Origin of the sequence: Massilia oculi, from assembly GCF_017582745.1 — a bacterium.
Taxonomy (GTDB): domain Bacteria; phylum Pseudomonadota; class Gammaproteobacteria; order Burkholderiales; family Burkholderiaceae_D; genus Telluria; species Telluria oculi_A.
In genome coordinates this window covers 286,565-341,530 of record NZ_JAFVIM010000003.1, presented here as the reverse complement: position 1 = coordinate 341,530, position 54,966 = coordinate 286,565, and the positions used below count along the sequence as shown (strand labels likewise).

The 54,966-nt window shown below is 66.8% G+C and carries 55 protein-coding genes (2 of these 55 only partly in view); 33 read left to right on the top strand and 22 right to left on the bottom strand.

Going from position 1 to position 54,966, the window contains the following annotated elements:
• On the top strand, positions 1-16 hold the 3' end of the coding sequence (locus J3U95_RS05710) for a MaoC family dehydratase (protein WP_208277696.1). 488 nt of this gene lie to the left of the window's left edge; 16 of the gene's 504 nt are visible here — the last part of the coding sequence; the start codon falls outside the window, past its left edge; the stop codon is at positions 14-16.
• A gap of 10 nt (positions 17-26) precedes the next feature.
• Complete coding sequence (locus J3U95_RS05705) at positions 27-482, top strand: MaoC family dehydratase (RefSeq protein WP_208277667.1); 456 nt, start codon at positions 27-29, stop codon at positions 480-482.
• 28 nt (positions 483-510) lie between these two features.
• Here the strand turns inward: J3U95_RS05705 and J3U95_RS05700 are convergent, their stop codons facing one another.
• Both J3U95_RS05700 and J3U95_RS05695 read right to left on the bottom strand, forming a co-directional pair.
• On the bottom strand, positions 511-1,464 hold the full coding sequence (locus J3U95_RS05700; protein WP_208277666.1) for a diguanylate cyclase domain-containing protein: 954 nt from the start codon (positions 1,462-1,464) through the stop codon (positions 511-513).
• Positions 1,461-5,567, bottom strand: a complete 4,107-nt coding sequence (locus J3U95_RS05695) for a response regulator (RefSeq protein ID WP_208277665.1) — start codon at positions 5,565-5,567, stop codon at positions 1,461-1,463. Before J3U95_RS05695 ends, J3U95_RS05700 begins: the two co-directional genes overlap by 4 nt.
• A gap of 302 nt (positions 5,568-5,869) precedes the next feature.
• Here J3U95_RS05695 and J3U95_RS05690 point away from each other — a divergent pair, with 302 nt between their 5' ends.
• From J3U95_RS05690 to J3U95_RS05610, 17 genes are all read left to right on the top strand, one after another.
• On the top strand, positions 5,870-7,573 hold the full coding sequence (locus J3U95_RS05690; RefSeq protein WP_208277664.1) for a GspE/PulE family protein: 1,704 nt from the start codon (positions 5,870-5,872) through the stop codon (positions 7,571-7,573).
• 11 nt (positions 7,574-7,584) lie between these two features.
• The gene (locus J3U95_RS05685) at positions 7,585-8,817 is read left to right on the top strand and encodes a type II secretion system F family protein (protein ID WP_208277663.1); all 1,233 of its coding nucleotides are present in this window, start codon (positions 7,585-7,587) and stop codon (positions 8,815-8,817) included.
• 198 nt (positions 8,818-9,015) lie between these two features.
• The gene (locus J3U95_RS28605) at positions 9,016-9,477 is read left to right on the top strand and encodes a prepilin-type N-terminal cleavage/methylation domain-containing protein (protein WP_208277662.1); all 462 of its coding nucleotides are present in this window, start codon (positions 9,016-9,018) and stop codon (positions 9,475-9,477) included.
• Positions 9,478-9,713: 236 nt separating this feature from the next.
• Positions 9,714-10,646, top strand: a complete 933-nt coding sequence (pilM, locus tag J3U95_RS05675; RefSeq protein WP_208277661.1) for a type IV pilus biogenesis protein PilM — start codon at positions 9,714-9,716, stop codon at positions 10,644-10,646.
• Positions 10,643-11,290, top strand: coding sequence for a PilN family protein (locus J3U95_RS05670; protein ID WP_208277660.1), 648 nt, complete (start codon positions 10,643-10,645; stop codon positions 11,288-11,290). Before pilM ends, J3U95_RS05670 begins: the two co-directional genes overlap by 4 nt.
• Positions 11,287-11,973: a type II secretion system protein GspM gene (locus J3U95_RS05665; protein ID WP_229519651.1), complete on the top strand. Its 687-nt coding sequence runs from the start codon at positions 11,287-11,289 to the stop codon at positions 11,971-11,973. The genes J3U95_RS05670 and J3U95_RS05665 overlap by 4 nt, the downstream gene beginning before the upstream one ends.
• Positions 11,958-12,317 (top strand): hypothetical protein, encoded by a 360-nt coding sequence (locus J3U95_RS05660; RefSeq protein WP_208277659.1) that lies wholly within the window; start codon positions 11,958-11,960, stop codon positions 12,315-12,317. The genes J3U95_RS05665 and J3U95_RS05660 overlap by 16 nt, the downstream gene beginning before the upstream one ends.
• A gap of 14 nt (positions 12,318-12,331) precedes the next feature.
• Positions 12,332-14,137 carry a pilus (MSHA type) biogenesis protein MshL gene (mshL, locus tag J3U95_RS05655; protein ID WP_208277658.1) on the top strand — a complete coding sequence of 602 codons (1,806 nt, stop codon included), beginning with the start codon at positions 12,332-12,334 and terminating at the stop codon, positions 14,135-14,137.
• Positions 14,137-15,027 (top strand): ExeA family protein, encoded by an 891-nt coding sequence (locus J3U95_RS05650; RefSeq protein ID WP_208277657.1) that lies wholly within the window; start codon positions 14,137-14,139, stop codon positions 15,025-15,027. Before mshL ends, J3U95_RS05650 begins: the two co-directional genes overlap by 1 nt.
• Positions 15,024-16,031 carry a tetratricopeptide repeat protein gene (locus tag J3U95_RS05645; RefSeq protein ID WP_208277656.1) on the top strand — a complete coding sequence of 336 codons (1,008 nt, stop codon included), beginning with the start codon at positions 15,024-15,026 and terminating at the stop codon, positions 16,029-16,031. The genes J3U95_RS05650 and J3U95_RS05645 overlap by 4 nt, the downstream gene beginning before the upstream one ends.
• Before the next feature lie 170 nt (positions 16,032-16,201).
• Entirely contained in the window at positions 16,202-17,374 is a 1,173-nt protein-coding gene (locus J3U95_RS05640; protein WP_208277655.1) for a TonB C-terminal domain-containing protein, read from the top strand.
• A gap of 84 nt (positions 17,375-17,458) precedes the next feature.
• A complete protein-coding gene (locus J3U95_RS05635; RefSeq protein WP_208277654.1) occupies positions 17,459-18,355 on the top strand; it encodes an SPFH domain-containing protein in 897 nt (298 codons plus the stop codon).
• 11 nt (positions 18,356-18,366) lie between these two features.
• Positions 18,367-18,564, top strand: a complete 198-nt coding sequence (locus tag J3U95_RS05630) for a type II toxin-antitoxin system antitoxin (RefSeq protein WP_208277653.1) — start codon at positions 18,367-18,369, stop codon at positions 18,562-18,564.
• Positions 18,554-18,904 carry a translation initiation factor Sui1 gene (locus tag J3U95_RS05625; protein WP_208277652.1) on the top strand — a complete coding sequence of 117 codons (351 nt, stop codon included), beginning with the start codon at positions 18,554-18,556 and terminating at the stop codon, positions 18,902-18,904. Before J3U95_RS05630 ends, J3U95_RS05625 begins: the two co-directional genes overlap by 11 nt.
• Positions 18,901-19,665: an AAA family ATPase gene (locus J3U95_RS05620; RefSeq protein ID WP_208277651.1), complete on the top strand. Its 765-nt coding sequence runs from the start codon at positions 18,901-18,903 to the stop codon at positions 19,663-19,665. The genes J3U95_RS05625 and J3U95_RS05620 overlap by 4 nt, the downstream gene beginning before the upstream one ends.
• A gap of 121 nt (positions 19,666-19,786) precedes the next feature.
• Positions 19,787-21,118 (top strand): polyamine export protein PaeA, encoded by a 1,332-nt coding sequence (paeA, locus tag J3U95_RS05615; protein WP_208277650.1) that lies wholly within the window; start codon positions 19,787-19,789, stop codon positions 21,116-21,118.
• A 116-nt stretch (positions 21,119-21,234) separates the two neighbouring features.
• The gene (locus tag J3U95_RS05610) at positions 21,235-21,711 is read left to right on the top strand and encodes a hypothetical protein (protein ID WP_208277649.1); all 477 of its coding nucleotides are present in this window, start codon (positions 21,235-21,237) and stop codon (positions 21,709-21,711) included.
• A gap of 3 nt (positions 21,712-21,714) precedes the next feature.
• On the opposite strand, the gene J3U95_RS05605 is transcribed toward J3U95_RS05610, so the two are convergent.
• Both J3U95_RS05605 and J3U95_RS05600 read right to left on the bottom strand, forming a co-directional pair.
• Positions 21,715-22,872 carry a pyridoxal phosphate-dependent aminotransferase gene (locus J3U95_RS05605; protein WP_208277648.1) on the bottom strand — a complete coding sequence of 386 codons (1,158 nt, stop codon included), beginning with the start codon at positions 22,870-22,872 and terminating at the stop codon, positions 21,715-21,717.
• A gap of 33 nt (positions 22,873-22,905) precedes the next feature.
• Positions 22,906-23,361: a putative toxin-antitoxin system toxin component, PIN family gene (locus J3U95_RS05600; protein ID WP_208277647.1), complete on the bottom strand. Its 456-nt coding sequence runs from the start codon at positions 23,359-23,361 to the stop codon at positions 22,906-22,908.
• A gap of 36 nt (positions 23,362-23,397) precedes the next feature.
• Between J3U95_RS05600 and yaaA the strand changes: the two genes are divergently transcribed.
• Positions 23,398-24,168 carry a peroxide stress protein YaaA gene (gene yaaA / locus J3U95_RS05595; RefSeq protein WP_208277646.1) on the top strand — a complete coding sequence of 257 codons (771 nt, stop codon included), beginning with the start codon at positions 23,398-23,400 and terminating at the stop codon, positions 24,166-24,168.
• Between the two features lie 54 nt (positions 24,169-24,222).
• Here the strand turns inward: yaaA and J3U95_RS05590 are convergent, their stop codons facing one another.
• On the bottom strand, positions 24,223-25,062 hold the full coding sequence (locus J3U95_RS05590) for an outer membrane protein assembly factor BamD (RefSeq protein WP_208277645.1): 840 nt from the start codon (positions 25,060-25,062) through the stop codon (positions 24,223-24,225).
• A gap of 64 nt (positions 25,063-25,126) precedes the next feature.
• Between J3U95_RS05590 and J3U95_RS05585 the strand changes: the two genes are divergently transcribed.
• Both J3U95_RS05585 and pgeF read left to right on the top strand, forming a co-directional pair.
• Positions 25,127-26,233 carry an RluA family pseudouridine synthase gene (locus tag J3U95_RS05585; RefSeq protein WP_208277644.1) on the top strand — a complete coding sequence of 369 codons (1,107 nt, stop codon included), beginning with the start codon at positions 25,127-25,129 and terminating at the stop codon, positions 26,231-26,233.
• Positions 26,230-27,021 (top strand): peptidoglycan editing factor PgeF, encoded by a 792-nt coding sequence (pgeF, locus tag J3U95_RS05580; protein ID WP_208277643.1) that lies wholly within the window; start codon positions 26,230-26,232, stop codon positions 27,019-27,021. Before J3U95_RS05585 ends, pgeF begins: the two co-directional genes overlap by 4 nt.
• A 26-nt stretch (positions 27,022-27,047) precedes the next feature.
• Here pgeF and J3U95_RS05575 read toward each other — a convergent pair whose 3' ends face one another.
• Positions 27,048-27,311 (bottom strand): hypothetical protein, encoded by a 264-nt coding sequence (locus tag J3U95_RS05575; RefSeq protein ID WP_208277642.1) that lies wholly within the window; start codon positions 27,309-27,311, stop codon positions 27,048-27,050.
• A gap of 51 nt (positions 27,312-27,362) precedes the next feature.
• Here J3U95_RS05575 and phaC point away from each other — a divergent pair, with 51 nt between their 5' ends.
• The 4 genes from phaC to J3U95_RS05555 all read left to right on the top strand — a co-directional run bounded on the left by phaC (position 27,363) and on the right by J3U95_RS05555 (position 32,634).
• A complete protein-coding gene (gene phaC, locus J3U95_RS05570; protein WP_208277641.1) occupies positions 27,363-29,117 on the top strand; it encodes a class I poly(R)-hydroxyalkanoic acid synthase in 1,755 nt (584 codons plus the stop codon).
• Between the two features lie 205 nt (positions 29,118-29,322).
• Positions 29,323-29,889, top strand: a complete 567-nt coding sequence (phaR, locus tag J3U95_RS05565; RefSeq protein WP_005670179.1) for a polyhydroxyalkanoate synthesis repressor PhaR — start codon at positions 29,323-29,325, stop codon at positions 29,887-29,889.
• A 99-nt stretch (positions 29,890-29,988) separates the two neighbouring features.
• Positions 29,989-31,437: a 30S ribosomal protein S12 methylthiotransferase RimO gene (rimO, locus tag J3U95_RS05560; protein WP_229519650.1), complete on the top strand. Its 1,449-nt coding sequence runs from the start codon at positions 29,989-29,991 to the stop codon at positions 31,435-31,437.
• A 33-nt stretch (positions 31,438-31,470) separates the two neighbouring features.
• The gene (locus J3U95_RS05555; RefSeq protein ID WP_208277640.1) at positions 31,471-32,634 is read left to right on the top strand and encodes a cystathionine beta-lyase; all 1,164 of its coding nucleotides are present in this window, start codon (positions 31,471-31,473) and stop codon (positions 32,632-32,634) included.
• Positions 32,635-32,667: 33 nt separating this feature from the next.
• Here the strand turns inward: J3U95_RS05555 and J3U95_RS05550 are convergent, their stop codons facing one another.
• Positions 32,668-33,030, bottom strand: a complete 363-nt coding sequence (locus tag J3U95_RS05550; protein WP_208277639.1) for a DUF4870 family protein — start codon at positions 33,028-33,030, stop codon at positions 32,668-32,670.
• A 99-nt stretch (positions 33,031-33,129) separates the two neighbouring features.
• The gene (gene trxC / locus J3U95_RS05545) at positions 33,130-33,567 is read right to left on the bottom strand and encodes a thioredoxin TrxC (RefSeq protein ID WP_208277638.1); all 438 of its coding nucleotides are present in this window, start codon (positions 33,565-33,567) and stop codon (positions 33,130-33,132) included.
• A 132-nt stretch (positions 33,568-33,699) separates the two neighbouring features.
• Here trxC and J3U95_RS05540 point away from each other — a divergent pair, with 132 nt between their 5' ends.
• From J3U95_RS05540 to J3U95_RS05525, 4 genes are all read left to right on the top strand, one after another.
• Complete coding sequence (locus J3U95_RS05540) at positions 33,700-34,455, top strand: DUF72 domain-containing protein (protein WP_208277637.1); 756 nt, start codon at positions 33,700-33,702, stop codon at positions 34,453-34,455.
• 23 nt (positions 34,456-34,478) lie between these two features.
• Positions 34,479-35,297, top strand: a complete 819-nt coding sequence (locus J3U95_RS05535) for a Mut7-C RNAse domain-containing protein (RefSeq protein WP_208277636.1) — start codon at positions 34,479-34,481, stop codon at positions 35,295-35,297.
• Positions 35,298-35,350: 53 nt separating this feature from the next.
• Positions 35,351-35,740 carry a hypothetical protein gene (locus tag J3U95_RS05530; protein WP_208277693.1) on the top strand — a complete coding sequence of 130 codons (390 nt, stop codon included), beginning with the start codon at positions 35,351-35,353 and terminating at the stop codon, positions 35,738-35,740.
• 139 nt (positions 35,741-35,879) lie between these two features.
• Positions 35,880-36,266, top strand: a complete 387-nt coding sequence (locus tag J3U95_RS05525) for a cupin domain-containing protein (protein WP_005670194.1) — start codon at positions 35,880-35,882, stop codon at positions 36,264-36,266.
• Positions 36,267-36,328: 62 nt separating this feature from the next.
• On the opposite strand, the gene J3U95_RS05520 is transcribed toward J3U95_RS05525, so the two are convergent.
• The gene (locus J3U95_RS05520; protein WP_208277635.1) at positions 36,329-36,565 is read right to left on the bottom strand and encodes a hypothetical protein; all 237 of its coding nucleotides are present in this window, start codon (positions 36,563-36,565) and stop codon (positions 36,329-36,331) included.
• Positions 36,566-36,699: 134 nt separating this feature from the next.
• Here J3U95_RS05520 and J3U95_RS05515 point away from each other — a divergent pair, with 134 nt between their 5' ends.
• Positions 36,700-38,100: an aminotransferase-like domain-containing protein gene (locus tag J3U95_RS05515; RefSeq protein WP_208277634.1), complete on the top strand. Its 1,401-nt coding sequence runs from the start codon at positions 36,700-36,702 to the stop codon at positions 38,098-38,100.
• A 95-nt stretch (positions 38,101-38,195) separates the two neighbouring features.
• Here the strand turns inward: J3U95_RS05515 and J3U95_RS05510 are convergent, their stop codons facing one another.
• The 4 genes from J3U95_RS05510 to mfd all read right to left on the bottom strand — a co-directional run bounded on the left by J3U95_RS05510 (position 38,196) and on the right by mfd (position 44,564).
• Positions 38,196-38,660, bottom strand: coding sequence for a hypothetical protein (locus J3U95_RS05510; protein ID WP_208277633.1), 465 nt, complete (start codon positions 38,658-38,660; stop codon positions 38,196-38,198).
• A gap of 88 nt (positions 38,661-38,748) precedes the next feature.
• Positions 38,749-40,068, bottom strand: a complete 1,320-nt coding sequence (locus tag J3U95_RS05505) for an SGNH/GDSL hydrolase family protein (RefSeq protein ID WP_208277632.1) — start codon at positions 40,066-40,068, stop codon at positions 38,749-38,751.
• Between the two features lie 186 nt (positions 40,069-40,254).
• Entirely contained in the window at positions 40,255-41,103 is an 849-nt protein-coding gene (gene serB, locus J3U95_RS05500) for a phosphoserine phosphatase SerB (protein ID WP_208277631.1), read from the bottom strand.
• 14 nt (positions 41,104-41,117) lie between these two features.
• Positions 41,118-44,564 (bottom strand): transcription-repair coupling factor, encoded by a 3,447-nt coding sequence (mfd, locus tag J3U95_RS05495; protein ID WP_208277630.1) that lies wholly within the window; start codon positions 44,562-44,564, stop codon positions 41,118-41,120.
• 132 nt (positions 44,565-44,696) lie between these two features.
• On the opposite strand from mfd, the gene J3U95_RS05490 reads away from it, so the two are divergent.
• Both J3U95_RS05490 and J3U95_RS05485 read left to right on the top strand, forming a co-directional pair.
• The gene (locus J3U95_RS05490; RefSeq protein ID WP_208277629.1) at positions 44,697-45,368 is read left to right on the top strand and encodes a class I SAM-dependent methyltransferase; all 672 of its coding nucleotides are present in this window, start codon (positions 44,697-44,699) and stop codon (positions 45,366-45,368) included.
• A 75-nt stretch (positions 45,369-45,443) separates the two neighbouring features.
• Complete coding sequence (locus J3U95_RS05485) at positions 45,444-46,763, top strand: GDSL-type esterase/lipase family protein (RefSeq protein WP_208277628.1); 1,320 nt, start codon at positions 45,444-45,446, stop codon at positions 46,761-46,763.
• On the opposite strand, the gene J3U95_RS05480 is transcribed toward J3U95_RS05485, so the two are convergent.
• From J3U95_RS05480 to J3U95_RS05440, 9 genes are all read right to left on the bottom strand, one after another.
• Entirely contained in the window at positions 46,717-47,715 is a 999-nt protein-coding gene (locus J3U95_RS05480; RefSeq protein WP_208277627.1) for a 5'-nucleotidase, read from the bottom strand. The two genes, J3U95_RS05485 and J3U95_RS05480, sit on opposite strands and share 47 nt — an antisense overlap.
• On the bottom strand, positions 47,716-48,693 hold the full coding sequence (locus J3U95_RS05475) for an HDOD domain-containing protein (RefSeq protein WP_208277626.1): 978 nt from the start codon (positions 48,691-48,693) through the stop codon (positions 47,716-47,718).
• A 104-nt stretch (positions 48,694-48,797) separates the two neighbouring features.
• Positions 48,798-49,064, bottom strand: coding sequence for a hypothetical protein (locus J3U95_RS05470; RefSeq protein ID WP_208277625.1), 267 nt, complete (start codon positions 49,062-49,064; stop codon positions 48,798-48,800).
• 144 nt (positions 49,065-49,208) lie between these two features.
• Complete coding sequence (locus tag J3U95_RS05465; RefSeq protein ID WP_208277624.1) at positions 49,209-49,472, bottom strand: hypothetical protein; 264 nt, start codon at positions 49,470-49,472, stop codon at positions 49,209-49,211.
• 129 nt (positions 49,473-49,601) lie between these two features.
• A complete protein-coding gene (locus J3U95_RS05460) occupies positions 49,602-51,374 on the bottom strand; it encodes a putative bifunctional diguanylate cyclase/phosphodiesterase (RefSeq protein WP_208277623.1) in 1,773 nt (590 codons plus the stop codon).
• Entirely contained in the window at positions 51,364-52,182 is an 819-nt protein-coding gene (locus J3U95_RS05455) for a PAS domain S-box protein (protein WP_208277622.1), read from the bottom strand. Before J3U95_RS05455 ends, J3U95_RS05460 begins: the two co-directional genes overlap by 11 nt.
• A 7-nt stretch (positions 52,183-52,189) precedes the next feature.
• The gene (locus tag J3U95_RS05450) at positions 52,190-52,582 is read right to left on the bottom strand and encodes a nitrogen regulation protein NR(II) (RefSeq protein WP_208277621.1); all 393 of its coding nucleotides are present in this window, start codon (positions 52,580-52,582) and stop codon (positions 52,190-52,192) included.
• Between the two features lie 132 nt (positions 52,583-52,714).
• Positions 52,715-53,074 (bottom strand): DUF1428 domain-containing protein, encoded by a 360-nt coding sequence (locus tag J3U95_RS05445; RefSeq protein WP_208277620.1) that lies wholly within the window; start codon positions 53,072-53,074, stop codon positions 52,715-52,717.
• A gap of 149 nt (positions 53,075-53,223) precedes the next feature.
• On the bottom strand, positions 53,224-54,966 hold the 3' portion of the coding sequence (locus tag J3U95_RS05440) for a penicillin-binding protein 1A (RefSeq protein WP_229519649.1). It continues 684 nt past the right edge of the window; 1,743 of the gene's 2,427 nt are visible here — the last part of the coding sequence; the start codon falls outside the window, past its right edge; it ends in the stop codon at positions 53,224-53,226.

Here is a 54,966-nt window from a genome sequence, read left to right as displayed (position 1 = left end):
CACCAGGGAGAACTAAGGGAGAACGAATGGCCACCACGATCGCACTCGATGCATTGCCGGCGCGCGTCGGCAGCGAAGTCGCCGTGTCCGACTGGTTCGAGGTCGGGCAAGACCGCATCGCCACCTTCGCCGAAGCCACCGACGACCGCCAGTGGATCCATCTCGATCCCGAGCGCTGCAAGCGCGAGTCGCCGTTCGGCCAGCCGGTGGCGCATGGATTTCTCACCCTATCGCTGCTGCCGGCCATGCTCACCAGCGCCCTGGCGATCGAGGGCATGCGCATGGGCGTGAACTATGGCCTGAACAAGGTGCGCTTCCCGAGTCCGCTTCCGTCCGGCTGCCGCGTACGAGGGCGCTGGACCTTGCGCGGCGCCGATGCGGTCGCCGGCGGCTGGCAATTTACCTGGGACGCCACGATCGAGGCCGAAGGAGCGGCCAAGCCCGTGTGCGTAGCCGAATTCCTGATCCGCTGCTACGCCTGAAGCACCTGAGGCAACCGAGGCACCGCCTTCATGAACCGTGGCCGCCGGCATTGCCGAGCGCACCCACGCCGCCCATCCGATACTGATTGCGCCCATCCGCCTTGGCCTGGTAGAGCAGGGCGTCGGCGCTGGCCACCAGGACGTCGGCCCCTTGCGCATCGCGCGGCACCAGGCTCGACAGCCCCAGGCTCATCGTCAGGTGCGGCGCCGTGGGCGAGGCCGCGTGCGGCAGGCCGAGCTGGGCCAGTTCTTCCAGCAGGCGGTGCGCCACGCCTTCGGCGCCGAGCGCGTCGAGCTGGGGCAGCAGGATGGCGAATTCCTCGCCGCCGTAGCGGGTGACCAGGTCATGGGTGCGGCCGGCGCCGCGCCGCAGCGCCGCCGCCACCTGCACCAGGCAGGCGTCGCCCGCCTGGTGGCCGTAGTGGTCGTTATAGGCCTTGAAATGGTCGACGTCGGCCAGGATCAGCGCCACCGGCAGCCCGGCGCGCCCGCAGCGGCGCCATTCGGCTTCCAGGCGCTCATCAAAAGCGCGGCGATTGGCGACGCCCGTCAGCGGGTCGGTCAGGGTCAGTGCGCGCAGGGCGTCGGCCTGGCGCTTGACGGTCAGCTGGGTACGCACGCGGGCGCGCACCACGGCCGCGTTGACCGGCTTGGTGATGAAGTCGGCCGCGCCAGCCTCCAGCGCGCGGGTTTCGTCTTCCGGCGTCTTGAGCGCGGTGACGAAGATGACCGGGATGTCGCGCGTCTCTGGCGCGGCGCGCAGGGCCGCGCACACGGCGTAGCCGTCCATGTCGGGCATCATGGCGTCGACCAGGATGAGGTCAGGATGCTGGGTGCGCGCCAGCTCGAGCGCGCGCTCGCCATCCAGCGCGAACAGCACTTCCTGCTCTTCCTGCAGCGCCGCATGCAGGATCTGGATGTTTTCCATCGCATCGTCGACCACCAGGATGCGGCCATTGAGTGCCATCTCGGTCCAGCTCACGGTGTTCCCTTTCGCTTCATGAGATCTGCCACGAGGCGCGCCGCCTCGTCGAAGCGCAGCGTGGCGACGGCGTCGGCCAGCGCGGCCGCGGCTGGCTGCCCGGCGTCCAGCGCCAGGGCCGGCCGCAAGGCCCCCTCGGCGGCGATCGCCCTCATATTGTTATTCTCCAGTAAGTGGAGCAGGCGCGCCAGCGAATCGTGCAGCGTGGCGCCCTCATCCATAACGGGTAGGTCCGGCGCCGCTTCGGCGGCGGGCGGAGGCGCCAGCTCGCGCGCGGTTGCGGCCACGGCATCGAGTGCGCGCGCCAGATCGGCCAGCCTCAGGCGCACCGTGCCGTCGTCGGCATCGCGCAGCGCGTGTTCGAGCGCATGGGCCGCCTCGGCCGCTTCGGTGGCGCCGAGATTGGCGCTCACGCCGCGCAGCCGGTGCGCCAGCTGGCCGGCGGCGCCGCGCTCGCCGGCCTCGACGTGCGCGCGCAGCTCGCCGAAGGTCTGCGCCTGGCCCTCGGCGTAACGGATGAACAGTTCGCAGAAGCGCTCGACGCTGCCGGCGAATCGCGGCAGGGTCGATTTCAGGTCGATGCCGGGCAGGTGCGGCAGCGAGGCGGGCGGTGCGGGCTCGAGGGCGGCGGGCGCGTGCTGCGGGCGCTGCATGTGTTGCGTTACCCGCGACAAGGTCGCGACCAGCGCGTCGACGTCGATCGGCTTGGCCAGGTGGGCCTGCATGCCCGCGTCGAGGGAGCGCTGGCGGTCCTCGTCCATCGCGTTCGCGGTCATGGCGACGATCGGCAGGTCCAGGCCGGCGGCGCGGATCGCGGCGGTGGCCTCGAAGCCGTTCATCACCGGCATCTGCAAGTCCATCAGCACCACGTCGTAGGCGGCGTCCTCCTGCAGCATGCTCAGGGCGGCGCGGCCGTTGGCGGCGATCTCGAAGGTGGCGCCGGCATGGGCCAGGATGAAGCTGGCCACTTCCTGGTTGATCGGGTTGTCCTCGACCACGAGCACGCGCAGGCCGCGCAGGGCGCCGGCCAGCGGCGTGCTGGCGGGCGCCGGATGCGCCGTCCCGGCGCCGCCCAGCAGCTGGTCCACGGCCGCGCCCAGGCTGGCGCGGGTGAAGGGTTTGCCCAGCACCGCCGCCAGGCCCAGCTCATCGCTCAACTCGTCGGCCAGCTCGGCATAGCGCTCGGTGTCGGGATCGGGCGCCAGCAGGCAGAAGCGCGGCCCATTCGCTTGCTCGGCGCGTACGGCCGAGATGAGCGGCAGGCCGTCCAGGCCCGGCATGTCGCTGTCGACGAAGGCGAGGTCGTAGCGTGCAGCGCGCAGCGCCTCGAGGGCGGCGGCGCCGTCGGGCGCCGTGTCCACCCGCCAGCCGAAGGCGGCGCAGGCCGCGGCCAGGGCGGCGCGCGCGCTGGCGTTGTCGTCGGCGACCAATACTTGCCGGCCGTCGTCCTCGCGGGCCGGCGCCTCGGGCGCGGCTTCCAATACCGGGAACGACAGTTCGAAATGGAAGGTGGCGCCGGCGCCGGGCACGCTGTCCAGGCGCAAGGCGCCGCCGGCCAGCTCCACCAGCCGCCGCGCGATCGACAGGCCCAGGCCGGCGCCGCCATATTTGCGCACGGTCGAGCTGTCGGCTTGCGAGAACACTTCGAAGATCCCGGCCTGCACCTCGGGGGCGATGCCGATGCCGGTGTCGCGCACCTCGAACGCCAGGCGCGCCCGGCCGTCGGCTACCCCGCGCAGCGCGATCGACAGCACGATCTCTCCGCGGTCGGTGAACTTGACAGCGTTGCCGACCAGGTTGAGTAGCACCTGCTCGAGCCGCACCGGGTCGCCCTGCAGCACCGGCGGCAGGTGCGGGTCGACCGCGAACGCCAGCTCGACGCCCTTGGCCCAGGCGCCGGGACCGTGCAGCACCGCGACGCTGGCCAGGATGTCGTCGAGGCGCAGCGGGATGCGCTCCAGGGTCAGCTGGCCGGCTTCGATACGCGAGAAGTCGAGCAGGTCGCTCAGCATGCCCAGCAGCGAGCGGGCGGCGGTGCGCATGCGCGCCACATAGCCGCGTTCGCGCTGGCCCAGCTGGCCTTCCTCGAGCAGGCGCGCCAGGCCGACGATGGCGTTCATCGGCGTGCGCAGCTCGTGGCTCATGTTCGCCAGGAACTCGCTCTTGGCGCGGCTGGCCTGTTCCGCCAGGCGTAGCGCCGCCTCGAGCTGGACGCCGGTCGCGCGCAGCGCCGCCTCGGCCGCGACCCGGGTGCTGATGTCGCGGATCGTGGCCTGCATCATGCCGACGCCGCCGATGTCGACCCGGGTCAGCAGGATGTCGGCATGGAACACGCTACCGTCGGCGCGCATGTGCAGCCACTCGAAGGCGTCGCGGCCCTCGTCCAGCGTGCGCCGCATGTGCTCGATCGCCACCTCGTTGCTCGGGCGGCCGTCGGCCTGCAGCAGCGGCGACAGGCTGGCCGGCGACTCGTCGAGCAGGGCGGCCGGGGTGGCGAAGCCGAACAGGTCGGCCGCCGCCTGGTTGGCGCTGACGTAGCTGGCGCCGTAGGCCAGCAGCAGGTGGGCGTCGCCGGCGGCCTCGAACAGGGCGCGGAACATCTCCTGGTGGTCGCGCTCGCGCTGCTGCTGGCGCTTGCGCTCGGTGATGTCGAGCACCACGGCATTCACGCCCATCAGCTGGCGGTCCGGCCCATATACCGGGAAGTAACTCGAGATCCAGTGACGCGCGCTGCCCGGCGCCGATGGGGCGTCGCCGGTGGCTTCGACCTCGACCAGCGGCCGGCCGCTGGCGATCACGCGCCGGTAGTTGGCTTCGAATTCCTCGCCGAGGGGGCCCAGCAGCTCGGACAGGCGGCGGCCGGCATGGTCGCGCGCCGGGCGGCCGTTGATGTCGGCCAGGTAGTCGTTGACCATCACCACCCGCAGCTCGGCGTCCATGAAGCACAGGCCGACGGGGATCGATGCATAGACGGTTTCCAGCTGCGCCTTGGAGCGTTCCAGTTCTTGCGTACGCTCGGCTACCAGCGTCTCGAGGCCGCGCCGGTGTTCCTGCAGCTCGGCGTCGACCCGGCGCAGCGCGTGCGCCACGGTCTCCACCTCGCGGATATCGGATGGCGGCAAGACCAGCGGCTCGCCGCTTCCCAGTCGCTCGGCGGGGCCGGCCAGGCCCTGCACGGCGCGCGCGATGGAGCCGCCCAGGGCCCAGGCCAGGGCCAGGCTGATCGCCAGCAGGCCGGCGATCGCGGCCACGGTCTTGGCCATCGACTGCCCGAGCAGTTCGCCGGCCGCGTTGTGCGGATAGCGAATCGTCACCACCCAGCCGTGCTCCGGCGAGTGGGCAAAGGCCGCGAAGCCGCGTCCGCCGCCATCCTGCGGCAGTGCGACGGTGCCTGCGCTGCCCCGTGTCACGGCCTGGGCCAGCGCCGCTTCCATCGGCAAGCCCAGGTGCTGGCCGCCATCGGCGCTGCGCGAGACGGTCAACAGGCGGCTGTCGTAGATGCCGGCGATCCAGCCGTCCGGCAGGTGCTGGCTGTCGAGCAGCTCGGCCATGCGGCGCGGGCGCAGGTGCACCGACAGCACGAAGCGCACCTCGCCCTCGTGCCAGATCGGCACGTCCACCGACAGCGCGTGCTGTCCACCGCCGTCCAGCCGGTGCAGGCCGGACGCCACGGTGTTGCCGGTCATGGCCACGCGCCGGATTTCGTCCTCGTTGCCGCTGCGCGGCAGCGGTACGCCGATGGGATAGCGGGTATTAATCAGCGGCATGCCGTTCGGCAGGCTCAGTACGAAAGCCTGGGCCGGGAAGTCGGGCCGCAGCAGGCTCTTGGCCACCTCGTGGATGGCGACCATATCGCCCCTGGACATCATCGCCGTATTGGCCAGCACCCGGGCCGCGGTCTCGCCGCTGTCGATGTCGCGGTCGACCGCCGCCGCCAGCACCTCGGCCACGGTCTGGGCGTCGCGCGCAACGTGGTCGCGTTCGCGCAGCGCGGCATCGCGCGCCAGGGCGACGTAGCCGACCAGGATCGGGAGCGCGCAGGCCAGCACCAGGATGTAGAGCTTGGCGCGGATCGAGGGCAGCGAAAGACGGGCAAACGGCAAAGGCGACTCCTGGTTTCAACACGGTAATGGACGCAAGGCGTCATGTTAGCTGGCCCCATCCATACCGCATAGCGGCGGTTTTGATTGTCGCCACCCATCGTCTTTACTCTGCAACATGCTGGATCGGCCATCTTGTAGTTATAGAACGCCAGATAATCGCCGGTCGATCGTTAATTACTACCATCAGGTGTGGGCAACGAGGCGAAACCGAGACAGAATCGCAAGCCGGCACGATGTCGACAATCACTATTGTTCCCTCAGGCATTAAAATCCTCCTTGCAAGAATTAACCCAAGGGATGGTATGGCAAGGCCAGAGAAAGTCCGCCTCGGCGAAGTGCTGATGCAGCAGAAACTGTTGAGCGAAGAGCAACTCCAGCAGGCGCTCGCCGACCAGAAGCGCACCGGGCGCAAGCTTGGCAGGGTCTTCGTCGAAAGCGGCTTCGTCACCGAAGACCAGATCTCGGGCGCACTGGCGCGCCAGCTCGACATCCCCTACCTGAACCTCAAGTTCTACAACATCAACGCCGACCTGGTGCGCCTGCTGCCCGAGACCGCGGCGCGCCGCTTCCGCGCGCTGGTGCTGGAAGATCGCAAGGAAACGATGCTGGTCGGCGTCTCCGACCCGACCGACCTGTTCGCCTATGACGAGATCGCGCGCCTGATCAAGAAGGGCGTGGAGCTTGCGGTGGTCAACGAGACCGAGGTGCTGGCGGCGATCGACCGCATCTACCGCCGCACCGGCGAGATTACCGGCCTGGCGCGCGAGGTCGAGGCCGACCTGGGCGACGCGTCGATCGACTTCGGCGCGCTGGCCGCCAATCCGGGCCTCGAGGAAGCGCCGATCGTCAAGCTGCTGCAATCGGTGTTCGACGACGCGGCCCAGGTGCGCGCATCCGACATCCATATCGAGCCGCAGGAAGGGCGGCTGCAGATCCGCTTCCGTATCGACGGCGTGCTGCACCTGCAGACCGAGGCCGACCTCAAGGTCGCCACGCCGCTCGCGCTGCGCCTGAAATTGATGGCCGATCTCGACATCTCCGAGAAACGCCTGCCGCAGGACGGCCGCTTCGCGGTCAAGGTGCGCAACCAGCGCATCGACGTGCGTATCTCGACCATGCCGACCCAGTACGGCGAATCGGTGGTCATGCGTCTGCTGAACCAGGTCAGCGCCAACTTGCGGCTCGACGCGATCGGCATGCCGGCGCGCCTGGTCGAGCGCTTCCGCGCCATCGTCGCCCGGCCCAACGGCCTGGTGCTGGTAACCGGGCCGACCGGCAGCGGCAAGACCACGACCTTGTACAGCGCCTTGTCGGAACTGAACTCGGTCGAGAAAAAGCTCATCACGGTCGAGGACCCGGTGGAATACCGCCTGTCGGGCATCAACCAGGTGCAGGTCAACGACAAGATCGAGCTGTCATTCGCACGCGTGCTGCGCTCGGCGCTGCGGCAAGACCCGGACATCGTGCTGGTCGGCGAGATGCGCGACCAGGAAACCGCGGCCATCGGCCTGCGCGCCGCGATGACGGGCCACCTGGTGCTGTCGACGCTGCACACCAACGACGCCGCCTCGACCCCGCTGCGCCTGATGGACATGGGCGTGCCGCGCTATATGGTGAGCGGTTCGCTGCAGGCGGTGCTGGCCCAGCGCCTGGTGCGCGTGATCTGCGAGAGCTGCACCGTCGACTACCAGCCGGCCGCCAACGAGATCGACTGGCTGCGCGCCGAACTGGGCGAGCATGCCGCGACCACGCGCTTTTATCACGGCAAGGGCTGCTCGCACTGCAACGGCACCGGCTATCGCGGCCGCACCGGCGTCTATGAATTGCTGGAGATGACGCGCGCCGTCACCGATGCGGTCAACCATCCGGACCCGGGTCACTTCCTCAAGGTCGCCCATACCGAGATGCGCGGCGAGACCTTGCGCCGCCATGCGGTGAACCTGGCGGTGCAGGGGCGCTCGACGATCGCCGAGGCGATGCGGGTCAGTAACCAGATGGACGACTGACTTAACAGCCCATGCCATATTTTGCCTACAAGGGCCGCAATGGACGCGGCGAGCAGGTAACGGGCGTGCTCGAAGGCGCCGACAGCGGGGCCGTGGCCGACCAGCTGTTCGGCAGCGGCGTCACGCCGATCGAGATCACGGTCACGCGCAAGGCGGCGACTACTGGCGGCCTGGGTTGGCGCGAGCGCCTGTTCGAGAAGAAGGTCACGTCGATGGACGTGCAGCTGTTCAGCCGCCAGATCCATACCCTGCTCAAGTCCGGCGTGCCGATCATGCGTGGGCTGGCCGGGCTGCAGGAGTCGGCGATCAGCCCCTCGTTCGCGCGCGTGATCAAGGATCTGCGCGAGTCGCTCGACGCCGGGCGCGAACTGTCCGCTGCCATGATGCGCCATCCGCAATGCTTCTCGCCGTTCTACCTGTCGATGGTGAAAGTGGGCGAGATGACGGGACGGCTGGAAGAAGTCTTCCTGCGCCTGTTCGACCACCTGGAGTTCGACCGCGACATGCGCGAGCGGGTCAAGACGGCGCTGCGCTATCCGAGCTTCGTGGTGATCGCGATGATCATCGCCATGGTGGTGGTCAACATCTTCGTCATTCCGCAGTTCGCTTCCGTATTCAAGTCGTTCGGGTCCGAATTGCCGCTGATGACGCGCATCCTGTTGGCGACCTCCAGCTTCACGGTCAAGTGGTGGCCCGCCATCGCCGGCGGCGCCGCGCTGGCCTGGTTCGGGTTCCGCGCCTGGACCCGCACCGCGAAGGGACGACTGGACTGGGACCGCTACAAGCTGCGCCTGCCGATCGCCGGCAAGATCATCCACAAGGGCACGATGGCCCGCTTCGCGCGCAGCTTCGCGCTGTCGATGCGCAGCGGGGTGCCGATCGTGCATGCGCTGACGGTGGTGTCGCAGACCGCTGACAACGCGTATTTGAGTTCACGCATCGAGCAGATGCGCGACGGCGTCGAGCGCGGCGAGAGCATCCTGCGCACCTCGACCGCGGCGAACGTGTTCACGCCAATCGTGCTGCAGATGATCGCGGTGGGGGAAGAGACGGGGTCGATCGACGACCTGATGGACGAGATCGGGCAGATGTACGAGCGCGAGGTGGACTATGAGCTCAAGACCTTGTCCAGTCAGATCGAGCCGATCCTGATTACCTTCCTGGGTGTGATGGTGCTGATCCTGGCGCTGGGGATTTTCTTGCCGATCTGGGATCTCGGCCAGGCCGCACTGCATCCAAAATAAGCAGGATGGCCTGGCGGTGTTGCGAAAAGAACGCACGAGCCCGACGAAACTTAAAATTTCATCAATGAAACATTACTTTGCTACGATTCTTTTGCCGTGCAGACATCAAAGTTGCATGTTCTCACGGTAGAATCGCCCAGCAATGCAGACAACGGCAGGACGGCCACTCGTCCCCCTCATCGTAACGGAGAAAGAAGAATGAAAACCAGTTTCAACAAGACGGCGCAGAGTGGTTTCACCCTGATCGAACTGATCGTGGTGATCGTCATCCTGGGCATCCTGGCGGCGACCGCGCTGCCGAAGTTCGCGAGCCTGAGCGGCGACGCGCGCGCGGCCTCGCTGCAGGGCGCCAAGGGCGCCGTCAGTTCGGCATCGGCGATGGCCCACGGCAAATGGCTGATCGCGAACGACGCATCGATCACCGTCGAAGGCGGCACCCAGGTCGATATCGTCCTGGGCTATCCGAGTGCCGAAACGATCGCTGCGGCGGCCGGCCTGTCCGACACCGATTACACGATCATCGTCAACGGCCAGCAGACCATCGTGCGTCCGAAGGACATGCCGGCAGCGCTCAACGCCACCTGCAGGCTGACCTACAACGAAGCCAACGGCGCCAACCCGATGCCGCGGATCGTCGTCACCGCGACCAAGTGCGAGTAAGCGCGGCGTGACCCCTGCAACAGGCGCTGCCGGTCAGCGCCTGTTTTGTTATCGCCCGCCGCCAGCGCCTGTGCGATCCAGCCACAGGCGCGCTTCAAATTTGCCGGCTTGGCGACTTTCTGTGATTTTTCGGGGCGGTCTTGTCTATAATCAAGTTTTCGTGGGCATAGTGCGCTTTCGTGTTTCGCTTCCTCGCCGATCCATCACCGATACTTGCGACCTGACTGGCCGTGCGCATGCGTTTGTTTAAAAGAACGAAGAAAAAAGAGGGGTGGCTGTCGATCTCCGTCGGGCGCGACGGACTCGCCATCGCCGCCGTCAAGCATGTCGCCGGCGCCCGGCCGCTGCTGCGCCATGCCGTCTTCGTCGGCGGTCCGACCAGCGTCGAGGCGATCGACAAGGCAGCGCGCGACGGCCATGCGGCCACGCGCCATGTGACGACGCTGCTGTCCGGCGGCGACTACCAGATCCTCAACGTCGAAGCGCCAAACGTGCCGCGCGAGGAAATGAAGACCGCCATCCGCTGGCGCCTGAAGGACATCCTCGATTTCCCGGCGGCGGAAGCCACGATCGACGTGCTCGACATCCCGCTCGACGCCAATTCGCGCGCCCAGCAATCGATCTTCGCCGTCGCCGCCCGCAATACCGTGATTCAGCCGCGCCAGAAACTGTTCCTCGACGCCAAGGTCGACCTGCACGCGATCGACATTCCCGAGATGGCCCAGCGTAATGTGTCGGCCATGCTGGAACCCGAAGGGCGTGGCGTCGCCATGGTCTCGTTCGGCGAAGACGGCGGCCTGCTGACCGTGTCCTATCGCGGCGAGCTGTACCTGTCGCGCCGCTTCGACGTCACCCTGGCCCAGTTGCTCGAGCCGGACCACGAGCGCAAGCACCAGACCTTCGACAAGATCACCCTCGAGCTGCAACGCTCGCTCGACCATTTCGAGCGCCAGTATTCCTTCATCAGCATCGCCAAGCTGGTGCTGGGGCCATCGGCCGTGAGCGGCCTGGACGAGTACCTGTCGAGCAATCTCTACACGCCGGTCGAGACGCTCGACCTGGCCACGCTGTTCGACCTGTCGCGCACGCCCGAGCTGGCGGACAAGGCGCAGCAGCAGCGCTTCTTTCTCGCGATCGGCGCCGCGCTGCGTGAAGGCGAGGGCGCATGAAGCAGCAGATCAACCTGTTCAATCCGGCCTTCCAGCCGCAGAAGCAGGTGCTGTCGAGCGCCACCATCGCGCTGGCCGTGGGCGTCGTGATCGCCGGCATCGCCATCCTCGCCGTCGCCGGCAAGTTTGAAACCGCCGAACTGCAGCAGCAGGCAAGCAGCGGCGCCTCCCAGCTCGAGAAACGCCAGGAGCGCCTGGCCACGGCCAACCGCGAATTCATCCCGCGCCAGAAGGACGCGACGCTGGAGGCGCAGATCGCCGAGGCGAATACCCAGCTGGCCGCGATGCGCCACATCTCCGGCGCGCTGTCGCGCGGAGAACTGGGCGACACCAGCGGCTTCGCCGGCTACTTCAAGGCGTTGGCGCGCCAGAGCGTGCAGGGCCTGTGGCTGACCGGCGTGACGGTCGGCGCCGGCGGCGCGCAGATCGGCATCAAGGGCCGTACGGTCGATCCGGCCATGGTGCCGGGCTACCTGAATCGCCTGACGCACGAGCCGCTGATGCAGGGTAAGTCCTTCGCCAGTCTGCAGATCGGCGAGGCCGCGCCGCTGCAGGTGCAGGATGCCGAAGGCAAGCCGGCCACGCGCCCGGCGCCCTATATCGAATTCAGCCTGCAATCGGTCCCCGAGGAATCTCGTCCATGAGCGGGCATATGAAAGAGCGCATCCTTCAACTGCGCGCGCGCATCGATGCGCTGTCGCTGCGCGAACGCGGGCTGGTATGTCTGGCGGCGTGCGCGCTGCTGGCCTTCGCCGGCCACGCGCTGGTGCTGGCGCCGATGGAAGCGGCCCAGGAGGCGCTGCGCAACCAGATCGCGCAGCAGCGCACCGAGATGGCGGCGATCGACGAGGCCATCACGGGCCGCGTGCAGGCTTTCCAGCTCGACCCAGACGCCGCATCGCGCGCGCGCCTGAATTCGCTGCGCCAGGAGATGGGCCAGCTCGGCGACCAGCTGCTGGCCATCGAGCACGGCCTGGTGCCGCCCGAGCGCATGGGCCCACTGGTCGACGGCATCTTGCGCGCCAACGGACGCCTGAAGCTGGTCTCGATGCGCACCTTGCCGGTCGAGCCGCTGGCGGACAAGCAGGCGCCTGCGCCAGCCAATACGTCTGCGCCGACCGCCGCCACCTTGCTATACCGCCACGGCATCGAAGTCACGGTGCGCGGCAACTATCTCGACATGGTCGACTACATGAGCGCACTCGACGCGATGCCGACCCGAATGTTCTGGGGCCGCGCCCAGCTCGACGTGGAGGAGTATCCCGCCGCGCGCCTGACGCTCACCCTGCATACCCTGAGCCTGGACCGACAATGGATGAAGCTGTGAAGAACCTGTTCCTGACCGCGCTGGCCTGCCTGGCGCTCGCCCAATCCGCCAGCGCGCAAGCGTTGCTCGATCCCACCCGCCCGCCGCCGGGAATGGACCGGATCGCTCCTGACTCGATCGCCGTCGACGCTGCGCCGCGCCTGCAATCGGTGCTGATCGCGCGCCACGCGGGCGGCCGTCACGTGGCCGTGATCGACGGCGAGACGGTGCGCCTGGGCGAGACCTTCAAGGGCGCCCGCGTGGCGCGCGTCAGCGCCAACGAGGTCGTGCTGGTGCGCGGCAGCGAACGCCAGGTGCTGCGCATGGACGCGCCGCTGCCGGGCATGACGCGGGCCGCCAAATGAAGACGGAACCGATCATGAAGAAGCTTTTCGCGACTCCCTGCGCACTGGTGGTGGCGCTGTTCCTGGCCGGCTGCCAGAGCGCCCCGCCGAACGCCACCTATGATGCCATCGCCCAGGAGATGGCCAAGGCCAACGCCCAGCCAGCGCCGCGGCCGGCGGTCGACGATGCGGTGGCCAATGCGCTGCTGCCGCCGGCGGCGACCCTGGCCAGCCAGCTGCCGAAGGCGCGGCCGGCGCTCGAGGAGCGCTTCAACGTCGCCTTCAACAACGTGCCCGCGCAGCAGTTCTTCCGCTCGATCGTGGCCGGCACCCGTTACAACATGCTCGTGCACCCGGACGTCAGCGGCAATATCAGCGCCAACCTGAAGGACGTGACCCTGGTCGAGACGCTGGAAGCGGTGCGCGATATGTACGGCTACGATTACAGGATCGACGGCGCGCGCATCAGCATCCGCCCGCTGACCATGCAGACCCGCATGTTCCAGGTGAACTACCTGACCGCCAGCCGGCGCGGGATGTCGAACACGCGCGTGTCCTCGACCTCGGTCGCCGATGCCGGCAACAACAATAACAACAGCGGCAACAACAATGGCGGAATGGGCCAGGGCTTCGGCAACCAGGACGGGCAGAATGGCCAGAACGGCCAGAACGGCAACAACCTGAACGGCCAGCGCCAGCTCAACAGCACCGACGTCCAGACCCGCTCCGACAACGACTTCTGGAAAGACCTGAAGGAATCGATCGTCGCCATCGTCGGCACGCTCGAGGGCGGGCGCAGCGTGGTGGTCAGCCCGCAGTCCGGCGTGCTGGTGATCCGCGCCATGCCCGACGAATTGCGCAACGTCGACGCCTACCTGAAGGCGACCCAGCTGTCGGTGGACCGCCAGGTGATCCTGGAGGCGAAGATCCTCGAGGTGGAGCTTTCCGACAGCTACCAGAGCGGCATCAACTGGGCCTCGTTCGCCTCGTTCCGCGGCGGCACCGCCAACCGGGTCTCGAGCGGCATGATTTCTCCCGGCGCGAACCTGGCGCCGCTGCCATACAACGGCGGCCAGCCGGCCGTGATCAACAATGGCTCGGGCCTGTCGGCCAGCACCGGCTTCTCGCTGTCGAACGCGGCCAGCGCGGCCGGCTCGCTGTTCGGCTTCGCCTTCCAGACCAATAACTTCGCGGCGCTGATCACCTTCCTGGAATCGCAGGGCAGCGTGCACGTGCTGTCGAGCCCCCGCATCGCGGCGATCAACAACCAGAAGGCCGTGCTCAAGATCGGCACCGACGAATTCTTCGTCACCGGCATCACCAATAACATCAACACCACCAACAGCAGCACCATCGTCAGCCCGAGCGTGACGGTGCAGCCGTTCTTCTCTGGCGTGGTGCTGGACGTGACGCCGCAGATCGACGACAAGGGGAATATTCTCCTGCACGTGCATCCATCGGTGAGCCAGGTCACGACCGTCAACAAGGACGTCGATCTCGGTTCGGGCGGCACCCTGCGCTTGCCGCTGGCGGCGTCGAGCACCTCGGAGCTCGACAGCATCGTGCGCGGCCGCGATGGCCAGGTGGTCGCGATCGGCGGCCTGATGCGGCAAGCTTCGAGCGGCGACACCGACCAGTTGCCGGGCGCCGACAAGATCCCGCTGCTGGGCCAGCTGTTCCGCAACAAGAGCCGCTCGAGCCAGAAGCGCGAGCTGGTGGTGTTGATCAAACCAACCATCGTCGAAGGGGCGAGCGACTGGAGCCAGGACATGCTGGACGCCGGCCGCCGCATCGAACAGCTCGACCCGCGCAGCCGCGGCCGCACCCTGGGCGCCGACTGATGTACGCGACGCACTTCGGCCTGCGCGAGCTGCCGTTCGGGATCACGCCCGACACCAGCTTCTTCTTCGGCAGCCCGCGCTCGCAGGAAGCGCTGAACACGCTGCTGGTGGCGACCCGCGGCGGCGAAGGCTTCATCAAGATCACCGGCGAAGTCGGCACCGGCAAGACGCTGTTGTGCCGCAAGTTCATGGCCACGCTGGGCGAGGGCTTCGTCACCGCCTACATCCCGAATCCCTACCTGGAGCCACGCACCCTGATGCTGGCGCTGGCCGACGAACTGGCCATTCCGCTCGAGCGCGACGTCGACCAGCACCAGCTGCTCAAGGCGATCAACCTGCGCCTGCTCGATCTGGCCGGCCAGGACTTGCGCGTGGTGCTGTGCCTGGACGAGGCGCAGGCGATTCCGGTCGAGAGCCTGGAGGCGCTGCGCCTGCTGACCAATCTCGAGACCGAGAAGAGGAAGCTGCTGCAGATCGTCCTGTTCGGCCAGCCGGAACTGAACCGCAAGCTCGAACTCGAGTCGATCCGCCAGCTGGCCCAGCGCATCACCTTCCATTATCACCTCGGCCCCCTGAGCCGCGACGACCTCGATTTTTACGTGGCGCACCGCCTGCGCGTGGCCGGCTTCAGCGGGGCGCGCCTGTTCTCGGGCGCCGCGATCCGTGGTCTCTACAAGGCCAGCGGCGGCGTGCCGCGCCTGGTCAACATCATGGCGCACAAGGCGCTGATGCTCAGCTACGGCCAGGGCAAGCAGCAGGTGGTCGGCAGCCATGTGGCGATCGCCGCGCGCGATACGGTGGGCGTGACGCGCACGATCTGGACCTGGCTCGCGGGTGGCGCCGTCGTCGCCGGCGCGGCGGCGGCCCTGGCCTGGGCGCTCGCGCTATGAGCCTGATTAACAAGATGCTGCAGGACCTTGATGCGCGCGCCGGCCAGCCCGGCGCCGCGCCGATGCCGGCCGACGTGCGCCTGCCGCCGGCGCCCGAGCCACGGGCCCGATGGATGCGTGGCGCGCTGGCGGGTGGGGCGGCGATCGCCGTCGCCGCGGCCGGCGTGATCGGCTGGCGCATGATGGGCGAACAGCCGCCGCCGGTGGTGGCCGCGGCGGCGCCCGTTGCGCCTGCCATACCGGCGCCGGAGGCGGTGCTGGTCGAGATGCCGGCGGCCGCGCCGGTGCTGGTGGCCGACGTCGCTCCGCCGGCGCCGGTAGTGCCGGCACCTGAACCGGAACCCGAACCGTCGCCGCCATCGCCAAAACCAGCGCCCGCGCCGCGCAAGCCGGCGCCACCGAAGCCGGCGCCGGTGGCGCAAGGCAGGATCGAGACGGCCCCGCAGCGCGTCGATAATGCCTATCGCCGTGCGCTGCTGGTGCTGGAAGACGGGCGCGTGACCGAGGCGATCGCGACTCTGCAGGCCGGATTGCGGATCGATCCCAGGCATGAGCCGTCGCGCCAGACGCTGGTGGGACTGCTGATCGAAGCGGGACGGACCGACGAGGGGATGCGCCAATTGCAAGCCGCGCTGGCGCTCGATGCCCGTCAACCGTCGATGGCGATGCTGCTGGCGCGCCTGCAGCTCGAACGGGGCGGCCCTGCGCTCGACACCCTGATGCGCACCCTGCCGCATGCGGCAGGCAACGGCGAGTATCACGCCTTCCTGGCGGGCGTGCTGCAACGCGAAGGACGTCATCGCGAGGCAGCGGAGCATTACCAGGCCGCGCTGCGCGCCACGCCGGGCAACGGCGTGTGGTGGATGGGACTCGGCATCTCGCTGCAGGCCGAGAAGCGCGAGCCCGATGCGATGGCGGCGTTCTGGCAGGCGCTTGGCAGCGGAACGCTGTCGCCCGAGTTGGCGGCCTTCGTCGAGCGCCGCCTGGGGCAGCTCGAACGATAGTCCAGTCCCGGCGACGATTGCCGTCCTTGTGATAGCATCGCCGGGTTCGTTTCATTCCTGGCATCTATTCGCAAAATCACGTGTCCACATCGACGCAGTTCGTCCCTCCAGCCGCGCCGTGGCGCATGCGCGTGGCGTTAACGCTGTCCGTGCTGCTTCACCTGCTGCTGTTGAGTATCCCCATCCAGGGGGATGTCTTCGGGCTTTCCGGCCTGCGCCTTCCTTGGGAAGAGCGGCGCCTTGCCGCCAGCGACCTGCAGATCGTGCTGGCTCCCGCCGCACCCGCCACGCCGCCCGCACCCATCGTGGCGCCCCGACCGCTCCCGCCTCCAGCGCCGGCGCCTGTCCCGCGCGAGCAACCGGCCGCGGCGGCGCCGGCCAGGGCCGAACCAAAACCCGAACCCAGACCCGAACCCAGACCCGAACCCGAACCCGAACCGGACCGGCAGGCTGCGGAGCAGATTCGCCAGGTAGAGCTGATCGCGCTCGCGCGCGAGCAGGCCGAACGCGAAGCAAGCGCGCGCGTCGAGCTTGACCGGATCGCCGCCGAGCGACGGGAAACGGCGCGGCAGGAACAGGAAAGGAAGGATGCGCTGGCCCGCCAGGAAGAGGAACGCGCCGCAGCCGCGCTCTTGGAAGCCGAGCTTCTCGAACGTGAGCGCCTCGACGCCGTGCGCCGCAAGCAGGAGGCGGCGCGCCAGGAAGCCATTCAGCAGGAGCTGGCGCGGCAAGAACTGGCGCGCCAAGAACAGGCCCGCCAGGAGCAGGCAAGGTTGGAAGAAGCCCAGCGCGAGCAGGAGCGCGCCAGGCAGGCGCAGGCGCAAGCCACCCAGGCGCCGGCGCAGCAGGGGCCCGCCGACCGCGGCCAGGCCGCGCAACTCGCGCCGCGGGCCGAACGGCTGCGCGCGATCGCCGAACAGCTGGCCCGCGAGTCCGCCGGACGCGACCGCGCCGGCAGTACGCCGGGAGTGCCGCCGCCCACGGTCAGCGGCCTGCGCCGCGGCTGGCTGTTCGGACGCTCCGATCCGAACCAGGACCTGGTCCAGTATGCGCAAGCCATGGGTCGCAAGATCGAGTTGAACCGGACGCTGGACATGGTGCGCGAAGCGGTGAAGCAGCCGCACACGCAGCCGGTCGTGACGGTGGCGGTGCGCGCCGACGGTTCGGTGGAGAAGATCACGTTCGAGACCTCGAGCGGGGTGGCGGCGATCGATGACGGCATCCGCAAGATCATCGCGAGCCAGGCGCCATACGGCCCATTCCCGCCGGCGCTGGCGCGGCAGTACGACGTGGTCGAGATTCGCCGTACCTGGATCTTCGACGTCGCCGTGCGCCTGCAGTGAGCGACATCAAAGTTTCTTGACAAGAACTCATGGTGATCCTAAAGTGATATCACTTTGATGCTACTTGCCCGAGGGGAGTCCACCATGAATGCAGCACATACGCGCCGCGAGTCGGCGTTTTCGTCGGCAAATGGCTACCTGGCGGCCAGCGCCGGGGTTCTCCTGCTGCTGGCTTCCTTCTATCTGCTCAAGCGGATGGCCGAGTCCTCCGACGGCCTGTCGTTCCTGCTCGGCGCCGTGGCGCTGGGGCTCGCAGGCCTGCTGTGCCTGGGCGGCCTGTACATGCTGCAGCCGAACGAGAGCGCAATCCTGACCCTGTTCGGCAAGTACATCGGCACCGACCGCAGCGAAGGCCTGCGCTGGGCCTTCCCGTTCTACGTCAAGCGCCGCCTGTCGCTGCGCGCCCGTAACTTCAATGCGCCGACGCTCAAGGTCAACGACAAGCGCGGCAACCCGGTCGAGATCAGTGCGGCGGTGGTCTGGCGCGTGCGCGACACCGCCCAGGCCGTGTTCGAGGTGGACGACTTCGAGCGCTACGTCTCGATCCAGGCCGAGGCCGCGCTGCGTCACCTGGCATCGCAATACGCCTACGACGAAGGCGAAGACCTTGCCCCGGGCGAGACCACCCTGCGCGCCGGCATGGACGTGGTGGCCGATACGCTCAAGGGCGAACTGCAGGCGCGCTTCGAGGCGGCCGGCGTCGAGGTGCTCGACGCCAAGCTGACCCACCTGGCCTATGCCGCCGAGATTGCCCAGGTCATGCTGCGCCGCCAGCAGGCCGAGGCGATCATCAGCGCCCGCGCTAAAATCGTGCATGGCGCGGTGAGCATGGTGGAGACGGCGCTGAAGGGCCTGTCCGAGCGCGGCATCGTCGAACTCGACGACGAGCGCAAGGCGGCGATGGTCAGCAATCTGCTGGTCGTCCTGTGCTCGGACAAGGAAACCCAGCCGATCGTGAACACCGGCACCCTGTACAACTAGCAGCGAAGAGCATGGCAAGTCCCGGTAAAAAAGCGTTCCCGTTGCGGATCGATCCGGCCCTGTGGGAGGAACTGCAGCGCCTCGCGGCGCGCGACCTGCGCAGCGTGAACGCTCAGATCGAGTTCCTGCTGCGCGAGAGCCTGGCCCGGCGCGGTGTCAAAGCCAGGGAACCGAAGAGCAAGGACAATGGAGAGCAAGATGAAACGTAGTGCGAACGGCGGCCTGGTCTATTCCACCGAGAGCGGGCGCATGTGCCCCGACTGCCGGCAGCCGGTTGCCGCCTGCGCGTGTTCGGCCAAGGCGCCTGTCGTCGGCGACGGCGTGGTGCGCGTCTCGCGCCAGTCGAAAGGGCGGGGCGGCAAGACGGTCACCCTCGTCAAGGGCGTGGCGCTCGATCCGCTCGCCTTGGCGCTGCTCGGCAAGCAGTTGCGCACGGCTTGCGGCTCGGGCGGCACCGTCAAGGATGGCGTGATCGAAGTGCAGGGCGACCATTGCGAGCTGGTGATGGACACCTTGGCGAAGCTGGGCCACGCGCCGAAACGGGCATGATCTCCAAACAATTCGTCTCGAGGGTAGCCCTGAAGACCGAGCAGATCGCGAGCTTCGACGGGTATCCGTTCTGCCTGCCCGCGGTGCGCCACCTGGGAACCCTCGAACTGCATCCGAAGGTGACCTTCGTCGTCGGCGAGAACGGCTCGGGCAAGTCGACGCTGCTGGAAGCCATCGCCGTCGCCTACGGCTTCAATCCGGAGGGCGGCACCAGGAACTTCGGCTTCAACACGCGCCAGTCGCATTCGCCCCTGCACGAATACATCCGGCTGTCGAAGGGCGTGAAAAGCCCGCGGGATGGCTTTTTCTTCCGCGCCGAGAGCTTCTTCAACCTGGCCACCGAGATCGAGCACCTCGATCGCGAACCCTCCGGCGCGCCGCGCATCGTCGATTCCTACGGCGGCAAATCCCTGCACGAGCAATCGCACGGCGAATCGTTCTGGGCCCTGGTGATGAACCGCTTCGGGGGCCGCGGCTTCTACGTGCTCGACGAACCGGAAGCCGCGCTGTCGCCCCAGCGCCAGCTGGCGCTGCTGAGCCGGATCCACGAGCTGGCTAACGACAATTCCCAGTTCATCATCACCACCCACTCGCCGATCCTGATGGCCTATCCGGATGCCTGGGTCTACCAGTGTTCGGCAGAAGGCATTGAGCGCGTGCACTACCAGGACACCGAGCACTTCCAGGTCATGCACGACTTCGTTGTGAACCCCGAGCGCATGCTCGACATCCTGCTGGACCGGACCGGCGACGGGCGCTAGCGTCGTCCAGGGGCGGCCGGGAGGGCAGCCATGTGCTAAAGTGACATGATTGCTGGTGTAGAACGCAGCCAGCGCGTATCCCCCCGGTCAAAGCGACCTAAAAATAAACCCCGGGTGTCCCATGAATCTGTTCGAACATTTGGCTGTCCTGGCGCTGCTGGTGCTGGCGGCCGGCTTCCTGTCCCTGACCGAGATCGCGCTGGCAGGCGCACGAAAAATCAAGCTCAAATTGCTGGCCGAGGCGGGCGACGAGCGGGCCCAGAAGGTCATGTCGCTGCAGGCCCAGTCGGCCGACTTCTTCGCCGCCTCGCAACTGGGCCTGAACGCCATCGCCATCCTCGGCGGTATCCTGGGCGAGGGCGCCCTGCGGCCATTCTTCCTCGATTGGCTGTCGCTGTTCTACAGCGGTCCGGGCCGCGAGAACGTGGCCTTCGTCCTTTCTTTCGTGTTCGTCACGACCCTGTTCGTGCTGTTCTCCGACCTGATGCCCAAGCGCCTGGCGATGATCGCGCCCGAAGCGACGGCGATGGCCGTGATCCGACCCGTGCTGTTCGTGATCCGCCTGTTCAGGCCATTTTCCTGGGCGCTGAACAAGATTGCCAATATGCTGTTCCGCCTGTTCGGGGTCGACATGACGCGCGAAGACCGCATCACCTTCGACGAAATCTCGGCCGTCGTCGAAGCCGGCGCCCAGGCCGGTGTCCTGCAGAAGCAGGAACAGCACTTCATCGAGAACGTGTTCGAGCTCGAATCGCGCACGGTGACGTCGACGATGACGACCCGCGAGAACGTCGTGTTCTTCGACCTGAGCGAGCCCGAGGAAAGCATCCGCCAGAAGATCGCCAACCATTCGCTGTCGAAGTTCCCGGTGTGCGACGGCGTGATCGACCGCGTGGTCGGCTATGTCGACACGCGCGACATCCTGGTGCGGCTGCTGAGCAAGCAGACCAGGTTCCAGCTGAGCGAACTGACCATCCGCACGGCCCTGATCATCCCCGACACCCTGACCCTGTCCGAGATGCTCGACCGCTTCCGTTCGAGCAAGGAAACCTTCGCGATCGTCATCAACGAATACGCCTTCGTGGTCGGCGTGATTACGCTGAGCGACATCATGGTCACCGTCATGGGCCGCTGGGGCAGTCCGCTCGAAGCCGACCAGCAGACCTTGCAGCGCGACGACGGCTCGTGGCTGATCGACGGCAGCACGCCGGTGGCCGACATGAAGCGGGTGCTCGACCTGCCGTCGCTGCCCGAGGAAGAGCGCTACGAAACGGCGGCCGGCTTCATGATGTACATGCTGCGCAAGGTGCCCAAGCCGACCGACAGCGTCGAGCACGAAGGCATGCGCTTCGAGGTGGTCGACGTCGACCACTACCGGATCGACCAGTTGCTGGTGAAGCGCCTGGAACGCGCCGACGCCTCGCCCCTGTCGGTGAGCTCATTGACCGATTAGCCGCGCGACTAGCGGGTGGCTGAGCCGTGCGTCAATATATCGGGCGCTTTGGTAGCCTGTGCTGGTCCGGCTCGCTCCGTGAAGCGAGCCGCTTCCAACCTACAGGAGCCCCATACATGTCTATCCGCAACCTGCTTTCCTCGATCCTGATCGGCGCCGTCGCCAGTGCGCGCTCGATGACTCCCATGGCCACCATCGCCACCGCGCGCCTGGCCGGGCGCGGCACCTCGGGTGAACTGTTCCTGCTGGACCGTCCGACCTTCAAGTATGGCGCGCTGGCGATGGGCGTCGGCGAGCTGTTCGGCGACAAGATGAAGAGCGCTCCCGACCGCACGGTCTTTCTTGGCTTGCTGGCGCGCGTGATGAGCGCGGGGATCGCCGGTGCGGCCCTGGCGCCACATGGACGGGAAAAGGCGGGCGCCGCCGCTGCAGTGGCCACCGCCGTGCCGCTGGCCTACCTGACGCTGGCCGGCCGCAAGCAGGCGATGGCGCGCATCGGCCAGACCAAGAGCGGCCTGATCGAGGATGCGCTGATCGTGGCCGCCGGCGCCGCGATCGTGGCGATGGCCACCAAGCCACAGCGCGCCTACTGATCGTTAGAGGCGGCCGAGGCGCGACAACGCCAGTTGCAGCGTCTCGTCCTTCTTCGCGAAGCAGAAACGCACCACCCGCGACTCCTTCGGCTGGCCGTAGAAGGCCGATACCGGAATCGCCGCCACCTTGATCTCGGTGGTGAGCCAGCGCGCGAAATCCGCCTCCGACTGGTCCGAGATGGCGTCATAGCGCACGCACTGGAAATACGTCCCGTCCGACGGCAGCAGGGTGAAGCGCGAGCCGGCCAGGCCGGCGCGGAACAGGTCGCGCTTGCCCTGGTAGAAGGCGGGCAGGTCGCGCCATGGCGCCGGGTCTTGCAGATAGGCGGCGATCGCGTGCTGCATCGGCGCCGTCACGCAGAACACATTGTATTGGTGGACCTTGCGAAATTCCGTCATCAGGGCCGCCGGCGCCGCCACATGGCCGATTTTCCAGCCGGTGACGTGGAAGGCCTTGCCGAAGCTCGACACCACGAAGGCGCGTTCGGCCAGCCTTGGGTCGCGCGACACCGACGCATGCGGCTCGCCGTCGTACACCATGTGCTCGTAGACCTCGTCGGACAGCACCAGGATCGGCGTGCCGTCGACGATCGCCGCCAGCGCATCGAGGTCGGCCTGGCGCAGGATGGTCCCGGTCGGGTTGTGCGGCGTGTTCACCACGATCATCCGCGTGCGCGGCGTGACCGCGGCGGCTACCTGTTCCCATGGCACGCTGAATCCGGCCTCGTCGAAGCGCATCGCCACCGGCACCACCACGCCGCCGGCCAGCGCGATCGCCGGTGCATAGCAGTCGTAGGCCGGCTCGATCACGATCACTTCGTCGCCCGGATGCACGACGGCCAGGATTGCCGTGTGGATCGCCTGGCTGGCGCCGACCGTGACGGTGATCTCGGTATTGGCGTCGTAGCGGTGGCCATAGGTGGCCTCGATCTTGGCCGCGATCGCCTGGCGCAGCACCGGCATGCCGGTCATCGGCGCGTACTGGTTATGGCCGGCGCGCATCGCCTCGGCCACCAGGTCGACCAGCTTCGGGTCGCAGGCGAAGTCGGGGAAGCCCTGGCCGAGGTTGACGGCGTCATGCTCGAGCGCCAGCTGCGACATCTGGGTGAACACGGTGGTGCCCACTTGGGGCAGGCGGGAAACCAGTGGAGGAAGGCTCATGGGCTTGGGCGAATCGTGAAGATGATATTGGACTTATTCTAGCGTGCCTTCGGCCCTGGCCTTGAGCCAGGCCTCGGGCAGCATGATGCGGAACAGGCCGGCCTGCGCCGTCTTGCGGCCCAGCTTGAGCAAGGCCTTGTCCTTGCTGATCAGGACCGAGGCGCCGGCGTCGCGCGCCAGTTCCATGAATTTCTGGTCGTCGCGGTCGGTGCAGACCGGCAGGCGGATCGGTTTCGCGTCCGGCGCGACCAGGCGCAGCAGGGCGTCGAAGCGGGCCGCGGCCTGTTCGCGGCCGGCCTCGTCCAGCGGCAGGTGCGGGTAGCGCAGCACCGCGAGGTATTCGTCGCGGCATTCGGCGCGCGTGATCGCATCGACCTGCTTCGCCTCGATGGCGGCCAGCAGCTCGGCCCAGCGCGGGTCGTGGAACACGAACAGGTCGAGCAAGACGTTGGTGTCGATGACGATAGGTTTGGCTGGAACGGTTATCATGTAGCTTGTTTATTTGCGGAAAATATTTGTTCGTTCATGCTGATTGTCCTGTCCCCCGCCAAGTCGCTCGATCTCGAATCGCCCCTGACCACCAAGCAACATACCACTCCCGACTTCATCCCGCAGGCCGCGGAACTGATCGACGTGCTGCGCGATTACTCGCCGGCCCGGATCAGCGAGCTGATGGACCTGTCGGATGCGCTCTCGGTACTCAATGTCGGCCGCTATGCCCACTGGCAGCCAGACCATGCCGAGGCGCGTCCGGCGGTCATGTCCTTCAACGGTGACGTGTACACCGGCTTCGACGCCCCGACGCTGGATGCGCAGGGGCTGAAGTACGCCCAGCGCCACGTGCGCATCCTGTCGGGCCTGTACGGCCTGCTGCGTCCGCTGGATCGGATGCATCCCTACCGCCTCGAGATGGGCACCAAGCTGGCGAATCCGCGCGGCAAGGATTTGTATGCGTTCTGGGGCGAGACCATCACGCAGGCGCTGAACCGCCAGTTGGCCGAGACCAAATCGACGGCGCTGGTCAACCTGGCCTCGACCGAATACTTCAAGTCGGTCAAGCCGAAGCTGCTCGATGCGCCGGTGATCGAACCGGTGTTCCAGGACTGGAAGAACGGCCAGTACAAGATCATTTCGTTCTTCGCCAAGCGCGCCCGCGGCATGATGGCGCGGTATGCGACCGAGCGCGGCATCACCGATCCGGAGCAGCTCAAGGAATTCGACGTCGACGGGTATGCGTATGAACCGGGCGCTTCCAAGGAACGCGCCTGGGTGTTCCGCCGTCGTATCGAGGCCTGAACGAAACCCGGGGCCGGAAGGACTGCCGGCGCCCGAAGGCGCCGGCGTGCGATCTTATTCGACCGCGTCCTTCGGCGACGGCTTCGGTCCGCTCTTGGCCCAGAACTTCCACCACGGCGCGTCACGGCGCGCGTTCGGGTTGAGGAAGTAGCTGTCCGGATAGTTGAGCAGGAACACGCGCTGGGTATCGTCGCGCAGCAGCGGCATGCCGAGCTTGTCGTAGCTGCGGATCATGATGAACAGCGCCTCTTCGCGCGCCGGTGCGTCGCTGTAGTTGGCGACCGCGTCCTGGGCGCGATTGAGCGCCGCCAGGAAGGCGCCGCGGCGATAGTAGTAATTCGCCACGTGCACTTCGTACTGCGCCATTGCGTTGATCAGGTAGCTCATGCGCTCGATCGAGTCCGGCGCATATTTGCTGTTCGGGAACTTGTCGACCAGGGCCTTGAAGGCGGCGAAGGCTTCGCGGGTCGCGCGCGGATCGCGCTCGGTCGGATCTTGTTCGTAGACGAAGCTGAAGAAGCCGAGCTGGTCGTTGAAGTTGATCAGGCCGCGCAGGTAATACATATAGTCGACTTGCGCGTGGTTCGGGTGCAGCTTGATGAAGCGCTCGACGGCGGCCAGCGCCTCGGCCTGGTCCTGCGCCTTGTAGTGGGCGTAGGCGATCTCCATCTGCGCCTGCGTTGCATAGACGCCAAACGGGAAGTTGGTTTCGAGCCGTTGGAACAGCGGAATTGCGGCTTCGTAGTGCCCGCCGGCCATCTCCTCGCGCGCCTCAGCGTATAATTTCTCCGCCGACCAGTTTTTGGATTCGTCGGTAGGCTTCGGCAGAACACTGCATGCCGAGAGGCCGACGAGGGCGCAAGTTGCGACCAACACAGACAATTTTTTTTGCATAGCTTTTTGCAGAGAAGTTTTACCTAGATTCAACGAACGGCTGATTATAGCCGATGGGACTGACGTGATATTAACTCCTGCGCCGGATTCGGCGGATTTACCTATTGACCCTGACTTTGACGATGAACTGGAGGCCGGGTTCGCCCCCGCGCCCGGCATCGACCTGTCGCCGATCACGCTCGCGCTGCAAGAAGAACACTGCGGCCAGCGCCTTGACAAGGTGGTGGCCGGCCTCGTGCCCCAGTTCTCGCGCAGCCGCCTGCAGCAATGGTTCGAAAGCGGCCACATCACGGTTGACGGCAAACCGGCGCGCGGCAAGGACACCGCCTATGGCGACGAGACGATCGTCGTCGAACCGCAGGCCGCGCCCGAAGACACGGCGTTCGCGCCGGAACCGATGGAACTGAACATCGTCCACGAGGACGACGACATCATCGTCATCAACAAGCCGGCCGGCCTGGTCGTGCACCCTGGCTCCGGCAACTGGAGCGGCACGCTGCTCAACGGCCTGCTGCACCACTGCCCGCAACTGGTGGGCGTGCCGCGCGCCGGCATCGTGCACCGCCTGGACAAGGACACCAGCGGCCTGATGGTGGTCGGCAAGACCCTGGCCGCCCAGACCGACCTGGTGCGCCAGCTGCAGGCGCGCACCGTCAAGCGCGAATACTTCGCGTTGGTGTGGGGCACGCCGCGCGCCTCGGGCACCATCGACAGCCCGATGGGGCGCGACGCCAAGGACCGGGTCAAGATGGCGGTCTCGAACAGCCCGTTCGCCAAGCCGGCCATCACCCATTACGAGCGCGTCGTCACCGGCGAGCTCGATCGCCGTCCGGTGTCGCTGGTGCGCTGCCGCCTGGAGACCGGCCGCACCCACCAGATCCGCGTCCACATGCAGTCGCTGGGCTTCGCGCTGGTCGGCGACGCCGTCTATGGCAAGCGCCACCTGACGCCGGTCTTCCACCGCCAGGCGCTGCAGGCGCGCCGCCTCGGCCTGGTGCATCCGGGTACCGGCGAACAATGCGAATGGACCGTGCCGCTGGCCGACGACTTCGCCGCGCTGATCGCGCAGGCGGGCATCGAGGAGCCACGGGACGACGACTTCGCCAGCGACGCTGGCGGCAAATTCGACGACGAGGATGACGACGACGGCGTCGTCACCTACCGCGTATGACGGATAAAGCGCTTGCCGGCGCCGACCTGGTCTGGCCGGACTGGCCCGACCTGCCGGCCTCGATCGGCGCGCTGGCCACCAGCCGCGATGGCGGCGTCAGCGCCGCGCCCTATGACGACGGCAAGGGCGGCGGTGGGCTCAACCTCGGCTTGCACGTGAACGATGACCCGGAAGCCGTGCGCGTCAACCGCGAGCGCCTGCAGGCCTGGCTGCCGGGCCGTCCGGCCTGGATCGCCCAGGTGCACGGCGCCGACGTCGTCGACGCCGTGAAGGTGGGGACTGATCGGCCGGTTTGTACTGGCGACGCCAGCATGGCGACCGCGCCGGGCGTCGTGTGCGCGATTCTCACCGCCGACTGCCTGCCGGTGCTGTTCGCCGACCTCGATGGCAAGGTGGTGGGGGCGGCCCACGCCGGCTGGCGTGGCTTGGCAGGTGGGGTGCTGGGCGCGACCGTGAAGGCCATGCGCGCGGCTGGCGCCGGCGAGATCACTGCCTGGATGGGGCCAGCCATCGGTCCCGACGCCTTCGAGGTGGGGCAGGACGTGGTGGACGCCTTCGTGGCCGCCATCGAAGGCGATGCCGCGCGCGCCTGCTTCCGCGACTATCCTGGGCGTCCGGGTAAATACTTGGCCGATATGTTCACCCTGGCGCACCTGATGCTGGCGCGCGACGGGGTCGAACGCGTCCACGGCGGCGGCCTGTGCACAGCCAGCGCACCCGAGCGCTTTTATTCCTACCGCCGCGATGGCGTCACCGGCCGCCAGGCTAGCTTGATCTGGATCAAGTGACAAATCGGCATCCTGGCCGATACTGCTCAGTCGCCGTCGCCGTCCCCATGGGACGCTTCGGTGACGTCCCCAGCCGCATCCTTGTTTCCGGGTTTGTCTCGGCGCTGGTTTTGCCCGCCTTTTGCCATCTGGCGGCGCTGCCGACGCCGCTTTGCGCCAGTGAGATAGAAAAGAATGGATAATGGCACTGCGCAATAAAAAACGAAGGTCATGATTCCGCCGACCACGGTCGGTTCGGTCGCCGCCATGAGCACGACAACATATATCCAAGCAATGGCGACGATCCACATGATGTTTTGTTTCCTGGTTGAAGAGACGAGATTCTAACAACGGATGCCTACATGAACATGCCTGACCCGCAAGCTTTTGCCGCAACCTGGTTGTCCCAATTCACCGATCCCAAGGCCTGGGATGGCTGGATGAAAATGGCGCCCATGACCCCGCCGCCCGCATCCGCCAATCCACTGACCGGCTTCCTGAAAGATATCGGCGCCGGCATCGATCCGGGCAAGCTGGAGTCGATCCGCGACGACTACCTCAAGAAGGGCGCCCAGCTCTGGCAAGATTTTGTATCGGGCAAGACGCCCGAGCTGCATGACCGGCGCTTCTCGGCCTCGGAATGGACCGCGCACCCGCTGTCGGCATTCTCGGCCGCCTCTTACCTGTTGAATTCCGAATTCATGCTGGCCCTGGCCGATGCAGTCGAGGCCGGTCCACGCGAACGCCAGAAGATCCGCTTCGCGGTGCAGCAAATGGTCGACGCCATGTCGCCCGCCAATTTCTTCGCGACGAATCCGGAAGCGCAGAAGAAGATGATCGACACCAAGGGCGAGAGTCTGACCAAGGGCATGGCGAATATGCTGGCCGACCTGCAGAAAGGCCGCATCTCGCAGTCGGACGAATCCGCCTTCGAGGTCGGCCGCAACGTCGGTAATACGCCGGGCCAGGTGGTGTTCGAGAACGAGCTGTTCCAGCTGATCCAGTACACGCCGACCACGCCGACCGTGCACAGCGTGCCGCTGCTGATGATCCCGCCCTGCATCAACAAGTTCTACATTCTCGACCTGCAGCCCGAGAATTCGCTGGTGCGCTATGCGGTAGAGCAGGGCAATACCGTGTTCATGGTGTCCTGGCGTAACCCTGACCGCAGCCAGGCGCACCTGCGCTGGGACGATTACGTGGAAACGGGCGCGATCCGCGCGCTGGAAGTGGTGGGCGAGATCACCGGGCAAGAGAAGGCCCACGTGTTCGGCTTCTGCGTCGGCGGCACGATCGCCGCCACCGCGCTGGCGGTGCTGGCCGCGCGTGGCCGCCAGCCGGCGGCCAGCCTGACGCTGCTGACGACCCTGCTCGATTTTTCCGATACCGGCGTGCTGGAAGTATTCGTCGACGAGGCCCAGGTGGCGCTGCGCGAGCAGACCCTGGGCGGCGGCGGCCTGATGCCGGGGCGCGACCTGGCGACGACCTTCTCGGCCCTGCGTCCAAACGACCTGGTATGGAACTATGTCCAGCAAAACTATTTGAAGGGCAAGGAGCCGCCGGCCTTCGACCTGCTGTACTGGAATGCCGACAGCACCAACTTGCCGGGGCCGATGTTCTGCTGGTACCTGCGCAATACCTATCTGGAAAACAAGCTGAAGAATCCGGGCGCGCTGACGGTGTGCGGCGTGCCGGTCGACCTCGGCAAGATCGACGCGCCGGTGTTCATGTACGGCTCGAAGGAAGACCATATCGTGCCATGGCAGGCGGCCTATGCCTCGATGGGGCTGCTCAACCCCAGGAACGCGAAGGCGAACCGTTTCGTGCTGGGCGCTTCGGGCCATATTGCCGGCGTCATCAATCCGGCGGCGAAGAACAAGCGCAGTTACTGGGTCAACGACAAGGGCGGCAAAGGGGCGGGCAAACTGCGGCCGAAGGACGCCGCCGCCTGGTCCGCTGGAGCGGTCGAGCACCAGGGAAGCTGGTGGCCGGAATGGGCAAAATTCCTGGCGCAACACGGCGGCGCCGACGTGCCGGCGCCCGAGGCGCCCGGCAATGCGCAGTACACGGCGCTGGAACCGGCGCCGGGACGCTACGTCAAGGCGCGGGCCGATTGAGCATTGGAGCGATTTGTTGACAGAAAAGCTAAGACAGTGATTAAACTGGTAATTGCTGCACCTGCGTCAATTGCATGGTATGGTGTCTGCTGTCCGTCTACTGCCGACCTGGTGGCGGATGGGCAGGAGACGAACCGGCCATGCCGGCGCACACAATTCTAAGTACGAGGCTCACGAAGCCGCGGCGCAACCTATGGAACGAGAGATGAGCAGTGTGAAGAAAAGTACGGAACGCCTGATCAAGAAATACCCGAACCGTCGCCTGTACGACACGCAGACCAGTTCATACATTACGCTGTCCGACGTCAAACAGCTCGTGCTCGACGCCGACGAGTTCACCGTGGTCGATGCCAAGAGCAACGAAGACCTGACCCGCAGCATCCTATTGCAGATCATCCTGGAAGAAGAAGCCAACGGCGTCCCGATGTTCTCGAGCTCGGTCCTGGCCCAGATCATCCGCTACTACGGCCATGCGATGCAGGGCATGATGGGTTCCTACCTGGAAAAGAACGTGCAAGCCTTCACCGATATCCAGAACAAGTTCACCAGCAACGCCGCCGGCGCCCTCGAAGGCAAGCCGTTCAGCCCCGAAATGTGGACCCAGTTCATGAACGTCCAGGGCCCGATGATGCAGGGCATGATGAACAACTACATCGACCAGAGCAAGAACCTGTTCCTGCAGATGCAGGAGCAGATGCAGAACCAGAGCAAGGCGATGTTCGGCGCTTTCCCGTTCCCGGGCATGCCGACCAATCCGACCGACAAGAAATAAGCGCGTCGCTCAGCGCTGCAACACAGCGGCCCGGCGTCCCCACCGGGTCTCCGGGTTCAGGTACAATCGCGGATTGCCCAAATCATTTGTCGTCCGCCCATGCCTGAACTCCGTCGTAATCCTTCCGCCAACTCTGGCAGCATCGCTGCCGCTGCGAAAGCCCCAGCCATCGTTATCCCGACGCCGGCCGCGGGTGTGACCGCGCCGAAGGTCGGCTTCGTCTCGCTCGGCTGCCCGAAGGCGCTGGTCGATTCGGAACAGATCCTGACCCAGCTGCGCGCCGAAGGCTACCAGACCGCCAAGTCGTATGACGGCGCCGACCTGGTGATCGTCAACACCTGCGGCTTCATCGACGCCGCGGTGCAGGAGTCGCTCGACGCGATCGGCGAGGCGCTGGCCGAGAACGGCAAGGTGATCGTCACCGGCTGCCTGGGCGCCAAGAAGGATGCCGCGGGCGACGACATCATCACCAAGGTGCACCCGAAGGTGCTGGCCGTGACCGGCCCGCACGCGGTGACCGAGGTGATGGAATCGGTGCACCTGCACCTGCCGAAGCCGCACGACCCGTTCATCGACCTGGTGCCGGACCACGGCGTCAAGCTCACGCCCAAGCACTACGCCTACCTGAAGATTTCCGAAGGCTGCAACCACCGCTGCAGCTTCTGCATCATCCCGTCGATGCGCGGCGACCTGGTGTCGCGCCGCATCGACGAAGTCCTGCTCGAAGCCGAGAACCTGTTCAAGGCCGGCGTCAAGGAATTGCTGGTGATCTCGCAGGACACGTCCGCCTACGGCGTCGACGTCAAGTTCCGCACCGGCTTCTGGAACGGTCGTCCGATCAAGACCCACATGACCCAGTTGGTCGAGGCCCTGGGCCAGCTGGCGCGCCAGTACGATGCGTGGGTGCGCCTGCACTACGTCTATCCTTACCCGCACGTCGACCAGGCGATCCCCTTCATGGGCGACGGCCACGTGCTGCCTTACCTCGACATCCCGATGCAGCACGCGCACCCGGATGTGTTGAAGCGCATGAAGCGCCCGGCCAGCGGCGAGAAGAACCTCGAGCGCATCCTCAACTGGCGCAAGATGAACCCGGACCTGACGATCCGCTCTACTTTTATTGCCGGCTTCCCGGGCGAGACCGAGGCCGAGTTCGAATACCTGCTGGACTTCCTGAAAGAAGCGCAGATCGACCGCCTGGGCTGCTTCGCCTATTCGCCGGTCGAAGGCGCGACCGCCAACGAGCTGGCCAATCCGGTGCCGGAAGAAGTGCGCGAGGAGCGCCGCGCGCGCGTGATGCTGCTGCAAGAGGAAATCTCTGCCAAGCGCCTGCAGGCCAAGGTCGGCAAGACCCTGCGCGTGCTGGTCGACGAAGTCGGCCCGCGCGAAGCGATCGGTCGCTCGGCCGCCGATGCGCCGGAAATCGACGGCGTGGTCCACATCAAGCGTCCGCTGGTGCCGGGTAAGCAGAAGCTGGCGGTTGGGCAGTTCGCCGACGTGGTTGTCACCCGCGCAGATGCCCACGACCTGTGGGCCAATCCGGTCTGAAGCACTTCCATTAACCCCCGGCGCGCGAGTCCAATGAACGAGAAGTCGATCCAGACCACCCTGATCCATAGCGACTACGTCGCGCCGAGCGGCTTCGATGCCTTCCCACCCGGCATCCACCGCGCATCGACGGTGCTGTTCCCGAACACGGCGGCGATGCGCTCGACCGAGTGGCGCGACAAGCAGGCCTATACCTATGGCCTGCACGGCACGCCGACCACCTTCACCCTCGAAGGCAAGCTGGCCGAGATCGAAGGCGGCAAGCATTGCCTGCTGACCCCTTCCGGCCTGTCCGCGATCGCCATGGTCGATTTCGCCTTGCTCAAGAGCGGCGACGACGTCCTGCTGCCGGATAACGTCTATAACCCGAACCGCGAGCTGGGACGCTGGCTGACCCAGGACTTCGGCGTGTCGGCGCGCTACTACGATCCGATGATCGGCGCCGGCATCGCGGAGCTGATCCAGCCGAACACGAAGCTGCTGTGGACCGAGGCGCCAGGATCGGTGTCGATGGAAGTGCCGGACCTGCCGGCCCTGTGCCAGGCGGCCCATGCGCGCGGCGTGATCGTCGCGCTGGATAACACCTGGGCGGCCGGGCTGGCGCTGCGCGGCTTCGATCACGGCGTCGACATCGTCATGCATGCGCTGACCAAGTACCAGTCGGGCGGGGCGGACCTGCTGATGGGCGCCGTGATCACGCGCGATAAAGCGCTGAACGACCGCATCGCCCAGGCCCATATGCGGCTCGGCATGGGCGTGAGCCCGGACGACGCCTACCTGGTGCAGCGCGGCCTGCCGACGATGAAGCTGCGCTTCGAGCGCCACGACGCGAGCGCGCGGACGCTGGCCGCCTGGTTCAAGGCGCGGCCGGAAGTCAGCAAGGTGCTGCATCCGGCGTTCGAGGATTGCCCCGGCCACGCGTCCTGGCGCCGCGATTTCACCGGCGCCGGTGGCCTGTTCTCGGTCGTGTTCGATCCACGTTATGACGAGGCCCAGGTCGACCGCATGGTCGATGCATTGACCCTGTTCGGCATCGGCTACAGCTGGGGCGGACCCAACAGCCTCGTGATGCCGTACCGGATCAAGAGCCTGCGCGACAAGTGGACCGAGCCCGGCGTGCTGGTGCGCTTCAACGTCGGCCTGGAAGACCCGGCCGACCTGATCGCCGATCTGGAACAGGCCTTCGGCCAGCTTTGAATGAAAATGGGGCCATGTCGGCCCCATTCGTTTTTATACCGGCATCGCCCGGTTACTGTTCAGGTCGAGGAAACCGCGCACCAGGCGGTAAGCTTTCCACACCCAGACCACGAACCACAGCAGGTAGGCGACCGGAATGCCGATGACGGTGATGAACAGCACGCCGCCGACAGCCATCCAGGCCACATACCACCAGAACGAACGGATCATCCAGGTGTGATGGCTGTGGACCATCGTGCCCACGGTTTCCGGGCGCTTGACGTAGTTGATGATCACCGGGACGATCGACAGCATCCCGAGCGAAAAGAAGAAGGTCAGCGCGTGGATGACGTACAGGATGCGCGCCCAGTGCTTGTTGTCCTCGACACCGCGTTCCAAAACCAGTTCTTGCGACATAGTGGCTCCTCATGAAGGACGGGGTGAATCCCGTTTGTTGTCATTGTAGCAGCGTCGGCCGCAAAGAACCGGATCATGCCGGCCGGAATGACGAAGGACTCAGCCTACATGCTGCTGGACCCACGCCACCAGCCGCCCCGCATCCATGGCGCCCGACTGGCGCGCGATCTCGCGTCCGCCCTTGAATAGCGCGAGGGTCGGAATGCTGCGGATCGCGAAGCGTCCGGACAGATCCTGCGAACGCTCGGTATCCACCTTCAACAGGCGCACCTTCGGCTCCAGGCGCTGGGCGGCCTGGGCATAGGCCGGCGCCATCATCTTGCACGGGCCGCACCATTCGGCCCAGAAGTCAACCAGCACCGGGATATCGTTGCGGCCCACGTGGCGCTCGAAGCGGGCGCTGTCGACGTCCAGCGGGCGGCCTGTGAAAATGGCTTGCGAGCATTTGCCGCAAGTAGGGGCGTCCTGCAGGCGGGCCAAGGGCATGCGGTTGACCGCATCGCAGTGCGGGCAGACGACGTGGAGCGGGTCGCTCATGGTGTTCTCCTTCCTCTGAAACGATGACGGTATTGTAAGCGGTGCCGCGCGATTCCGTCGCCGGCCCAGCCATGCGCCGCGCCCGGCCCGACGTGCATAAAATGATGGAAACGACACGATCACGAAAGACCGATGCCTCAATCCGATACGAACGGGCGCCTGCTCGTCGGCTGCGCCGGCTGGAGCCTGCCATCGGCTTGCGCCGACGCTTTTCCCGCCGAGGGCAGCCACCTGGAACGCTATGCCGCCGTCTTTCCCACGGTGGAAATCAATTCCTCGTTCTACAAGCCGCACAAGCCGGAAACCTATGCCCGCTGGGCCGCCAGCGTGCCGGACGAATTTCGCTTCGCGGTCAAGGTGCCGCGCGCCATGACGCACGAGGCGCGCCTGCTCGAGGTCGACGAGCAGCTCGACCGTTTCCAGCGCGAGGCCGGCATGCTGGGCCACAAGCTCGGCTGCCTGCTGGTGCAGCTGCCGCCGCGCTTCGGCTTCACCGATGCGCCGGCGCAGGCTTTCTTCGACGGCTTGCGCGCACGCTTCGGCTGCAGCATCGCCTTCGAGGCGCGCCACGCCAGCTGGTTTTCCGAACCGGCCACGGCCTTGCTGCGCGAATGCGGCGTGATCCGCGTGATCGCCGATCCGGCCGCCGGCCAGCCGGGCCCGCACGAGCCCACCAGCGACAGCGAGGTCTACGTGCGCCTGCATGGCACGCCGCGCATCTATTATTCGCGTTACCCGCAAGAAGAGATCGCACGCTGGCGCGCCGAATTCGATGCGCTGGTCGCGCAGGGACGCAAGGTCTGGTGCATCTTCGATAATACGGCCGAAGGGGCGTCCGTCCCGAATGCCTTGGAATTGATGCACGGACAGGTCATGCAAGTAATCTAGGACTTTGCGATACTGCTGGCATCATGGTGACCGCGACATTTCGTTTTTATCAGGAACTCGGCGACTTCCTGCCGCGCGAGCGGCGCGGCCGCACCTTCGCCACCGAATGTGCGCACCGGTCGACCACCAAGCACATGATCGAGGCGCTCGGCGTGCCGCATACCGAAGTGGAGATGGTGCTGGTCAATGGGGAAGAGAGCGGTTTCGACCGGGCGCTGGAAGAGGGCGACCACGTCGCCGTGTATGCGCGCTTCGAACTGCTGGAGATCGGCCCGCATGGCGGCCACGGAGCTGAGCGGCTGCGTGAGCGGCCCCGCGAGCGCATGCGCTTCGTCGCCGACTCGCACCTGGGTGGCCTGGCGCGCCTGCTGCGCATGGCCGGCTACGATACGCTCTACGACAACCATTACCATGACGACGACGTCGAGGACCTGGCAGCGAACGACGACCGCATCGTCCTGACGCGCGATCGCGAGCTGCTCAAGCGGCGCTCGATCGTACATGGCTGCTACATCCACGCCCTCGATCCGCCGCAGCAGTTGCGCGAGCTGTTCGAGCGGCTCGACCTGGCCGGCGGCGCGCGTCCGTTTTCGCTATGCCTGCACTGCAATGTGCTGCTGCGCGCGGTCGACAAGGCCGATGTGCTCGATCGTCTGCCTCCATCGGTGAGTGCGCTGCACGACAGCTTTACCACTTGCGACAACTGCCTGCGGGTCTACTGGAAGGGCTCGCACTACAAGCGCATGGCGGCGTTGCTGGCGGCGGTGGGCCAGCGCAGCGAAGGCCCCCTGGACGACTTTGCCGATGTAGAATCGTCCGAGGAACCCGAGTTCCACCCGTGAGCGTGACTACCTCTGCCGCAACACCATCCCATTCTCCGGCGCCTGTCGCCGGCATGCCCCTGCGGGTCGAGTGCCCGCCGGGCGCCTGCGTGTGCGCGCGCGAACGGGTGCTGGCCGACCCGGCGGCCGACCGGCGGCCCCTTTTGATCGACCGTCAGCAGGAACAGAAGCTGATCGAGCGCATAGGGCGCGTCGACAGCTACGCCGACCTGCGGCACGTGCAGAACCTGATCAGCAAGAACGTCGGCAGCGAGCTGCGCATCGCGCCCGGCCCCAACGAGGTGCGCACGGTGCGCGGCATCGTGATCGTGCTCGAGGAGCGTCCCGGCCTGTGCAGGAAGCTGCGCCAGTCGGTGCCGGCGGCGGTGCGCCGGCGCCTGGCCGAGCGGCCCGAGATCGCCTGGGCGATCCTCGACGCCCACGACCTGTTCGGCGCAAGCTGACGCGTCAATGGTTGCGGTGCGGGGAGCGCGCTGTACGCGAATCGTCCGGCTCTTATACAATCGATGACAGAGCGGCATCTGCCGCCCGTGAACCACCTCGCGCGGCTTTTATCTTGCGCGCAGCATCCTGGAGAATCCCATGTCGGGCTATAGCATCAATATCGAAGAAAAAACGCTTGCAGGAAACAACTTCCGCGAAGTGCTGTACACCACCAAGCGCAGCCAGCTGGTCATCATGACCCTGCAGCCGGGTGAAGAGATCGGCCTCGAGCACCACGATGGCCACGACCAGTTCATCCGCGTCGAAGCGGGCGAGGGCGTGGCGCTGCTGGACGGCGAAGAACACAAGCTGGAAGACGGCGTCGCCGTCGTGATCCCGGCCGGCACCGAGCACAACGTCATCAATACCTCGAAGACCGAGCCGATGCGCCTGTACACCCTGTACACCCCGCCGGAGCATCCGGACGGCATCATTCACGCCACCAAGGCCGAAGCGGACGAGTACGAGCGCCAGCACGGCCACTGATCCTCAGTGAGCGGCGGTCGACCGGGAGCGCGGCGAGTCGCTCCTGGCGGCCGGCTGGGCGGTCATGACAAGCCCAAGTCCAAACGCAGCCTGGTGACAATGAAGTAGGTGAGAAGTCCCAGGGCCAGCAGCGACAGGAAGAAGATGGCGGCCACCTTGGCCGCCGCGCGCAGCACCGCGCGCCTCTCCTCTATCTTCCCTTTCTTCCCCTGGTCGTAATGCCACTTGATGGCGAAGAACATGCCCGTGCCCAGCACGAGTCCCTTGAATATGACGAAGACGACTGGGATCCATTCCATGATGTTGAGTATTTCCGGCTATGACTTGACACTATCTTGAGGAGCGCAGCCTCGGGACGTTTTACGGATATGGCGTAGGGTGCCAGCGCATTGAGGCATACTACTTGAAAGCAATCTCCATACATCGAGACAAAATGTCCCAGTTGAAATCCATACAAGATGACCATGTGCCAAGCTGGTTGCCGCGCCTGGCGATGCACGGCGGGCCCCGGTTCTTGCAGATTGCCGATGCCCTGCAGGCGGCGCTGGTGGAGGGATCGCTGAAACCGGGCGACCGTCTGCCGCCGCAGCGCCTGTTGGCGGCGCAGCTGGACGTCGACCTGACGACGGTCACGCGCGCCTACGATGAAGCCAGGCGCCGCAATTTGCTGGAAGGCCGTGGCGCCAGGGGCACGTATGTCGCGGCGCCGAAAGTCGAATTGAACCCGATCCTCGACCTGAGCATGAACACGCCGCCGCCGCCGGATGGCGTGGACTTCGACGACATGATGAAGCAGGGCTTGTCGCAAGTCCTGATGAGGGCGGACAGCGAATTGCTGATGACTTACCACCTGGGCGGGGGCAGCGACGCCGACCGCAAGGCCGGCGCGAAATGGCTCGAGCCGATGTTTGGACATCCGGATCCCGGCCAGCTCATTGTCTGTCCGGGTGCGCAAGCGGCGATCGCCGCAGCTATCCTCGCGCTGACGGAGCCCGGCGACGTCATCCTGGCGGAGCCGACCACGTATCCCGGCTTGCGTACGGCGGCGACCCAATTCGGCCGGCACATCGTCGCGGTGGAAGCGGACCATCACGGGATGGTACCCGGGAAGTTCGAGGCAGCGTGCCGCCGGCACAAGCCGAGGCTGGTCTACCTCAATCCCACATTGCAGAACCCGACCGCCATCACCATGCCGGAAAGCCGGCGCAAGGAACTCGCCAGCATCGCGCAGCGCTGCGATGTACGCATCGTCGAGGACGATCCCTACTGGCTGCTTGCCGATGCCCCGCCACCGCCCATTGCCGCGTTTGCTCCGGAACAAGTGATCTACATCTCGACCCTGTCGAAATGCCTGACGCCCGGCTTGCGCGTCGCCTTCGTGCTCGTGCGCGATCCAGGGGAACGCGAACGTTTCCTCGCCGCGCTGAGATCGTTCGCACTGATGGTCGGTCCCTTGAGCGCCGCGCTGGCCACCCAGTGGATCCTCGATGGTTCGGCTGACCGGTTGATGGAAGGCGTGCGCAAGGAGGCGCGCCTGCGCCAACGGATGGCGCGGGATATCCTGGCGGGGCGCTATAGCGGATCTGGTGACGGCCTGCATGTATGGCTCGGGCTGCCGGCGTACTGGACCCCGTCGCAGCTTGCGCGAGCAGCCGACAGCGAGGGCATCGCCGTCACGCCGGCGGAGGCATTCGCGACCGGCAGCGACGCCGTGAACGCCATCCGCATCTCCCTGGGCAGCATCAAGGACCGTGGACGCCTGCAGGCGGGCCTTCAACGGCTGTCCCATCTGCTCGCGCGGCGGCCGGAGTCGTTCAACGCTGCGGTGGTCTGACTGCCCAGCAAAAGCTGCTCGATCAGGCGAAGGGCAGACACAACAAAGCCGGCATCGGCCGGCTTTGCTTCTTGCTTCGCTCCTGGCTTCGTCACTTACCAGCCGTAAGGCCAGCGCGTCCCGATACTCGCACCCCAGCCACGGTGGCGGTGGCCGTGCCAGCTGCTGCGGCCGAAGTCGAAGCCCAGGCCGATCGAGATCGGCGGATACCAGTAGCGCGGCTGCTCGACGACCACCGGCTGCGGCACGTAGACCGGCTGCTGCTGCACCCACACCGGTTGTTGCTGCACAATCACTGGCTGCTGGGTGCGATAGACCGGCGTCACCGAGGTCGTCGTCCAGCCCGAGCTTGGCGCCGCAGTGGCGATCGGCGTCGAGGTCACGACCCCGCCCTGGCCGGAGGCTGCGACCTGGGCCCCAGTGCCGACCGGCACCGGCGTGACCGACACGACCCGCCATTGGCTGGGGTCGGATGGTTGCGCGTAGGTATAAGTCGGGCCGGGCGCGGCGCAGCCGGCCAGCAGACCGAGCGACCCGAGAATGATGGCAATATTTTTCATGACGCTCCTCCTGATATTGCCATCATACGGATTGCCGAGCCAGTGTGCTGGGGGAATTACACCCTGTTACACAGCGCTCGACAGGGCGCTACGCGCCCATCAGCGACGACAGCGCCGTCAGCGGCACCGCCGCCGCCAGCGCTTCGTAGCCGACGTCATTCGGATGCAGGCGGTCGCCGCTGTCGTAGGCGGCGCGCAGCCGCTGCGGGTCGCTTGGATCGCGCAGGGCCAGGTCGACGTCGGCCAGCAGGTCGAACGGCAGCGCGCTGCGCATCCACGCATTGACCGCCTGCCGCACCGCCTCGCGCGCCGGTGTGTAGTAGACGAAGCCGAGGAAGGGAGGCAGCGTCGCGCCGAGCACCGGGATGCCGTGCAGGTGGGCGCGCGTCACCAGCTGCAGGTAGCCGGCAATCAGGTCGTTCGCCGGGATCGGCGCCGACGATGGGCTGTAGACGATGTCGTTGATGCCGATCAGCACCGCCAGCCCGCGCACGCCGGCGGTGGACAGCACGTCGCGGTCGAAGCGCTCCAGCAAGTCCTTGCCGGCCAACAGGGCGGTCGGCGTGTCGGCCAGCATCCGGTTGGCCGAGATGCCGCGGTTGACGACGCCGATACGATTGCTGCCGAGCTCGGACTGGATGCGGCGCGCCAGGTAGTCGGGCCAGCGCCGGTTGCCGTTGGAGGTGCTGCCCACGCCGTCGGTGACGGAGTCGCCCACCGCCACCAGCACCGGCGCCGCACGGTCGACGTCGACCTCGGTGAGGAAGGGCCAGGAGGCGAAGGCGCGCTGGACCGGGAGCGAAGCCTGGGCCCCGAAGTCGCCCGTGGTCGAGGCATAGCTGGCCTGGTAGGCGGCGTTATGGATCGTGGTCGCCTGGACCGTGCCGGGGAAGTACAGGCTGATCGCCAGGTCGGTGAACGGCGCCACCGCCAGCGAGACCGGATCGGACACGGCCGGCGCACCGGCCGGAATCGTGACGCCGGTGCGCCCGCCGAAGGTGAGCTGGCGGCTGGTGCCGACGGTGACGACGGCGCCGCCGGCGCGCAGGCCGACGTGGGCGCCCGCCAGCCGCAATTCGGTATCGCCCATTTCGTTCGACAGCCGGATGCGAACGCGGTTGCCGCCCAGGCTGGTGCGCACGATCAGGCGCAAGGTCTGGTTGGTGAAGGTCTGCAGCGAGGCGGACGGCGGCGGGCCGGCCGGCGCGCAGCCCCAGCCGGCGCTCCAGCGCTCGGGCAGGCCGGCCTGGGCCAGTACGTCGGCTGCCGGCGCGGCCAGCGCGCCCGCCAGGACCGGTGCGCCGAGCAGGATGCGTCGTCGGCTCCGGTCGACGCCATGGTCTTCCTGGAGGAGCGACGTGGAAGGAATGACGGGGGAGTCGGAGGCACTGGAATCCAGAATGGACATGGCGGGCTCCTCAGAAAGGTCGAGAACTTGCGCTCGCGGTGCGAGCGCAAGTTCACGATAGCGCAGAGCGCATGCCATGCGGGTACGGTCGCTTACATTGTTTGCGCTGCGTCGTGCGGATTTCTGATGGGAAGGATTGCCAATTCTAAAAATCAGCAGATGCCCAGGAACAGCAACGCAGAAAGATCAGGCGAGAATCGTCAGCAAGCCGTCCAGGCCCGAGAAATTGAGGGCGACATTGGCCTGTTCGCGCACCACCGGCTTGGCGCGGAAGGCCACCGACAGGCCGGCGATGCCCATCATTTTCAGGTCGTTGGCGCCGTCGCCCATGACGATGGCCTGCGACGAATCGATCCCGAGTTCCGCGCATACGCGTTGTACGGTGCGCTTCTTTTCCTCGGCGTCGACGATGCCGCCCAGTACGCGGCCGCTCAGCTTGCCGTCGATGACTTCCAGCACGTTGGCATGGGTGTGGTCCAGGCCCAGGCGCGGCTTGAGGCGGTCGGTAAAGAAAGTGAAGCCGCCCGACACCAGCAGGGTCTTGAGGCCGGCCGCCTGCACCGCCTGCAGCATCGCTTCGCCGCCCATCGAGATGCGCAGGCGCTCGTCATAGACGCGCTGCAGGGCGGAGGCATCCAGCCCCTCCAGCAAGGCCACGCGCCGCGTCAGGCTCTCGGAAAAATCGAGCTCGCCGCGCATCGCCGCTTCGGTGATCGCAGCCACTTGCGGCTTGAGGCCCTGCATGTCGGCGATCTCGTCGATGCACTCGATGGTGATCAGCGTCGAATCCATGTCCATCGCCACCAGCTTGAAATCAGCCAGCGTACGGCCGGCCGCGATGAAGGTGGCGTCGACGCCGGCCGCGAAGGCGGCGGCGTCGATCTCCTGCTTGAGCGCGGCGCCATATTCGACGCCTTCGGCGCGCAGAGCATGGGCGCCGAGCGCGGTCAATCGTTGCGGCTTGGCCAGATGCGCCAGGCGTTCGAGGGTTGCTTGATCAGCCTGCGGTCCTTGCAGCACCAGGTTCGTGGTCATGAATGTCGTTCTCGTCAGGCGAGCAGTTGTTTGATGGTCTGTTTGATCTGATTCACGCGCGCCGCCAGGTCGGGCATGCTGGCCGTGATGCGCAGCTTGTCCTGGCCGGCCAGCTTGACCTGGCGGTTCTTCTGGATCAGCGTGATGATCTTGATCGGGTCGATCGGCGGCTGTTCCATGAACTGCAGGCTGGCCGCCTCGCCATGGGCGTCGATCTTGACGATGCCCACGCTCCTGGCCGCGATGCGCAGGCGGTGCGTCTCGACCAGCGCTTTCACCGCATCCGGCATCTTGCCGAAGCGGTCGATCAGTTCCTCCTGCATCGAATCGATGCGGTCCTGGCTTTCGCAATTGGCCAGGCGCTTGTAGATCGACAGGCGCTCGTGCACGTCGCCGCAGTAGTCGGCGGGCAGCAGGGCCGGCACGTGCAGGTTGATCTCGGTGGTCGACGACAGCGGCGCCGCCAGGTCCGGCTCCTTGCCGGCCTTGAGCGCCCGCACTGCCTCGTTGAGCATGTCGGAATACAGCTGGAAGCCCACTTCGAGCATCTCGCCGGACTGGTTCTCGCCCAGCACCTCGCCGGCGCCGCGGATTTCCAGGTCGTGCATGGCGAGATAGAAGCCGCTGCCCAGTTCTTCCATCTGCTGGATCGCGTCCAGGCGGCGCTGCGACTGCTTGGTCAGGTTCGACAGGTCGTTCACCAGCAGGTAGGCATAGGCCTGGTGGTGCGAACGGCCGACGCGGCCGCGCAGCTGGTGCAGCTGGGCCAGGCCGAACTTGTCGGCGCGGTGCATGATGATCGTGTTCGCGGTCGGCACGTCGATGCCGGTCTCGATGATGGTCGTGCACAGCAGGATGTTGAAGCGCTGGGCCACGAAGTCGCGCATGACCTTCTCGAGGTCGCGCTCGTGCATCTGGCCGTGGGCCACGCCGATGCGGGCCTCCGGCAGCAGCTCCTGCAGCATCACGCGGCGGTTCTCGATGGTGTCCACTTCGTTGTGCAGGAAGTAGATCTGGCCGCCGCGTTTCAGTTCGCGCAAGCAGGCTTCGCGGATGATCGAGCCGTCTTCGCTGCGCACGAACGTCTTGATCGCCAGGCGCTTCTGCGGCGCGGTGGCGATGATCGAGAAATCGCGCAAGCCTTCCAGCGCCATGCCCAGCGTGCGCGGGATCGGGGTCGCGGTCAGGGTCAGCACGTCGACCTCGGCGCGCAGGGCCTTCAGGGCCTCTTTCTGGCGCACGCCGAAGCGGTGTTCTTCGTCGATGATCACCAGTCCGAGGCGCGTGAACTTGACGTCGGGCGACAGCAGCTTGTGGGTGCCGATCACGATGTCGAGCGTGCCGTCGGCCATGCCCTTGATCGCATTGTTGATCTCCTTGCCGGTGCGAAAGCGCGACAGCTCGGCGATCTTGACCGGCCAGTCGGCGAAGCGGTCGGCGAAGGTCTGGGCGTGCTGCTCGGCCAGCAGCGTGGTCGGGGCCAGGATCGCGACCTGCTTGCCGCCCATGACGGCGATGAAGGCGGCGCGCAGCGCGACCTCGGTCTTGCCGAAGCCGACGTCGCCGCACACCAGGCGGTCCATCGGCCGGCCGGAGGTCATGTCCTTGATGACGTTGTTGATGGCCTCCGCCTGGTCCGGCGTCTCGTCGAAGCCGAAGCTCTGCGCGAAATTCTCGTAGTCGATGCTCGAGTATTCGAACGAGTGGCCCTGGCGCGCGGCGCGCCGCGCGTACAGGTTCAGCAGCTCGGCGGCGGTGTCGCGCACCTGCTCGGCGGCCTTGCGCTTGGCCTTTTCCCACTGGCCCGAACCGAGCGTGTGCAGCGGCGCATCCTCGGGCGAGGTGCCGGAATAACGCGAGATCACGTGCAGCTGCGAGACCGGCACGTACAGCTTGGTGTCCTTGGCGTATTCCAGATGCAGGAACTCGGTCTCGCCTTCGCCCAGGTCCATGCTGGTCAGGCCCATGTAGCGGCCGATGCCATGGTTGATGTGGACCACCGGATCGCCGACCTTCAGTTCCGACAGGTCGCGCACCATCGACTCGACCTGGCTCGTCGCTTCCTGCTTTTTCTTTCCGGCGCGCCGGCCCGAACCCGCATACAGCTCGGTTTCCGTGATGAAGACCAGGTGGCCGGATTCGGCGTCGAGCAGCTCGAAGCCCGCCTGCAGCGGGGCCACGCCCAGCGCGAGTCTGGCGTCGCTCTGGCGGAAGCCCTCGAAACCTTCCACCGGCGCCAGGTCCAGCTTGTATTCGCCGAAGTACTGCTGCAGGGTCTCGCGGCGGCCGGCCGAATCGGCGCAGATCATCACGCGGGTATCGCTGCGCTGCAGGTAGGCGCGCAGATTGGTCAGCGGATCGTCCAGCCGGCGGTTGACGGCGATGTCCGGGATCGGCGCAGACAGTTCCGAGGCCGGCGCGCCCGGATCGCGCGCGATATTCCAGCGGCCATGCGGCTTGATGCAGGTGAAGAACTGCTCGGCGCCGAGGAACAGCTCCTGCGGCTCCAGGATCGGCCGCTCACGGTCGCTCTTGAGGAAGCGGTAGCGCGACTCGGTGTCGAGCCAGAAGCGCTGGATCGCCGCGTCGATGTCGCCCACCAGGGCCACCGGCGAACCGTCCGGCAGGTAGTCGAACAGGTTGGCCGTCTCTTCGAAGAACAGCGGCAGGTAGTATTCGATGCCGGCCGAGGCGATGCCGTTGCCGATGTCGCGGTAGATCGGCGAGCGGGTTGGATCGCCCTCGAAACGCTCGCGCCAGCGGCCGCGGAACGCGGTGCGGGCCGCGTCGTCCATCGGGAATTCGCGGCCCGGCAGCAGGCGCACTTCCTTGACCGGATACAGCGAGCGCTGGGTGTCGGCATCGAAGGTGCGGATCGATTCGATGTCGTCGCCGAACAGGTCGAGACGGTAGGGCAGCACGGAGCCCATCGGGAACAGGTCGATCAGGCCGCCGCGCACCGAATACTCGCCCGGCGACATCACCTGCGACACGTGGGTATAGCCGGCCAGCGTCAGCTGAGCCTTGAGCTTTGCTTCGTCCAGGAGTTCGCCCTGGCGGAAGAAGAAGGTGTAGGCGGCCAGGAAAGATGGCGGCGCCAGGCGCACCAGCGCCGTGGTGGCCGGCACCACCAGCACGTCGCACTGGCCGTTGCGGATCTCGTGCAGGGTGGCCAGGCGTTCCGACACCAGGTCCTGGTGCGGCGAGAACGCGTCGTAGGGGAGCGTTTCCCAGTCAGGCAGCAGGTGGCAGGACAGCTTGCCGTCCGCAAACCAGGGGATCTCGTCGAGCAGGCGCTGGCCGTCGCTTGCGTTGGCGACGACGACGGTGAGCATCTGGCCGTTGGCCTTCAGGGCCAGCGCGGCGGTGGCGAGGGCATAGGCGTCGGACGAGCCGTGCGCCAGCGGCAGGACGAAACGGTGGCCTGGTTTGGGGAGGTGTTTCTTGAGGTCGAAAGGCATGCAGCGTGCTGTTACGTTCGCGTCAAAAGTAGGGGTCAATTATAGACGAAGGCGCACCGGGCCGCCCTGACGCTTGCATAGCCTTCGGGAACGTAATATTCTAAGTTACGAATAAACACAACAAGGAAGACGATGTCCCATTTTCACGATCCGGCCATGGTGGCGCGCTACCACGAGGGCCCTCCGAAATTCGTCCCCGGCTTTGCCGACATGCAGCGCATGGCGCGAGTCTTGCTGGCCGAGCGCGCACCCCTCGACGCGCGGGTGCTGGTGCTGGGCGCCGGCGGCGGCCTGGAACTGAAGGCGTTCGCGGACGGCCAGCCGGGATGGACCTTCGACGGCGTCGATCCATCGGCCGCGATGCTCGACCTGGCGCGGCAACTGGTCGCGGCGCACGGAGACCGGGTGCGCCTGCACCGGGGTTATGTCGATGTGGCGCCGCCAGGTCCGTTCGACGCGGCGGCCTGCCTGCTGACCATGCACTTCATGCCGCCGGCCGAGCGCCGCCATGCGCTGGGCGCGATCCATGCGCGCCTCGAGCCCGGCAGCCCCTTCGTCGTCATGCACATGACCGTCGCAGGTGGGGCCGAAGAACGCGCGCGCTGGATGGCGCGCGACGAGGCTTTCGCGGTGGCGGGTGGGGTAGCGCCGGAGATGGCGCGCCAGCGGCGCGAGGGCATCGAGGCCAGCCTGTCGGTGCTGTCCCCGCAGGAAGACGAGGCGTTGTTGCGCGAGGCCGGCTTCAGCGATATCGACGTGTTTTATGTGGGTGGGGTGTTCCGGGGCTGGATCTGCCGCGCCTGAAGAAGTCACATGGTTGTGGTCGGGCCGAAACTCGCGCATGATCCTGTTTCCACAAAATAAATACAGGAGACATCCATGCGTGCAGGCCTGGCCGCCTTATCCCTATCGATCGCATCCATGCTGCCCGCCCTTGGGCATGCGGCGCCACCCGCCGACCTGGTCCTGTTCGACGGCGCGCCGCGCCAGGGCGTGACGGTATCGGCGGTCGCTCCCGATACCGAGCACGTCCTGCTGGGCGAACGCGTCGACGCCGATGCAGGCATCCGCGTCAAATTCCCCGGCAGCGCGATCGAACTGGCGCGCAGCGCAGGGCCCGACGGCCGCGGGGCCCTGACGCTGCGCTGGGATAAGATCTGGAAGAGCGGTGTACGTTTGTCCGGTCCGTCGTTCGACCTGCGCCCCTACCTGGCGGCCGGCACGCTGGCCTTCGACCTCAAGGTCGATGCGCTCGACAAGGGCGGGATCCTGTTCCGGGTCGGCTGCGGCGACGATTGCGAGCGCCACGTCTCCTACGTGCTGCCGGGACGCGCCGCCGAGGGCAAGGGCTGGCAGCGCATCGTGCTGTCGATGTCGTGCTTCGCCCGCGACGGCGACGATTTTGGTTCCGTGACGCGGCCCTTCCTGCTCGAAGGAACCGGCAGCGGCCAGGTCGCCATCGCCAACGTGACGTTCGCGCAGGGCGGCACGCCCAATACGCGATGCCCCGACTGGCGCACGGTGGCCGTCACGCCCGACACCCTCAACGAATCGTGGTCCACCTCGTGGTGGCTGCCGCGCCACCGGCAGAAGCTGGAAGAGACCAGGCGCATGGTCCTTGAGGGCCGCAGTCCGCAACTGGTCTTCATCGGCGATTCGATCACCCAGGGCTGGGAAAAGGAAGGCGCGCAGGTGTGGCAGCAGCATTATGCGCGCCACGATGCGCTGGCGCTGGGCTTCGGCGGCGACCGCACCGAGAACGTGTTGTGGCGCCTGCGGCACGGCGAGGTGGACGGCATCGACCCGAAGGTGGCGGTGCTGCTGATCGGCACCAATAACGCGGGGCATCGCCGTGACTTCCCCGCCATCACGGCGGCCGGCATCGAACGCAATCTCGAGGAACTCAAGCAGCGCCTGCCGCGCACGCGCATCCTGCTGCTGGCGATCTTCCCGCGCGATGCGGCCGCCGACGGTCCGCTGCGTCGCCTCAATGACCAGGTCAACGCGCGCCTGCCGGCGCTGGCCGACGGGCGTCGCGTGTTCTTCCTGGACGTGAACAAGGCATTCCTGGGGGCTGACGGCAGCTTGCCGGCGAACGTGATGCCGGACGCGCTGCACCCGAATGAAGCCGGTTATGCCATCTGGGCCAGGGCTATGCAGCCGGAGCTGGATCGCTTGATGGCATTGCCACGCCCGTAGGCGTGCCGGACACCGCATCGGCCACGCGCCGGTTCGCGACCCCGAACGGCACGTGCACCATCGGGATCGTGCCGCCCGGGCCGGAGGTGAGGTGGGTGAGCTGGTCGTCGAAGAAGATGTGCGGCTTGAACACCGACAGCACGCGGCTCTTGTCCATCCCGCCCAGAAAGAAGGTCTCGTCGGCCGAGACGCCCCAGCTGCCCAGCGTCGTCACGACGCGCTCGTGCGCGGGCGCGCTGCGCGCCGTGATGATGGCGATGCGCACGATGCGGGGGTAGTCCGGGTCGTCGCGCTCGGCGTCCTTTTCGAGCTGCTGCAGCATGGCGAGCTTGCGGAACATCCCGGCCAGCGGCCCCGGTTGATGGGGGCGCGCCATGTGCAGCGTTTCGTGGGCGTGGAACTCGCCCAGGCCGTCACGCTTGTAGACCGTCTCGGATTCGTCGTCGGCCAGCACGCCGTCGAAGTCGAAGGCCACGCGCAGTTCGATGTCGTCTTCCTCGTCCGCGATGCGCGAAGGCAGCACCAGGCCGGCCGGATAATCGACGTCGATCGCGCTCTTGACGTCTTCCTCGTTCGCGCTCAGGAACAGCGCGGCGTTGAAGGCCGGCAGGTAAGGGTAGGGCGACTTGCCGGTCATGAAGACGGCGCGCGAGATATCGAGCCCGTAGTGGGCGATCGAGCGCATCACGCGCAGACCGGTCTCGGGCGAGTTGCGCGAGAACAGCACGACCTCGACCGGCGCCTGCTGCGGGAAGCATTTGTTAATGCTGAGGAAGCGCCGGATGAAGGGAAAGGCCACGCCGCGCGCGAGCACGACGTCGCGCTGGCGCTCCTGATAGGCGCGGTATTCGTTGGGTCCTTGGTCGAGATAGACCTGGTGCGATTCGGACAGGTCGAACAGCGCGCTGGAGGCGACGCCGATCACGAGTTTTTCTTCGATGGGGAACGGCATTCAGGCGTCCTGTCGGTCGGATTGTTCGAGAAGGTTATCGTAGACTTGCCGCGCCTCCGGCGGCAGCGCCAGCACGGCGCGCACGAAAAGGGGCTGGCCGCCCCTGGCCAGCATCTGCAGCTTGGCCAGCCGGTCGGCATCATGAAGCAGGGTCGGCAGGGCGCCGGCGTCGCCCAAGTGTGCGATCGCGTGGCCGATCGCGGGCGGCAGTTCCCAGCCGTCGGCGATGCGGGCCGAGATCAGGCGCGCCGCCGCCACCAGGCGCGTGCCGAAGGCGTCGGCGTCGGGCAGGGCGCCCGGCGGCAGCAGCTGCTCGATCACGCGAAAGGCGACCACCAGCCCGACGTTATGCAGCAGGCCCGCCAGATAAGCCTCGAAGGGATCGACACCGTGGCGCGGCGCCAGCAAGCCGGCCGCCTGGGCGCACAGCTCGGACTGGCGCCACAGCGGCGGCGCGACCAGCCGCGCCAGCGGGCCGGCCTGCTGGCTGATGATCGGACGGAAGGCGACCCGCGCCAGCAGCATGCGCAGGCCGTTCTGGCCGAGCAGCAGCACTGCCCCTTCGAGATTGCGGATCGGGGACGCGGGCTGGTAATAGGGGCTGTTCACCTCGCGGATCACCTCGGCGACCAGCACCGGGTCCTGGGCCACCTGGCGCGCCAGCGCGCCGGCGCCGGTGTCGTCCACGCGCAGGCTGCGCAGCAGTTGTGGAATCACGGCAGGCACCCGCGGCACCAGCGCCGCCGCGTCGTGCGGATCGCGCGCCAGGCGCGCCAGCTCGTCGAGCACGGGACCATCGGGGGCGGGTTTGCCCGTCACGTGCGGGCCGGCCAGCCAGTGGAAAAAAGCGAGATCGAGGTCTGCCAGCGTCGCGTCTTCGGCGGCAACGTCGGAACCATTATTTGCGGCGTCGGAAGGCGCGGCGACTGGTACGCCCGCTTCGCGCGTGCCGAACAGGCGGGCGAGCCAGCGTTTCATGGTCGTGCGAAGTTCAGGAGAGAAGGCATGCGTCCATTCTACCGTGAACGGCAAACGGCCCGGCCGCCGCTTGCGCGGCGCCGGGCCGTTTGTCGTTCCACCTGTTATTGGCCGTTGTTCGAGCCGGTGGTGGTGTGACCGGTATTGGTCGGGGTCGAGGCATTGCCGGTGGCGTTGGCCGGGCCGGTGTTCTGCACGTCGTTCGGGCTGATGCCCATCTGCGCGTCGACGGTCGGGTTGCCGGTCGAGCCCGCCTGGGTCGTGCCCATCGAGGACGAGCCGCTGGTGGTGCCGGTGGTGTCGGTGGTGTTACAGGCGGCCAGGGCAAAGGCCATCACGCCGCCCAGCAGTACGGTCTGGAGCTTCTTCATCGTGCTTCTCCTTGATCGGTGAATTTAATTGGTGGGGACGGTCATCATGCGAGGTCAGCCATACGCATGAAATAGGAAGAGAACGTCAATACCTGTAGGATCAGGCTCACATATAGTGAGCCCGGCCTAGGCATTCAAGTCCGGTCAGCGGCTGACCGGGGTGTCGGTCGTCTGCTCGTTGTTGCTGGTGGTGCCCGATGCGGCATTCACGCCGCTGGAGCCATTGGCGCCGGAGTTCCAGCTGTTGGCGCCGCCGGTGGTGCTTGGCGTTTGCACGCCGCTGCCGATGGTCGCGCCGGTGCCGGTCGAGCCGCTCATCGAATCGGTGGAGGTGTCGGTGGTGTTGCAGGCGGCCAGGCCGAAAGCCATCATGCCGGCGAGAACTGCGCTTTGAACGGTGCGTTTCATGGTGTTCTCCTTGGGTTCTTGAGTGTTTTCATTTTCGCAATGGCGTAAGCAAGCGAGAATAGGAACACGTCGGTTGCCCGTGTAGGATTCGACCTTAGTGCTGCGTCAGTTGCGGCGTCAATTGCAACGTCAGGCCGCGATCGTCTCCTGCGCCAGCCAATCGAGCAGCTCCGGCGCCGGCAACGGCCGGCTGAAATAATATCCCTGCACCTTGTCGCAACACTGCTCGCGCACCACGTCGAGCTGCGAGCGGGTTTCGATTCCCTCGGCCACGGTGGTCATGCCCAGGCTCTTGGCCACCTTGACGGTCGCCTCGATCAATACGCGGTGGTGGAAGCTGGTATCAGCCTGGCACACGAAGGAGCGGTCAATCTTGACCGTGTCCACCGGCAGCAGGTGCAGGCTCGACAGCGACGAGTAGCCGGTGCCGAAGTCGTCCAGCGCCAGTTTGACGCCGAGCGCCTTCAGCTCGTGCAGGCGCACTTGCGTGTCCTGGTCCTGGGCCGCGAGGCTTTCGGTGACTTCGAGCTGAAGGCTGGCGGGCGGCATGCCGGTCGCGCGCAGCACGGCGGCGACGCTGTCGATCCAGCCGGCCTGGCCGAGCTGCGCGCGCGACAGGTTGACCGCCATCAGGCGCGGCGCCGCGTCGCCAAGACGAGACTGCCAGTCCATGAAGTCGCGGCAGGCGCGCGCCAGCACGAAGTCGCCCAAAGCGCCGATCAGGCCGCACTCTTCGGCCACCTGGATGAATTCGATCGGCGGCACGATGCCGCGCTGTGGATGGCGCCAGCGCACCAGCGCCTCGACCCCGGCCGCGCGATCGACGCCGCCGTCCGGCAGCAGGCGCACCACCGGCTGGTAAACCACGAACAGCTGTTCTTCGACCAGGGCCTGGCGCAGGTCGGCCTCGATGTCGGCGCGGCGCGCCGCGCGCTCGCGCATGCTGGCCTCGAACACCGCGTGGCGATTGCCGCCTGCGCGCTTGGCCTCGACCATGGCGATGCCGGCGTCGCGCAGCAGGCTGTCGGCATCGTGCTCATCGTGCACGTCGAGCGCCGTCGCATCCGGGCCCCAGGCCAGCCCCAGGCTGGCGCTGCACACGATCTCGTGGCCGCCGATCACATACGGATGGGCGAGGGCTTCCAGCAGGCGCAGCGCGACCCGTTCGGCGTCATGCCGTGTGCGCAAGCCGTCCAGCACCACGACGAATTCGTCGGCGCCGACGCGCGCCGCCAGCTGGCCGCTGCGCGCGGCGGGTTCGAATCCGATGGCGGGCGGGCGCAATGCGCCGCGCAGGCGGTCGGCCATGTGCATCAGCAGCTGGTCGCCGCCGGCCTGGCCCAGGCTGTCGTTGAGCTGGCGGAAGCGGTCGCAGTTCAGGGTGAGCACGGCGAAGCCGTTCCCGTCCTGCGGCCGCGCGAGCAGGCGCTGAAGCTCCTCGCGCACCGCCGCGCGGTTGGGCATGCGGGTCAGGCTGTCGGTGCGGGCGGCGCTGCGCAGGCGCCGCGACAGCATCTCCTGCTCGCGCTGGACCTCGAAAGTGGCGTCGGCCACGGTCGCCATCAGGCGCTCGGGGTCGAGCTTCGTGAGGTTGAGCGACAGCACCTGCAGCGAGCCGCTGGCGGGATGGTGCACGCCGACCGGCAGGCGCAGGCCTTCGCAGATCATGCCGGAAGGTTCGATGAAGGCTTCCACCATGGCCGGCAGCTGGGGCGCGACCGGCGCCAGCACGCCGAACAGGTTATCCAGGCCGGCGTCGGTGGCGAGCGGCATCAGGAGGTTCGAGGCCATCGGATTGAGCATCTCGACCGTGCCGTCGAGCGTGGTCTGGGCCAGGCCGATCGGGGCCCGGTACAGGAACTGCACCAGCGTTTCGTACGCGTCGACCGGTTCATGCTGCATGGGCGTTCTCCTGATGGCGGGCAGCCATGTCCTGTGGTCTGCCGAGATCGCGCAGGATCAGGCAGTAGGCGGCGCCCTCGAGGTCGCCGGGCAGCGGTTCGCGCTCCGGCAGCGGCGCGACCAGCGTGCTGCCCCAGAACACGCTGCCGTCGGCGCGCTGGCGGCGGCCCTCGTCGAGCGACCAGCCGCTGGCGTCGGCCTCGCGCAGCCGGTCCTGGCGGTACTCGAGCGCCACCGCGTCAGGCGGATAGAAGATCGTGAACGGCCGGCCGACGGCTTCGGGCCCGAAACCGGTGACGCGCATGACGCTCGCGTTCCAGTCGCAGAGCCGGCCCTGCAGGTCGAGGCTCACCAGGGCGTAATCCTGGACGCCGGTGAGGATGGCGTTGAGCCAGGCGTCGTTCTGGCGCAGCCGGCGCTCGCGCCGCACCTGTTCGGTGATGTCGTCGATCACCGCCATGATGCGTTCGGGATCGAGCTTGAGCAGGGTAAGCGCCAGGATCTGCGGCGCGCGCCTGGCGCCCGCGCCGGCTTCCAGGTAGACGTGCAGGCCGTCGCAGATCTTGCCGTAGGGTTCGTCGTGCCGGTCGGTGCGCTCGCGTAATTCGGGCGCCACCCGGGCCAGGGCCGTGAACAGGTTGTCCAGGCCGCCGTCGCGCGACAGCGGCATCAGGAGCTGGGCCGCCACCGGATTCATCATGGTGACGTCGCCCTGGACGTTGGTCTGCACCAGGCCCACCGGCGCCAGGTACAGGAACTGGATCAGCGCCTCGTGCTCGGCGCCGATATCGTGTGACTCCCGGCTCATCGGGGGCCTACCGCGGCTGGCGCTGGACCAGCACGTAGCGCGCGGCGCCACCCGGGGTCGACAGCAGGCGCAGCGCCACCTTGACCGGGCGCATGCGCAGGGTCAGCACGTAGTCGATGGTGTCGTCCAGCACGCTGTTCTCTTCATTGGCGTCTTCGAAACGCTGGGCCACCATGAAATTGTTCATGCAGGGGGCGACGGTCGTGAACAGGGGCTGGCCCAGCACTCGCTGGGGCGACAGGCCGGCGGCCCGGGATTCGAAGGCGTTGTACAGCGTGACGTTGTTGTCGGCGCCGAAGCCGATGACGCCGAACTCGAGCGCGTCGAGCTGTTCCGGCGTGCATTGGTCCAGGCGCGCAGCCAGGTCGGGCGCGTCGAAGGTCAGGGGCGTTGCGGTCATGGTGTCGGATGCCGCTACGCGGCTATTGAATGTGAGAAACAGATGTTGCATGTGAAACGGTGCAGTGTCAACCGTGCACGCCCTTCGGCGTCACATTTCTCGATATGCGTATCGTTCCGACACGCCTGGCCGCTACAGATCGACCAGGTTCTCGAATCCGCCGAAGAACATGCGCTTGCCGTCGAAGGGCACGCCGCCCGGCTTCATCATGTCGGCCAGGCGCGGATCTTTCATCACTTTCTCGAGCGTGGCGTCGCGCTGGGCGCGCGACTCGTATACCGCCCATGCCAGGATGACGGTCTCGCCGTCTTCCAGCTTGACGCTCTGCGGGAACGAGGTGTGTTCGCCCGGCTTGACGTCGTCCGCGATCCATTCGCGGTATTCGAGCGCGCCGTGCTCGCGCCAGACCTGGCCGGCCAGCTTGGCCTGGGCGCGGTATTCGTCGATCTTCGATTCAGGGAGGGGCAGGACAAAACCGTCAACATACGCCATGATGATTCTCCTTAAGCAAGGTGATGCGTGGCCAGGATGCTGCGTGCGGTGCTGCATGTGTGATAGATGAGGCGTTGGATGAGCCGCCCCTGTACTGACCCTGCGACTGTGCGCCAGGTTCCCGGTCGCCATGCCGGGAACCTGGAAGATTACCACAAGGTGTTTTGCGCGGGCGGGTTGGGCGGCGGCGGAGCAGGTGGCGGCGCAGGTGGCGACGCAGGTGGTGGCGCAATCGGCGGCAAGGCCTCGATGGCCGGCCGTTCGTCGAACGGCGAGGCGTCGGGCGGCACTTCCTGGCTGCCGGGCGGCAGGTCCGGCGGCTGTTCCACAGGCGCCTGCTCGATGTCGATCGTGCGGGTCTCGCCCGCATCGATGAATTCCGGATAGATCCAGTCCTCGCCGTCGTGCACCACGTCCTCGGGCGGCGTGCGCTCCACCGGCGGCGCCTTGGCCAGCGCCGCCCGCATGTAGTCGATCCAGATCGGCATGGCGAGCGTCGAGCCGAATTCGCGGCCGCCCAGCGAACGCGGTTCGTCGTAGCCCATCCACGACACCGCCACCACATTGCCGGCGTAGCCGGCGAACCAGCCGTCGACGGCGTCGTTGGTGGTGCCGGTCTTGCCGGCCAGGTCTTGCCGTCCCAGCTGTTTGGTGGCGCCGGCGGCGGTGCCGAAGCGGGCCACGTCGCGCAGCATGCTGTCGACCACGAAGGCGTTGCGCGCGGTGACCGCGCGGTTGGCTTCGTTCTTCGCTTGCGGCGGCGCGGCCTCGAGGATGACGGCGCCGTTGCCGTCCTGGATGCGCGCGATCAGGTAGGGCTTGACGCGGTAGCCGCCGTTGGCGAACACCGCATAGCCGCCGGCCAGCTGGAGCGGCGTGACGGCGCCGGTGCCGAGGGCCATCGTGTAGTTCTTCGGATGGCGCGCCAGGTCGAAGCCGAAGTGCTCCAGGTACTGGTGGGCGAAGTCGACCGACACCGCGCGCAGCACGCGCACCGTCGGCACGTTCTTCGACTTCACCAGCGCCTGGCGCAGCGTGACTTCGCCGTCGAACACGCCGTCGTCGTTCTGCGGCGTCCAGGGCGTCTCGAGCGTGGCGCCGGGCAGCTCGATCGGCGCGTCCAGGATGCGGGTGGTCGGCGAATAGCCTTTTTCCAGCGCAGCCGAATACACGAAGGGCTTGATGCTCGATCCCGGCTGGCGCCAGGCCTGGGTTACGTGGTTGAACTTCTGCAGGTTGTAGTCGAAGCCGCCCACCAGCGCGTGGTAGGCGCCGGTGTCGGCGTCGATCGCGACGAAGGCCGCGGCCACCTGCGGCACCTGGGTGATGGCCCAGTCGCCATCCTTGTCAGTGCGCTTGCTGATCCGGATGATGGCCCCCGGGGTGATCCTGACGTTCTCGCGCGCCTTGTGGGACAAGGCATTGGCGGCGAACTTGAGTCCGGCGCCGCGGATGGTGACGTCGTCGCCGGACAGCGTGTCGACCAGCACCTCTTCGCTGCTGGCCTTGAGCACCACGGCCGGCAGCAGGCCGTCGCTGCTCGGGCGCTTCTGCAGCGCGTCCACGATCGCTTCCTCGCGTTCCTCGGCATCCAGCGGCAGCTCGACGCGCGCTTCCGGCCCGCGATAGCCATGGCGCTGGTCATAGGCCAGCACGTTGCGCCGCACCGAGTCGTAGGCGGCGTTCTGCTCGGCCGCCAGGATGGTGGTGGTGACGGTGATGCCGCGCGTATACGCTTCCTCGCCGAACTGCTGGTAGACGGCCTGGCGCGCCAGCTCGGCCACGTATTCGGCGCGGGTGTCGAACGATTGGCCGGCGTCGCGCTTGACGCGCAGCGGTTCCGCCAGCGCCTGGCGGTATTGGGTTTCGTTGATTTCGCTCAGTTCCAGCAG

Excerpts from the sequence above, each read along its gene's own strand:
- J3U95_RS05705 (WP_208277667.1), top strand. The coding sequence starts at position 27 with ATGGCCACCACGATCGCACTCGATGCATTGCCGGCGCGCGTCGGCAGC.
- J3U95_RS05690 (WP_208277664.1), top strand. The coding sequence starts at position 5,870 with ATGGCAAGGCCAGAGAAAGTCCGCCTCGGCGAAGTGCTGATGCAGCAG.
- J3U95_RS05685 (WP_208277663.1), top strand. The coding sequence starts at position 7,585 with ATGCCATATTTTGCCTACAAGGGCCGCAATGGACGCGGCGAGCAGGTA.
- J3U95_RS28605 (WP_208277662.1), top strand. The coding sequence starts at position 9,016 with ATGAAAACCAGTTTCAACAAGACGGCGCAGAGTGGTTTCACCCTGATC.
- pilM (WP_208277661.1), top strand. The coding sequence starts at position 9,714 with ATGCGTTTGTTTAAAAGAACGAAGAAAAAAGAGGGGTGGCTGTCGATC.
- J3U95_RS05670 (WP_208277660.1), top strand. The coding sequence starts at position 10,643 with ATGAAGCAGCAGATCAACCTGTTCAATCCGGCCTTCCAGCCGCAGAAG.
- J3U95_RS05665 (WP_229519651.1), top strand. The coding sequence starts at position 11,287 with ATGAGCGGGCATATGAAAGAGCGCATCCTTCAACTGCGCGCGCGCATC.
- J3U95_RS05660 (WP_208277659.1), top strand. The coding sequence starts at position 11,958 with ATGGATGAAGCTGTGAAGAACCTGTTCCTGACCGCGCTGGCCTGCCTG.
- mshL (WP_208277658.1), top strand. The coding sequence starts at position 12,332 with ATGAAGAAGCTTTTCGCGACTCCCTGCGCACTGGTGGTGGCGCTGTTC.
- J3U95_RS05650 (WP_208277657.1), top strand. The coding sequence starts at position 14,137 with ATGTACGCGACGCACTTCGGCCTGCGCGAGCTGCCGTTCGGGATCACG.
- J3U95_RS05645 (WP_208277656.1), top strand. The coding sequence starts at position 15,024 with ATGAGCCTGATTAACAAGATGCTGCAGGACCTTGATGCGCGCGCCGGC.
- J3U95_RS05635 (WP_208277654.1), top strand. The coding sequence starts at position 17,459 with ATGAATGCAGCACATACGCGCCGCGAGTCGGCGTTTTCGTCGGCAAAT.
- J3U95_RS05630 (WP_208277653.1), top strand. The coding sequence starts at position 18,367 with ATGGCAAGTCCCGGTAAAAAAGCGTTCCCGTTGCGGATCGATCCGGCC.
- J3U95_RS05625 (WP_208277652.1), top strand. The coding sequence starts at position 18,554 with ATGAAACGTAGTGCGAACGGCGGCCTGGTCTATTCCACCGAGAGCGGG.
- J3U95_RS05620 (WP_208277651.1), top strand. The coding sequence starts at position 18,901 with ATGATCTCCAAACAATTCGTCTCGAGGGTAGCCCTGAAGACCGAGCAG.
- paeA (WP_208277650.1), top strand. The coding sequence starts at position 19,787 with ATGAATCTGTTCGAACATTTGGCTGTCCTGGCGCTGCTGGTGCTGGCG.
- J3U95_RS05610 (WP_208277649.1), top strand. The coding sequence starts at position 21,235 with ATGTCTATCCGCAACCTGCTTTCCTCGATCCTGATCGGCGCCGTCGCC.
- J3U95_RS05605 (WP_208277648.1), bottom strand. The coding sequence starts at position 22,872 with ATGAGCCTTCCTCCACTGGTTTCCCGCCTGCCCCAAGTGGGCACCACC.
- J3U95_RS05600 (WP_208277647.1), bottom strand. The coding sequence starts at position 23,361 with ATGATAACCGTTCCAGCCAAACCTATCGTCATCGACACCAACGTCTTG.
- yaaA (WP_208277646.1), top strand. The coding sequence starts at position 23,398 with ATGCTGATTGTCCTGTCCCCCGCCAAGTCGCTCGATCTCGAATCGCCC.
- J3U95_RS05590 (WP_208277645.1), bottom strand. The coding sequence starts at position 25,062 with ATGCAAAAAAAATTGTCTGTGTTGGTCGCAACTTGCGCCCTCGTCGGC.
- pgeF (WP_208277643.1), top strand. The coding sequence starts at position 26,230 with ATGACGGATAAAGCGCTTGCCGGCGCCGACCTGGTCTGGCCGGACTGG.
- J3U95_RS05575 (WP_208277642.1), bottom strand. The coding sequence starts at position 27,311 with ATGTGGATCGTCGCCATTGCTTGGATATATGTTGTCGTGCTCATGGCG.
- phaC (WP_208277641.1), top strand. The coding sequence starts at position 27,363 with ATGAACATGCCTGACCCGCAAGCTTTTGCCGCAACCTGGTTGTCCCAA.
- phaR (WP_005670179.1), top strand. The coding sequence starts at position 29,323 with ATGAGCAGTGTGAAGAAAAGTACGGAACGCCTGATCAAGAAATACCCG.
- rimO (WP_229519650.1), top strand. The coding sequence starts at position 29,989 with ATGCCTGAACTCCGTCGTAATCCTTCCGCCAACTCTGGCAGCATCGCT.
- J3U95_RS05555 (WP_208277640.1), top strand. The coding sequence starts at position 31,471 with ATGAACGAGAAGTCGATCCAGACCACCCTGATCCATAGCGACTACGTC.
- J3U95_RS05550 (WP_208277639.1), bottom strand. The coding sequence starts at position 33,030 with ATGTCGCAAGAACTGGTTTTGGAACGCGGTGTCGAGGACAACAAGCAC.
- trxC (WP_208277638.1), bottom strand. The coding sequence starts at position 33,567 with ATGAGCGACCCGCTCCACGTCGTCTGCCCGCACTGCGATGCGGTCAAC.
- J3U95_RS05540 (WP_208277637.1), top strand. The coding sequence starts at position 33,700 with ATGCCTCAATCCGATACGAACGGGCGCCTGCTCGTCGGCTGCGCCGGC.
- J3U95_RS05535 (WP_208277636.1), top strand. The coding sequence starts at position 34,479 with ATGGTGACCGCGACATTTCGTTTTTATCAGGAACTCGGCGACTTCCTG.
- J3U95_RS05530 (WP_208277693.1), top strand. The coding sequence starts at position 35,351 with ATGCCCCTGCGGGTCGAGTGCCCGCCGGGCGCCTGCGTGTGCGCGCGC.
- J3U95_RS05525 (WP_005670194.1), top strand. The coding sequence starts at position 35,880 with ATGTCGGGCTATAGCATCAATATCGAAGAAAAAACGCTTGCAGGAAAC.
- J3U95_RS05520 (WP_208277635.1), bottom strand. The coding sequence starts at position 36,565 with ATGGAATGGATCCCAGTCGTCTTCGTCATATTCAAGGGACTCGTGCTG.
- J3U95_RS05515 (WP_208277634.1), top strand. The coding sequence starts at position 36,700 with ATGTCCCAGTTGAAATCCATACAAGATGACCATGTGCCAAGCTGGTTG.
- J3U95_RS05510 (WP_208277633.1), bottom strand. The coding sequence starts at position 38,660 with ATGAAAAATATTGCCATCATTCTCGGGTCGCTCGGTCTGCTGGCCGGC.
- J3U95_RS05505 (WP_208277632.1), bottom strand. The coding sequence starts at position 40,068 with ATGTCCATTCTGGATTCCAGTGCCTCCGACTCCCCCGTCATTCCTTCC.
- serB (WP_208277631.1), bottom strand. The coding sequence starts at position 41,103 with ATGACCACGAACCTGGTGCTGCAAGGACCGCAGGCTGATCAAGCAACC.
- mfd (WP_208277630.1), bottom strand. The coding sequence starts at position 44,564 with ATGCCTTTCGACCTCAAGAAACACCTCCCCAAACCAGGCCACCGTTTC.
- J3U95_RS05490 (WP_208277629.1), top strand. The coding sequence starts at position 44,697 with ATGTCCCATTTTCACGATCCGGCCATGGTGGCGCGCTACCACGAGGGC.
- J3U95_RS05485 (WP_208277628.1), top strand. The coding sequence starts at position 45,444 with ATGCGTGCAGGCCTGGCCGCCTTATCCCTATCGATCGCATCCATGCTG.
- J3U95_RS05480 (WP_208277627.1), bottom strand. The coding sequence starts at position 47,715 with ATGCCGTTCCCCATCGAAGAAAAACTCGTGATCGGCGTCGCCTCCAGC.
- J3U95_RS05475 (WP_208277626.1), bottom strand. The coding sequence starts at position 48,693 with ATGAAACGCTGGCTCGCCCGCCTGTTCGGCACGCGCGAAGCGGGCGTA.
- J3U95_RS05470 (WP_208277625.1), bottom strand. The coding sequence starts at position 49,064 with ATGAAGAAGCTCCAGACCGTACTGCTGGGCGGCGTGATGGCCTTTGCC.
- J3U95_RS05465 (WP_208277624.1), bottom strand. The coding sequence starts at position 49,472 with ATGAAACGCACCGTTCAAAGCGCAGTTCTCGCCGGCATGATGGCTTTC.
- J3U95_RS05460 (WP_208277623.1), bottom strand. The coding sequence starts at position 51,374 with ATGCAGCATGAACCGGTCGACGCGTACGAAACGCTGGTGCAGTTCCTG.
- J3U95_RS05455 (WP_208277622.1), bottom strand. The coding sequence starts at position 52,182 with ATGAGCCGGGAGTCACACGATATCGGCGCCGAGCACGAGGCGCTGATC.
- J3U95_RS05450 (WP_208277621.1), bottom strand. The coding sequence starts at position 52,582 with ATGACCGCAACGCCCCTGACCTTCGACGCGCCCGACCTGGCTGCGCGC.
- J3U95_RS05445 (WP_208277620.1), bottom strand. The coding sequence starts at position 53,074 with ATGGCGTATGTTGACGGTTTTGTCCTGCCCCTCCCTGAATCGAAGATC.